The organism is Psychrobacter sp. AOP5-GZ1-6 (genome assembly GCF_052376345.1).
Classification (GTDB): domain Bacteria; phylum Pseudomonadota; class Gammaproteobacteria; order Pseudomonadales; family Moraxellaceae; genus Psychrobacter.
The window spans coordinates 1-53,269 of the sequence record NZ_JBQSVP010000008.1 but is presented as its reverse complement, the minus strand read 5'-3'; the positions used below and the strand labels follow the sequence as shown (position 1 = coordinate 53,269).

Sequence of the window (53,269 nt, the reverse complement as noted above, 5' to 3'; positions counted from 1 at the left end):
GTAGCGTAGCGCCCCGATATTTGCGCTAACACCATCGCTCTCGCTTGGATAGGCTGTAGTGATAACGAGCTTTGGCGGTGTATGTTCATCCGTTTGCTCATGTCGTAGATAGGCGGTTAGCCCTTGACGTGATAAACGCTCACAAATATGCGCCCAGTCACTGATTTGCCACTGGGTCATGCGTGCAGGTGTCCAGCTGGCGTCTTCACTATTACTATCATCGATGGTTTCTATCTCTAGAGTAGCAGTGCGTTCTGCCACCATTGATTGTACCGATAGGTTAGTGTCTATATGACAACGTGGATGCTGATGTAAGCGATAGGTAAGTGGTTGTGCGAGCAGACGATAATAGCCATAGCTACCATCGTGATCCAATTGATGCACGGCAGTCAGATATAGATGACGATAAGCTAGGCCGCTTGGGGTATCAAAGCTTAAGGTTAAGGTGCTACCGATTAAGTCAGTGAGCGGTGTAAAGGGAGGGTGGTGACGTTCATGAATATAGACTTGCAATACGTAAGTGTCGATACCATGCTGCTGATGTTGTTGATTTCCGTTGGGGTTTAACTGGGCGATGATATCGTTTTCACAAGATGCTTGCATCAGCTTATTTTGCCACGCTTGATGGGCACTGATGTCTTGCCGCGCACTTGGATAGAGGGCTTGTGTATTGCCCTCACTGGCATATAACCTATCAGGGTGCATGGGCAGCACGGTATTGGTCAAGCGTAACATGGTAGTGTTCCTATTCTTGGTACAATGGCATCATATTTCTTTGAGAGCTGACATTAAAAGATAAGTGTTTGTCTGCCATTATCATTACGTGTGGCAACGTTATTCGACGGTAATGTTATTCTTCGAGTGTAAATTCGATACGGCGGTTACGAGTACGCCCTTCTTCATTGTCATTGCTAGCGATAGGGTCTGCGTCTCCTTTACCTGTCGTACTGAGGCGTGTTGCATCGATGTTACGACCTATCAGATATTGCTTAACTGCTTCTGCACGATCGTTGGATAAGGCTAAGTTGGCAGTAGGGTTACCAACGTTATCTGTATGCCCAGTGATGGTGACTGGTTTATCACCGACCCGCTGTAATACGCCTGCCATGTCATCTAAGATACCAAGTCCCATGGGCGTAAGGTTGGCGCTACCAGATTCAAACTCCACAATACGATTGCCTAATGTCTCATCGATAAGGCGCTGCTCACCTTCTACAATGACCAGTTGATTGTCCAATTGATAGAGGTCGGTTAGGCGTGTAGAAATACGATTTTGGATTGCTTGTTTTTGTTCCAAGCTACTTACTTTGCCATGTAAGCTAATGGTTGTACCATGAATATCGATACGGCCCTGACTAATATTAGAGATGTCACTATCGATAATGGCGGTGGCTATCTGTTGCCAGTTGGTCGGTATACTGATATTCGACCGTACTTCGATCTCATCTCGGATGGTTTTATCGGGATATTGCGCCTTTAGCTTCTCTATAAGCTGCTGCTTGTCTGAGCTAGTCGCAACCACACCTTTGATGACGACAGGTACGTTTGGTGCCAAACCATCATTTTGTGCTGCAACAACAACTGCACTGATGGGCAGTGTTATAGCTGCCGCTAACAGCAGTTTTTTTGAGTGACCCGTTAGCTTGGAGTTTAGTATGTTAGAGAGGACCTTCATTCAAGTGCCTTTTTAATCTTAATAGTATTGAGCAATTATCAAATATAGGTGTCTGATATATAGCGATGACCGCCTATCGTAATATCATCTTTTTGATGCACGATTATTGTGCCAAAAACGTCTTCTTAAACAATTGCCTAGTATCATACAGGTAGAGGTTGTCTTGTAACAAGACTTTATTGAAACGAGTCAGTCCGATATCCTCATCGATATAACCTTGTGTCCAGTCACTATGAGAGATAACCACCCAATCTTCGGGATAGCTGTCTTCGCTCTCTGATATTTGACTCAGTATATGCCCATCAGGTTTTGTGAAGCTCAATAGTAAGCGATAGCAATTAGAAACACGGTAGAGATAAGTGTTCAGATAGAGCTGATGAGGTTGATAAAACCCACTGATCAAATCATGCCAAAAAGTTGCCATGTGTATGGAGTTTTCTCTATCAGAAGTGAGTGACCAACAGATAACTTTATTAAGACCTTGAAAGCCTTTGGCAAAAGTAGGCAAAAACAACAAGCCAGTGGCGATGATTTGCTGTATCAATTGTGATTTATCGATGTTCATCAATATGGCGATATCTTGCAAAGTAGAGGTATTGATAAAGTCGTAATAGTGAGTACTGGCATTATTATTGATCGTAATCTGGCTGTGGTTGAGGTAGTCCATCAACTCAGCATTGTCAGTTTTAGACTTAGCTATGCTAAGGATTTCATGAGTATCCTCCCAAATAGCAGCAGACTTAATGGGTAAATAATTCATCCAGCTTTTTGGCTTATCAACATACTGGACGCCAAAACCTATAATCGGATAGTTACGATAACTGCTATCATGACTAGGAATGAGAACACCGGTAATAATCTCATTGGATGTGGTGTTCACATGACTAAAGTTTAAAAAAGCTGTTTTGTTGGTTGTCGTCCTATCTACCAACCTATCGCTAAATAGTGTCTCTGAGCTGACTAGAGCTTTGCTGACCCACTCATCGATGGCATTGCTTTCAGGAATATGCGTGCGTGCCCGTACAAAATCGCCACGGGCAGGCAGTTTGCCAAAATATACTAAAGGTAAGGATTCAGGAGTCACGGCGTTGGCTCCTGTGTGTCAGTTGTGGTTGGGTTATTATCCGTTGTGGTAGTAGACGTGTCAGTCTGGCCGCTGTCACTATCACTATCACTATCATTGCCATCAGTCGTGGGTGTCAAGTTCAACGTGTTTGGTGCTGATGTTGGCTCCGTTGTACTATTATCTTCACTGCGTGGCGCAGTTGGGCTAGTTACTGGAGGCTCAGTTGATGTACCAGTGTTAGCTTCATTACTATCAGAGACCGGCATAGCAGAACGTGTCACGCCAAGAGCGATCACTTCATCAGGTAGCTTCATACCAGTAAATGGATTGCTTGCACGGCCTTGAGGGGTAGTGCCACCACTACCACTAATCAGTCTAAAGCGTACTGGAATAGTAATGCCATCACCTGACCATGCCATCTCAAAGATGTCATCGCCAAGTTCAGTGCGGCGAGCACTATTGATCATTCTTTCTACCCCAAAGCTTCCTGCTTCTTCAAACACAGTAAAGTCTCTACCATCATAATCTTTGGCTCGAATACTTGCTCCAGGCTGGCTACTTGGGTTGGGCCATACAAATGTTGTCCAAGCTTGTGTACCCATGCGATAGCGAAGCTGCTGACCGTCGACCACAATCGTATATTCAGTCAAGCCGCTAACTGGCAAAGGCATAATTTGGAATGTGGTTTGGTTGGCAGTGCCAGTAGTAGTACCAGTAGAGCCAGAACTACTGTTACCAGTGTAATTGGTAAAGTAGCGACCAAAATCAGCGACAAACTGCGGGTTAAGGCCTAGACCTGCACCGTTCCAAATCTTGCTCGATATCTGATCACCGCGACGAATGATAAAGGGTGATAGGGTTTCATTAACGAATCGTGCCACATAGCCATCTTCACCAAAGAACTGACCAATCTCTGCAGGTGTTGCCTCTAAGTTGGCATTTGCAGTGAACGGGTATTTTTTCTCTAGATTATCAAGGAAAGGCTTACGTACTTGCGCTTTCCATACCTTGTTAATTTCAGCCTTAGTTGGTGTCAGTAGCATATTGAATGAACGCGTTAGTGGCTCACTCAATAATGGGCGGACAAGTTTTTTAATTTCAGAGTTGGCTTGGCTAAGTATCTGCTCATCCAAAATTTGTAGCGACTTGGTCAACTCTGAGCCATCAGGACTGAGCGTCTGTGAAGCAAACAATAAAGCATCAGGACCGATATCATCACTACGCGCAATATTATTGAAGCGTGTTCTAACGTCACCTAGACTTGCTAAGTAATTGTCTAATAAAGACAAGTCTTGATTGTCCTCTCTGGGTACGACTAATGCATGTATGGATGAGAACTCTTGGGCAATCACACCTGATGGTGCTGCAGGAGTTGAGGTGTTACTAGTACCACCACTGTTACCCAAAGCTGCTTCTGCCTGTCGCAGTTCGGCTGGGCTCTGTCTCAATATGGTTTGCTTAAACCAATTGACAAATGAGCGTCGAGATTCACCACCATTTGCAGCAGCTGGAGTAGATGCTTTATTGTCCCACTGAGTCTGACGATCAACCGTTACAAACAGGGTTTTTAATGGTGAATCTGCCGCATTAGATAGCTGACTTAATAGCACTGCATGATCATCGAAACCCTTGCTATCACGAATATATACTTGTGATAAAAACCGTTTCCATTCGCTGATATATTCTTGTTTATAGCGGTTGACCAAGTATTGTCTTATTTGTTCAGGACTGCCTGTCAACGTAAGATCGTTTTGGCTACTGGTTGCTAGTACCCAATCATCTGCTACCACTCTAGTAGTGGCTGCTTTGTCGATCTCATCACTGACGAAAGAGTCCCATGCTTGTCTGGTAAAGGTGCCTGAAATAACGTGGCTACCGAGTAAGGTTTCATTGGCAGTATCTTGAGTGATTTGGGCGACTGTTACGGATGGAAAACGGGCAGAGGCACGCATTTTTATTTCAGAGTAGACCCGATCACGAGCAGGTTGCCCCTTGCTAACTTTTGACAGAGTATTGCGTGTGTTGTCTACCAGTCCCAAGTCGTTTTGAATAAGTGGGAAAGCAGGATCATCGACATGAGCCAGTGTGAAGCTCAAGATGCGCTCGGCTTGACGAATCATTTTGTCACGTGGCATATCCGCACGGTTAGATTCAAGCCAATTACGCCAAAAACGCGTCATCTGATCGCTCAAATGACTGGTTTCGAGATGTTCATGACTACTTAGCATCAGATAGGCTTTCAGAGCATTATAAGCATCTTCAACGTCTGTAGGGTCAGACTGGATATAAGCGTCATTAGAGACTTCTTCTTCAGCCGTATCGTCAGAGGCTTCTTCTGTACGCACTTCTAGCTGTGCCGCATTTGAATTTACCTCTGACAGAAACTGTTCGAGATTTTGTTTGGTAGGTGCCAACACAATAATATTAATACCGTTATAGTACTCAGCCAATAGCTTTTGTTTCAGCTTATCGCCCTGATACAGCCCAAAGCTTAGAGACAATGGTTTGTCTTCTTCGTAGCCTTCGAGTTGTTCTATACGGCTTTGCAAGATATCAAGTGATTCAAGCTGCGACTGCAGATCACCATTAGCATTTTTTTGTAGCTCGGCGACTTGTTGTAAGTCGGCGACAACGCGTTCAGTGAGTTGTTTATTATTGGTGTATGACCATGTCCACAGACCGGCAGCTGCACACAATGCAACCACGGCAGCGAGAGTTACAATCGCACGATGACCACGCTTATTACGGTTTTTGTGTTGTTTGACGAGATGCTTGTCTTTTAAGATGACTTTTGAAAATAAATCTTGTAAAAAATAAGGCTTGTCTGCAGATTCTTGCTGTGCATTGAGTGGTACAGCAGGTGGACGCAAATCGTAGTTTTGTACCATTTTCAGCGTCATTTGGCTGCTAACTTGCCCATCCTGTAAGGCACTGGTAAAGTAAAATCCGCGCAGGATTGGCTTAAACTGAAAAGGATTGTCTTCAAACAAAGCATGCATCAGCGTCCGTATCATCGGACGTAACGATTGAAACTCCATAGGAAACGTCATAAGACTGGGAGAGACAGTCCGCTGATGACGCAAAGACAGTTTGGTGGTACTTAAATCCTTCAGACCGTTGACCAATATACCAAAATGGTCTTCAAACACATCAGTAATATTTATATTGTCAGGGTCTTCAGGGTAGGGGATGGTTGCGCCCCATACTTGATTGCGCTCTTCTTGCTCATAGTCGTTAAAGAAATCACGGAAGCCTGAAACCAAATCCATCTTGGTAAATACTACATAAACAGGCGCATAGACCTCTAGTTGTTCGGTTAAGTCTTGGACACGACTGCGTAAATTTTTGGCCAAATCTAGTGCATAGTTTGGATCATTTTTGGTCAGCTCAGCGATACTAACAGCGATGATAATGCCATTAATAGGCGCTTTAGGTCGGTTCTTTTTAAGTAAACTTAAAAAAGACAGCCATTCTGAGCGATCGTCTTCATAGACAGAATAACGTCCAGCTGTATCAAGCAAAATCCCTTCGGTTGAAAAAAACCAATCACAGTTACGTGTACCACCAACCCCTTTTACAGACAGTTTATTGGTCTGATCCATAAATGGAAATTTTAAGCCGGAGTGTAGTACCGCTGAGCTTTTTCCTGCTGCTGGATTACCAATGACCATGTACCATGGCAGCTCGTATAATGCCGCTTTACCTGTTTGATCACCAAGTTTTGACTTGCGAATCGTCTTAATAGCGTCTTGCATTTGCTGACGTAATGCCTGCACCTCTTGGGTGTTTTCATCTTTTACTTTATTAGTAGCCTCTTTACTAGCACTTTCATTGGCATTGTCTTCTACCAGATCTGCCAGATCCTCTGATGCTTTTTTACGCTTTTTCCATAGATAGTAGGCGACAAAACCTAATACGATACATGCAATTAGGATACCGATAATCATGAAAAAGGTTTTAAGAGGGACATAGTCATATAACAAGACTAAGGCGACTATGATGCCCAAAGCTACTAGCACTCTTGGGTTATAGATAAGATGAAAAAACCTTGAAAACATGCGTGCTACCTAGTGTAATCTTAAGATAATAAAATGAGTGTCTACAACGATACTACTAATCAAAATGACGTCATCAAATTGATGTTGCTAAAAGCCATACTGCCAAAAGTTGGGTCGTTAAAAGCCATGTTGCCAAAAACTGTATTGCCAAAAACTATGGTTCTGATTTCTGAAAGTCATCTGCTAACCACAGCATAGAGCAATGCTTATGTTGAGTAATCAAAAATACGCTGTCTGACTCTTGTTGGTCTTTTTCTGCTAAGTTAACGAACAACGATAGGCTAATAAATGGCTTTAACCAGTTATTCAATGGCATATAATGCCCTAAATGGTATTCATTTACTAGAGCGCCTTTTGTGATAAACGCCTCAACAAAGCTCATATATACTGACATATCATAAGGTTGTGTTGATGGATTAATGTCTGATATAGCGGTAATACTAGTATCTAATGGTGCAACATTAGTCTTGGTTTCGGTGTTGTCTGGCTTTGTTGTGGGTTTGTTTAGCGTTTTTGGCGATGCCGTATTAGTCGGTACTAATGACAGTTCGTTATCTATCAATAAATTTTTAATAGTTGTTAAGTGGTTTAGGTAACCACGTCTATTATTCATGCGTTCAGTACCATGGCTATCGTGATGTTTAGCATCAGGTGTATGCACCTCTGTCAATAAAACGCTGGTGTTGGTCTCAATGTCGAGTAAATCTTGAGCCGCTTTATTAAAAAACACTAGCAATGCACCAGCCTCAGTAGGAATGATATTGGTCGTTTGAGTTTGGTGTGGATACAAGTGCTGATCTAACCATTCATCACTCAGCTGTGTATCTGCAATGATAAGTAAGCGCATTTCAGGCATTGCTGACAGTGATAATGATGTGAGGTGTTCATTGATGAAGCTCGCCGGGTCGCTTTCACCTTTGTTTTCTAAGTCTTTTGCATCATCATTATTGGTCTCGATCAGTGTAAAAGAGAGTAAGGTCTCGGGAATACCGTAGGTGGCTAAATGTTCTTTTACTATTGCAATCAGAGGTGCAGAGTCGGCTCCAATAGGTAGGCATAAATAGATAGGTAGAGTGGATAGGTGAGCAACGGAGGTTGCCGTTATTGTATCTTCCTTATGCTTTTCTTCGGAACCAACCAAGTAATGTTGTTGCCATTCAGGGTGGACATTAATAGCTGAGTTTGGCTGAGTATTATCTTGTTGATACTGATCGAGGTGTTCAGCAAGGGTAGACCACAATTCCTCACTCAAAGTAAGCTGCTCATGAATTAATGAGCATAAACGTAATGTTATATCGTCTGAGGGCTCATCAGATATATAGCGATAGGGTAGTGATGTAGCATCAGCAAGTCTAGTGATTGGCTTTACCAACACTGGCAAGCCATCGAAGTCTGTCAGTTCATCACTTAATAAAGTCAGATCTTGGTCGTTATTAATGACATCAGACCAACTGTCGCCCTCAGGTAAGCAAATACGGCTAAAAACAAATAGTTGGTAAGTATCGGGTAGTTTGGCACTTTCTTTTTTATTTGAAGTCTCATCAAGGGTGTCAGACGCCTGACTTTCTTGCTTATCCAGTTTTTTTTGCCACCATAGGAGTGCCATGATAGTACCAAATAATAGTATAGGAATAGCGACAAACCACAGCAATAAGCCAGAAGAAGTAAGCTGTCGGGCGTTATCTTTAAAGTACATCCAGACTAAGAGAAGGTAGACTGCTAAAAATGCGCCTAAAATAAAACGGCTGTACGACAGTATTTTTTTTGCGCCCACTTATCTGAACTCCCTATGTGTTGGGTTGTTATTATAATTATTACCATGTAATCAAACTTTCTAGACCATATTTTATGGTATTAATAGACTTCTTTCTACTATATTTGGCGACTTTATTTCACTTACCTGTGGCTAGGTTGTCAGAGGATTGTACAGTTGAGAGGTCTTTATCGAATGAGATGGCGCTACAATAATTAGCGATAGCAACGATATGCGGTAAATAGCAGTAAATATAGACAGTATACGGGCAGTATAAAAAGATATTAGAGGCGTTTAATGTGGTTAAATTTTTTTTATTAGTATAATTAAGTCAGCTTTCTTTTGAACAGAGAGATTTGTCTATATAATACTTGCGAAATAGAATTTATCAACGCCTGTTTGCCTTCATCTTTATCGTTTTAACAATTGTTGCCGCTTATTTATGATTTACGTGATTGTGTCTGCTTTTACATTTATCTCTATCATCATGATTGTCATGCTTTTTGATAGGCAGCTATTCACGCGACTGTTGAATAGCATTACGGTATTTTTTCAGCGGCTATTTAGTGTTAAATTCAAATCGAAATCAGCAGCTTCTTCAGTAATAAAGCCCCAAGTAAAGCCGTTGCGCGCTCGCATACAGCAGCTAATAGATAAGGTTAAAAGGGTAGATATTTCTCGTATTCCCGTTATATCAGCACTGTCATTGGTGATTGTTGTGGCCACTGCTGGACTATGTTATGCCTTGATTACTAATTACTCTCTTGAGGTGTATCATGCGAACGATACGACAATCAACACTCCAAGCAATCAAATCAGCCAGCTATTAATTGGAGAGCGTTTGCGTCCGCCACCTACGCCACCAGAAGAGCTGTTTGCTGAACTAGATGCCGAGATTGCCAGTTATCACGCCAGCAAGGCAGATACGGCGTATTGGCCGGAAGCCTCACATAATGGTGCTCAAGTTAATAGACCTCTGTTATTACCTGAACCGGATTTATCTGACTTAAATACTCAAGATACTAGTACTGGTTATTCAGGTGACATTTTGGCCTCACATCTAAGTAACGGTCATATCAACATTAAGAATGCTGACCGTAATTGGAAGAAAATGAACTCGGAGTTTGTTCAACGGCTGTTGACTGTGTATAAGGTGATGAGTGATCAGTATGGCTATGAGATGGTACTTTTAGAAGGTTATCGAAGCCCTGAAAGGCAGGCAAGACTGCTCAAAAAAGGCTCTCATGTGACAAAAGCAGGCTCATACAAGAGCTATCATCAGTTTGGTTTGGCAGGTGACAGTGCTTTTATTAGAAATGGTAAGATTGTCATTACTGAAAAGGATCCTTGGGCGATGCGAGGTTATAAATTATATGGTAAAGTAGCGAAGTCTGCTGGACTTGTGTGGGGTGGTGACTGGCGCATGATGGATCTTGGTCATGTTGAACTACGTAAAAAAGGGGTGCTCGGCCGCCCAGAAATGGCAGAGATTTTGACCAGTCAATAATGACGATAATACTTCAAGGTAAATTGAAAATATGAACAGATGTATGACACTGCCGATATCATTTATTGTCACAGGACTCTTGCTAAGTGGCACGCTAACTGGATGTAGCACTGATAGATTTAGTAGCTCAAATGATAAAACTTCTGAGCTAGCAGGTGAGTCTGGTATTACTGACAAGATAAAAGGTCTTATCAGTAATGATGATGACTTGCAGGAGCTCAAAGGCCAGCTAGAGGAGCAGCAGAAACAGTTAGAGGCATTGCAAAAACACCTAAAACGTCAGCAAATTCCAGTGCTTATTAAAGCATCGGCTAGTGCCAATGCTGGTCGTGCAACGCAAGGTACAGCGAGTACTGCTTATATAGCATTTTTAGAAGAAGACAGCCAATTTACTGAAGTTGAAACGCTAGCTGCGAAAGAAGTCAGTGTTATTCCTAATCGTGACAGTAATCTGAGCTTAAATATTCCACAAGATGCCCGTTTTATTGCGGTAAAAGTAGGACTGAGATACACCAAAAAACGTTCGCAGTTTCTCATTCCCATCAGCAGCCTCAATTTTGACACACCACTCACGCTTAATATTGGCGCATGCGATGTAAATATTACGGAAGGCATCAGCCCAGACAAAGCACCCGAATTTACGACCAAACTAAAATATTATCAGCAGCCATTGACCAGCTGTTCGTAGGAGATTGTCTTGAGTAAAAACAGAGTATTATGGGGCGAGGGGCTTTTTCTACGACCTCAGCATTTTCAAATTCAAGACACTTATCATAACTCGCAGCGAGCATTGAGTATGATGTTGACGCATCCATATGCGTATGGCGTGTCTGATGTCCAAATTGATAAGCAGCTTTTGGAAAGCAATTTATTAAGCTTTCAAAGTATTTATGCTGTATTGCCAGATGGAACAATATATCAAGCGCCCCGTACTGATGCATTGCCAAAAGCTATTACATTGGATACTCAAGACAATGGCGATGATGTGTTTGTATTTTTGAGTTTAGAGATAGTTCATAGTGGCGGTAGTAATATACAGACCGAGCAAAGTGAAAACCCTGCTCGCTATGTAAGAGGTGCAGTCGAGGCGCAAGATTTATATAGCCAAGCAGCTGAGGCGGTCATCGACGTTATTAAGTTGTCCCCCAGTTTGCAGCTAAGTCATTCCGCGCAAGCGCCCAGTCAAGATACCGTATCTTTACTGGTTGCCAAGTTAGAACGTACGACTCAAGGCGTTTATCAAGTGGATGAGGATTACATTGTACCGAGCGTACAAATTACGAGTAATCCTGCGCTTGTTGGTCAAGTCTATCGTTTGATGACCATGATTAATACCAAGTCTACCTCTTTATACGATCATCACCGTCAATCGAATAATGACTTGCTAGAGTTTCGCTCGTCAGATATTGCTTCTTTTTGGTTGTTACATACGCTCAATACAGCATACTCTCAGCTAAGTCATTTATATAACAATGCCAAATTACATCCAGAACGCCTTTATGAAGCGCTGTTAAACGTCGCCAGTCAATTGGCCACTTTTAGCTCATTATATAAAGTCGGCGACTTGCCCGCTTATCACCATGATAATGCCAATGAGTCATTTGTGAGTATCATTTCGATTATTCGTGAGTTACTTAATACCGTTATTGCGAGTAACTTTATATCGATTCCACTACGTCAGAATAAACCCTCTTATTATACTGGTGAGCTGGGTAGTGACAAAATTACGCGTGGCTCACAGTTGTATCTGTCTATTAGCTCGTCGCTACCGATGCATGAGCTGATTGATATTGTACCTCGCCGCTTTAAGATCGCGACTCCTGACGCAGTAGAAAAACGTGTTCTGTCAGCGTTACCAGGTTCACCTGTGTCCCATGTTACTCAGGTACCTAGTGCAATACCTGTGAGACCAGGGTTTAGTTACTTTACTATTGAGCCAGTAGGTGATCTGTATGACGAGATGTTAAAATCTGAGTCTATCTGTATCTATGTGCCGAATGGTTTTGACGATTTAAAAATCGAGCTGATGGCTATCGTTCAGTAGCCTCGTTTATTAGTCATTAGCAGGCTTACTTTTGAGTGAGCCTGCTACAAGTTTATTTGTTTGTATAGCTATGTATCATAAATGACTATGTGTGATAGATTGTGATTCAGCATTTTTATCAGTTATTTTTATCAGCGTAGTGTGTCTTCATTTCTATTGTCCTTTTTAAAATGGGTAAATGACTATAGATACTAAAATATAGACACTAAGTAGTATCCGAAAATAATACGTATTAGGAACAGTCATGGCAGGGAATAATTCAACGGGTTCTGCGCCTTCACTATTAGATTCAGGTGAAGTAGCATCAAAAGTTTCGGCAACAGGTCTTGATAAGCGTGTTAGCAGCCAGTCGCTAGTCGATATTATGTATGATGGCTTTTATTTGGTTTTCTTACTGCGTAATCATTATTTTAGTACTGAGCCGAGTAAATTTCGCCAAAAGATATATAACTTTTTAGATAAATTCGAGACCAATGCGCGAAAAAAAGGCTTTATGTCAGAAGACGTGCACGAAGCAAAATATGCTTACTGTGCATTGATTGATGAAACCATCATGACATCGCAAGAGCCAGAATTTCAGATACTCAAAGATTCTTGGGAGTTAAATCCTCTGCAGTTAGATTTGTTTGGCTCACAAGTCGCTGGTAATGAGTTTTTTGATCGCTTGGATGGGTTGCGTGAGCAAGGAGAGAAGCACCTAGCAGCATTGGAGGTGTATCATTATGCAATGCTACTTGGTTTTCAGGGTAAGTATCGTTTAGAAGCCCCTGAAAAAATTCGTTATCTCATCTCGCGGTTGGGTGATGAAATTGAGCACCTACGAGGTAATAAGAACGAATTTTCACCATTTTGGGCCATTCCTGATCAGATAAAACATACGCTCACGAGTGAGACACCGTTATGGATTATTATTGCTGTTATGGCGGTGCTATTAACGGCTATATTTGCAACTATGTGGCAATTTACCAATAGCTTTTCTAATGATCAGCTATCAGCATATGACAATGTGATTCAAGAAAACAAAGAGCAGGCACATATTTCTATTTTCTTGCCTTAGGGCACATCCTCAATTCAAGCGGTAATCTTATAACTGGGCCAAAAATAACTAAATCTTTCCAAGCAGCTGGTTAATATTTCGATATTAACCAGCTGTTTTTCTCGTTCAATGGCTTAAAATAACTAAATTTACTAGGGTTTGTTGAACATTCAAATGTGTTGCTGGCAGCATTTATTTTTGAATGTTCAGCAGGTTCTAATATTATTGAGCACGCCTCTTGATGTTTAAAAATACCAGCCATAAAAAAACCCCCATCAAAGTGATGGGGGTTTTGGCAAATGCCATAATCGAATCAAAGGTGATTCAAAGATTTACTACTAAAATGTGGCTCTCCAACCTGGGCTCGAACCAGGGACACACGGATTAACAGTCCGTTGCTCTACCAACTGAGCTATTGGAGAATAGGTTGTAAGTATTTGATACCTTTACAACGAGCTTAGAAAGTCTCTAACGAGTTCTTGCTAAGTGGGGCGTATTCTAGCAAAGATAAAAAATACGTCAAGCTTTTTTTTCATAATTGGCAAATATTATTATATTAATGAGTGAATAGGCCGCTTTCTCACCTATTCATTCCAGATTTGGTCCTTTTTCCACTAAGCGTGTGATGAGTATGTCAAAGACAGGCTTTACACTGAGTATCAGTACTGATTATAAAATATTCAAAAAAGGCGCCACATAGTGAATATGTGGCGCCTTTTTTTATAAAACACTTTTAAAAAAATAATGCTCTAATACTTATTCGGCAACATCCAATTCAGCAACTGCTTTTTCGATACGTGATAACGCATCTTTTAGTGTGGCTTCATCAGTGGCATAAGAGATACGCATATAACCACCAAGGCCAAACGCGTCGCCAGGTACAACGGCTACGCCGACTTTATCCAATAACCATGCTGAAAATTCAGTACAAGAAGACAAACCAGCGGCTTTGATTAATGGCACGATATTTGGGTATACATAAAATGCGCCATCAGGACGCAAGCAAGTAATACCTTTGATGGCGTTTAAGCCATCAACCACAAGATCACAACGCTTCTCGAATGCTTCTACCATTGGTTCTAGAACGCTTTGGTCGCCGCTAATGGCTTCTGCTGCTGCTACTTGGCTGATAGAGGCTGGGCAGGAGGTCGATTGCGACTGAACTTTTTTCATCGCACCAATCAATTTGGCAGGACCACCAGCATAACCGATACGCCAACCTGTCATCGCATAGGCTTTAGAAACACCATTTAAGATAATGGCACGGTCTTTTAGTTCAGGGGCAGCATTCAAGATATTATGGAACTTATCACCTGTCCAGCGGATGTGCTCATACATATCATCTGAAACGACATAAATTTGTGGATGTTTCTTTAATACCTCAGCCAACGCTTTTAATTCTTCCAAGGTATAAATCATGCCAGTTGGGTTAGAAGGACTGTTTAATACCAGCATTTTGGTTTTATCAGTAATAGCGGCTTCTAATTGCTCGGCAGTGATTTTAAAGTCTTGTTCAGCAGGGCATTTGACGATGACTGGCACGCCTTCTGCGATGATAACCATGTCAGGATAACTGACCCAATACGGCGCTGGAATGATAACTTCATCACCTGGGTTGATAAAGGCTTGAGCAAGGTTAAAGAATGACTGTTTACCACCAACCGATACTAGAATTTCATTAGGCTCGTAGCTGATGTCGTTGTCACGTTTGAATTTTTCAATAATGGCTTTTTTTAGCTCTGGCGTGCCGTCGACAGCCGTGTACTTAGTGAAGCCATTATTAATGGCATCGATGGCTGTGTTTTTGATGTGCTCTGGTGTGTCAAAGTCAGGCTCGCCTGCACCCAGACCAATGATATCTTTACCCGCTGCTTTTAGTTCTTTGGCTTTATTAGTAATCGCTAGCGTAGGGGATGGTTTGATGTTATTGACGCGGTCAGATAATTGCAACTCGCTCATGGGAGATCCTTTTTATATTAGTAGGGTGGGTAAAATCTATTATGAATGATATAACGTTTTAAATGTTATCAGCATACGATATTAGAATGTGTAAGGAATCAATATTTTTCATATATTGGAATATTTTTTATATAGTTGAGTTCAAATAACTTCGATACAAGGAAACCGAGTGCAAGCTATACATTAGTACGGTCAGCGAGGATGACGATGTAGCGGATTTATATGGATTTGACTATAGATTGGGAAAGCAGTCGTCATTTAGAGACAGTCACTATTAAGTAGTAAAAGTATATAAGTGGTAAAAGTATCTATTTTAATTTTTATACTAGGGCGTGTCCTCATTTTAAAAATGGTGATAAAAATGAGATAAATTGCCGTCAAACAAGGAAAATAGAGCAGATAATATCGAGATATTAGTCAGCTATTTGACGCCGTTTGGCAAGATTTAGCTATTTTTAACCCATTTAGATAACTATCGATTGAATTGAGGACATGCCCTAACTTCGATACTGGTTTTGGCATTGTAGCACGCTGATATTACGCTGTCTTATGACGCGAGTAACATGAGATGGTATCAAGGTGAATGATTTTGACAATGTGTATTAACAGCGCCCAATTAGCCGTACTTGATTAACAGTATTTGATTAACAATGATCCAATTTATATCAGCTGCTCATCCCAATGCTGCTGATTGCGAAGACACAACAATAAACCTATATCCGTACACTATAACTATTTAGATTTTTTAAATAAAATGAGCAATAGCTTAAATAAATACAAATAATACCGTATATCAAATGATAACAATTATTATGTATATGATGCCTTATTAAGCGGTGATTTTTATACTATAAAAAGTGAGATAGGATACTAACGATGACAGACACTTCTAAGAAACTACATATTCTGATTACTGGCGCGACTTCTGGTATTGGTAACCAGTTGACCAAAGATTATCTACTAGAAGGGCATCAGGTCTATGCCGTTGGTCGTGATGAGGAGGCATTGGCTGAGCTTAAGTCATTAGGCGCAGAGGTTGTTAGTTTGGACTTGATGGATCGGAATAAGGTGCTTGATGCCTTTGATAAAATATCGGAAATTGATGTGGCAATTTGCGGTGCAGGTATGTGCGAATACCTAGATATGCCAAATTTCGATAGCAGTATATTTATGAAAGTTATGTCTGTGAATATGGGCACGTTGTCGCATGCGATAGAAGGGGTCTTGCCCAAGTTAATCGCTTCAAAAGGTCGTTTAGTCGGTATCGGCTCAGCGTCTGCTTATGTGCCTTTTGCGCGTGCTGAAGCTTATGGAAGCTCAAAAGCTGCCATCCATTATTTAATGAAAACTCTACAGATTAGCCTTGCGCCGCATGATGTGTCGGTTAGCTTGGTAGTGCCTGGTTTCGTCGAAACAGCAATGACCGAACAGAACGATTTTCCTATGCCATTCATTCAGACACCAGAACAGGCCAGTCAAGCCATTCGCGGCGGTATAGAAAGCGGTCATGAGGTGATTGAATTTCCCAAAAAACTTACCCTACCACTAAAAGCGTTGGGAACATTACCAGATTTGGTATGGCAACAAGTGAGTAGCAAACTTAATAAATAGTTACTTATTATTGTGATAAAACATCATTCATTGAAGCAGATAAAAATACAAAGGAACCTCTATGCCGCTGATGCGCCGTAAACTTAAAAATACAGAGACAGCCTCTAATCAAGCTAGCAATGATGCACAAAGCAGTTCTAAAACTGAAGCGAAAAAACGCATCGCCATTATCGGTTCGGGCGTATCAGGTTTGACCTGTGCGCATTACCTCGTGGCACAGCACGACGTAACCGTATTTGAAGCTAACGACTATATCGGTGGACATGTAAACACGATCGATGTTGCACTACAAGATGGCAAAAAAGCCAAGAGTAGCAATGTCGAGAACAGTGCAATAGACACAGGGTTTATCGTATTTAATGAGCGCACTTATCCTAACTTTTTTCGCTTGCTATATGATTTGAAAGTACCTTTTCAGTCGACAGACATGAGCTTTTCGGTGAAAAACACGGCGAGCAATTTTGAATACAACGGTCACACGCTCAATACTTTAGTATCGCAGCGTAAAAATGTGCTTAATCCAAAATTTTGGCAGTTTATTAAAGATATTTTACAGTTTAATAAACACATCAAGCAGCTGCGTCAGGATTACGATACTGCTCGTGCAAAAGGAGAAGACGTTAGCAGTTTTACTGAGCAAACACTTGGCAGTTATTTAGCACAGAAAAACTATGGTACGTTGTTTAAAGACCACTATTTGCTGCCAATGGTTTCTGCTATTTGGTCGACCAGTTTGTATGATGTAGAAGACTTTCCTTTAGTGTTATTTGCACAATTTTTCGATAACCATGGGTTGCTAGATGTGGTCAATCGTCCGCAGTGGTTCACTATAAAAGGTGGCTCAAAACAGTATGTGAATAAGCTGGTTACGCGCTTTGTTAAGGCTGGTGGTCAAGTTAAAGTTAATTGTCCAGTACAATCTGTGGTTCGTGATGGTGATCAAGTGTCATTGACCGTTCAGAATGCAGCCAGTGCTGATGACGGTATCGAAAACTCAATTGAAAACTTGGTATTTGATAAGGTGATTTTTGCTTGTCATGCAGATACGGCGCTAAAGATTTTAAAAGATGCCAGTACTGATGAAACTGAGGTGCTGAAGCATTTCCGCTTTACGAACAACACCGCTGTTCTTCATACCGATACCAGTATTTTGCCCAAGAAGCCTCTAGCATGGGCAAGCTGGAATTATCTCATAGATGAAACAGCGCCGGACAACATGACTGACGCAGGAACAGCTGTCGAAAGCGCACAAACTCCTGCTAAGCCTGTACTTAGTTATCACATGAATATTTTGCAACGCCTTACTAAAAAGCATAACTACCTCGTTACGCTCAATCCATCAACAGCCAATAAGACTATTGATGAGAAGCAAGTTATCAAAAGTATCGATTACAGTCATCCAGTGTTTGATAAGGCAATGATGGATGCACAAACCAAATGGTCGACTATTTCTAATGGAAGGACGCATACGCATTTTTGCGGAGCATATTGGTTCAATGGTTTTCATGAAGATGGCGTGCGCAGCGGGTTACGCGTGTGTCAAACGCTCGGTGATACTATTGATATCAAAGATGACGTAGATCTAAGTCATCTACCCGATGCTGAGAGTGCGCATACGCCATTTCGTTATAAAGACTTACCAGTCAAGGCAGATATCAAGGTACGCAAACTCAATAAGCGCCAGGTGACGACTGCCTCTACCAATCAAGAGTTGGTTGACTATGTGAAAAGTTTACAGCCCAATACTGTGATTACTGGTCAAAAGAAAAAAACAAGCTTGTTTGGTCGTCGAAAAGCGAAATAATCATGACATTGAGATGTTAGCACCAAAATTCTAGCATTAAGGTTTTAGCATCAAAGTTTTGGCATCAAAGTTTTGGCATCAAAATTAACCAATATCATAAAAGAGTGCACCATGCCTATTGAGCAGTATTCGTCCAACACCGCATTGCCACATCAGCTGTTCCATGGAACGACGTGGCACAGTAGATTACTGCCAAATGTACATAAGTTTGTGTATCCGTATCGCTATTGGGGCGTCAATATAAGTGCCTTAGCTAGCGGGGAGTCACTGCCTGAAATAAGTACGGCAGTTTGTAGCGAAAACAGGCTATTGCAAAAGCTGCCGTTAAAAAGGCTATTAGCAAAAGGATTGCCATTATTTTCAGCAAAGAAAAAAGCCTTACAGCAATTTTGCCCTGACGATTATGTGCAAGGGTTGCAGTCACAAGGATCAGGTAGCGCCAGTGACCCAAATGGCCTAAGTGAGCTAAATAAAAGTAAAGGCAAGTATGCAGAGGCTGAGGCAAGTTCTGTTCAAGCACTCCATAATCGTTTAAGCCAAGCGTTTATGGAGCAGGCAGGTAGTGCACCGACAGGCGATATCATCGGATTGCTGGTATGCCGTAATGCGGGTGTATATTTTAGTCCAGTGAATTTTTATTTGGGTTTTGATGAAGATCAGAACCCAACACACTTGCTGGCCGAAGTTTCCAATACGCCATGGGACAAGCGCCATTACTATGGGTTTGTGCTTGAGGGTGAGGATACAGAGTTTTGTCATGACAAAGACTTTCATGTGTCACCTTTTAATCCTATCGATCAGCTATATCGCTGGCAGGTGAAGGTAAAAAAACAACCTGATAACTGCTTGCAGGTGTGTATCGGGATTGATATCAGTGATGAGCGTGGTGAGGTACTAAAAACAGGTATAAAGATATCTGGCGTACCAATGACCGCTGATTCTGTTCGCAAAAGCTTGCGCCAAAACCCGCTGATGAATATGACGTCCTTAACTCGTATTTATTGGCATGCATTCAAACTGTATGCGATCAAAAAAGTGCCTTATGTAAACTATGACGAAAAGCTAGCCGATAGCCAGCAAAAAGAAGACAGCATAGACAAAAACAAGTCTTAAGCGCTAAAACAAACCTGAGTAGTTCGAATATCAATATTCGAAGATCAATAATAATGCACTTAACTTTAAATAAGGATAAACACACAATGCCAGCACGACCGACCGACCGAGCACCAGTTTCAACATTAGAAAAAGTGACCGCGCGGATAAATCAAGCAATCAATGAGAGTACTGTATTGCAGCCAGTGAGTGGTGGCGTAAATACAGTAGCCAGAAAGCTGATATTTCAAGCGTTGCAACATGTTCAGTTTGGTAGCATTACTTTGATTGAGGCGTTTGACGATAATGCCCCTAAGAGGACTCATTTTGGCGGCGCGTCTGATAGCAGCATAAGCAGTTCAGCAGTCGGACGTCATCCGCTGCATGTGACATTGAGAATTTATGATCCCATCGTATATCGTCAGCTATTACTCGGTGGCTCTATTGCGCTAGCGGATAGCTACATTGATGGTGAGTGGGATACGGATGATTTGACTGGATTGATTCGGTTGGCAGCGCGTAACTTGACGGTACTCAATAAGTTAGAAAATCGTTTTGCAGGCGTGAGTAAAGCCTTTGAAAAAGCCAAACATCAGCTGCGTAGTAATGACAAATCTGGCTCCAAATCTAATATTTTGGCGCATTATGACCTAGGCAATGACATGTATCAGCGTTTCTTAGATGAGACGATGATGTATTCATCAGCGGTGTATCGTACGCCTGATGTGTCGTTGAGCGATGCGCAGCAGCACAAATTGGCGCTTATTTGCCAGCGTCTACAATTGACTGCTGACGACCATGTGATAGAAATTGGTACAGGGTGGGGTGGTTTTGCCATTTATGCTGCCAAGCACTATGGTTGTACTGTCACGACGACGACCATTTCTGATGCGCAGTACGATGAGGCGCAGCGCCGAGTAGAGGCAGAAGGTCTGTCTGACAAAATCACATTACTCAAGCAGGATTATCGTGAGCTAACAGGACAGTACGACAAACTAGTTAGCATCGAGATGATTGAAGCCGTTGGACATGAGTATCTGCCAGTATTCTTTGCTAAGTGTAACAGTCTACTCAAGCCTACAGGGCTGATGGTTCTACAAGCGATTACCTTTAATGACCAGAATTATCAAGAATACCTAAATTCAGTGGATTTTATCCAGACGCATATTTTCCCAGGTGGCTGTCTACTTTCTAATCAAGAGCTTAATACCCAGTTCACAGAGCAAACCGACATGGTTATAAAACAGCTTCATGATTATGGCTTTGACTATGCGCATACGCTTAGAGATTGGCGCTTAGCTTTTATGGCGCAGCGCGAAGAGATTACCGAGCTTGGTTATGATGATGCCTTTATTCGTTTGTGGAATTTTTACTTTTGCTACTGCGAAGGTGGATTTTTAGAACGCACGATTGGTGTGGTACAAGTGACAGCCGTAAAGCCAAATAATATCGATACGCTACATTTTTCTGACTTGCCATCTGCCGTCTTAAATCATAAAACAGTTTTGAGCGATGAAACAGGCTTTAATGATGAAGATATGGCAGATACAGCGTCGATATAAATATTTTGGTGTACATATTGTTTCGCTTTAGCGCTCTCAAGGTCTCATACCGTACTAACCGTTTGAGACCTACGTACTAAGAGGTTTTATGATATTTGCGCAGCACGTTTATCAAGGAAGCCTGAATAGCGGGTCACGGCTAGCGCCAATAAACAGATAACCGCACCAATCCAAGCAGTGTCTTGTAAATGCATGTTTTCAACCACACTACCACCAATAATCGCGCCCATTGCAATACCTATATTGAATGCAGCAATGTTCAATCCAGAGGCGACATCAACGGCGTTTGGCGTATATTTTTCAGCTTGCTTGACCACGTATATTTGTAGACCTGGCACATTACCAAAGGCAAAAGCACCCCATACTAAAATAGTGAGCACAGCAGCAATTTTGGATTGCATAGTAAAGGTGAACAATAAAAGAATAATACTTAAGGCGCTAAATATAATGCTAAGCGCGCTAATAGGGCCACGTTTATCTGCAAGTTTGCCACCCCAGATATTGCCGATAGCAACGGACACACCATATACCATCATAATAAGGGCAACAGCAGACGGTGCAAATTTGGTTTGCTGCTCTAAAATAGGCGCAAGGTAAGTAAATGCTGTAAAAGTACCACCATAGCCAAGGATAGTCATAAGATAAACGAGCAATAACTGCGGTTTTACAATAACTTGTAACTGCTCTTTAAACGTTGCGGTTATAGATTGTTTAAGATTTTTTGGTACCAATAATGCGCTACCAATCAAGGCGATTAAACCTAAGACCGACACCACCAAAAACGTAGCGCGCCAACCAAAATGCTGTCCAATCCATGTACCAAGGGGTACACCTGTGACGAGCGCAACGGTGAGTCCAGTAAACATAATGGCAATTGCGCTGGCTTCTTTTTCCTTACTGACAAGGCTGGTGGCGATCATGGAACCAATAGAGAAAAACACGCCGTGAGCCAGACCGGTCAAAATACGCGCAAGTATTAAGGTTTCATAACTGGGTGCTTGCCATGCTACCAAGTTACCAATAACGAACAAACCCATAAGGCTCATGAGTACGGCTTTTCGGTTCCAGCGGCCAGTGAGTGCTGTTAGTACGGGTGCACCGATGGCAACACCCAGAGCATAAAGGCTAACTAGTAACCCTGCTGAAGGTAAGCTCACGCCTAAATCGGCTGCGATAGTTGGAACCAATCCAACAATGACAAATTCGGTTGTCCCGATTGCAAATGCGCTTAAAGTAAGCGCCCATAAAGCGAGTGGCATAACGACATCCTAGGAATTAAGTGATGCGCGTAGTTTGACGTATTTATAGTTTGCAAAAAACAGCACAAATGACAAAATACCTTTGTCAATTTTGTAAAGGTGATCACGATAATGGGGCATGCTAAGACAGAAGATATAGAGATATTTCTGACTGTGGTAGATACTGGTAGCTTTACTGGCGCTGCTAATTTACTGAATCAGCAGGTTGCCAAAGTCTCTCGTGCTGTGTCTAGACTCGAAGATACTTTGCAATGTACGCTGCTAAATAGAACGACACGGCGGTTGGAGTTGACGGAGGAAGGGCATGTTTTTATCAGATATGCGCGTGAGAGTTTAAATACCTTATATACGGGTGAAGAGGCGCTTAAGCTGTTAAAACAAACACCGAGTGGACATCTACGGATTGATGCAGCCAGTCCATTTGTGTTGCATCAATTGACGCCCTTGATCGGCGAGTTTGTTTCGCAATATCCACACATTACGCTTGATCTAACCTCGCATGACAATATTATTGATTTGCTTGAATACAAGACTGATCTTGCCATCAGGATTGGCGATTTAAGAGACTCAAACCTGCATGCACGTCTACTAGGTAACAGTAAGCTACATTTGGTCGCCAGTCCTGAATATTTAAGTCAGCATAGCGAAGTGACCCACATTGATGATTTGATCAGTCATAAGTTAATTGGCTTTAATGATGCCTCCAAGCTGAACAGGTGGCCATTAAAAACACCAGTGAAACTCAGCTTTCATATGACAGCCAGTAGCGGCGAAACGTTACGCCAGCTATCCTTGACTCATCAAGGTATTGCTTTACTCTCGCATTTTATGATTGGTGAAGATTTGGACTCTGGACGTTTGGTTGAAATATTGCCTGATGCGATAGTCAGACCAAATAATCGCGAAACAATACAGGCGGTATATTACAAAAACAGTGCCGTATCATCGCGTATCTTAGCATTTCTAAACTTTATTCAGCCACGGCTGACATTATGACTTTTATACATTTCTGTTCATTTTATAAAGGGTAATATCATGGGCTATGTTTTTATTTATCTCGCTGCTGTGGTTATATTTTTGGGCGTCGATGCCGTTTGGCTGACAACCATGAAAGGCGCTTTTTATGAGTCGCGCATCGGTCACTTATTGGCTGATGAGCCAAACATGATGGCTGCTGGCGTGTTTTATATGTTTTATATACTGGCACTTTGTATCTTGGTGCTGTATCCGCAAATAAAAGCTGGCGCATCGATTGGTTATATTTTCTTGTTGGGTGGTTTAATAGGATTAATGGCTTACGGTACGTATGATTTTACCAATTTAGCACTCTACAAAGGCTTTACGCTAGATACAGCATTGGTTGATTTTGTATGGGGCGGCGTGTTAACAGGTACAGTAAGTGCTATTGTTGCATGGTTGGCTTATCGCTTTCATTGGCTCAGTTAAATATTCTTAATGCGTCAAATCTGTCATACTGGCTTTCTGTCATACTGGTTTAGTATAGATACATAATCATCTCCAAAAATAAGGATCATCATGCCACAATTAAATACCAGCTCGACTGCTAAAAAAGCACCTTTAAACCACGAATTGTATATGTCGGTACTGATGACACCTGATATGGCTAATTTTATTGGTAATGTGCATGGTGGTGATTTGTTAAAGATGCTTGATCAGGTGGCTTATGCCTGTGCCAGTCGCTATAGTGGTAACTATGTAGTGACATTGTCTGTTGACCAAGTGATGTTCCGAGAGCCCATCTATGTGGGTGAGCTGGTGACTTTTGCTGCCAGTGTCAACTATGTGGGAAACACCTCTATGGAGATTGGTATTCGTGTCGAAGCCGAAGACGTGCGAGCGCGTACCGTCCGTCATACCAATAGCTGTTACTTTACGATGGTCGCTATCGATGATAAAGGTAAGCCAACCGCAGTGCCACCACTTGAGATTAAAAACAATCTACAACAATGCCGTGCTGATGCTGCGTTAGAGCGTAAGAACTTACGTATGCAAAGCTCAAGTCGTCCCAGCTGTGAGTTAAAAGAGATGGGCGGAGAGCTGAGCCGTGATCATAACAGCTAGAGGTGCTGAATGTTCAACAGACCTTAATAAATAATAGCAGTTTTATAGAAAGTAAGGCTGCTCACAAATATAGATAGATGTTCGTTATGTTACTGAGGTTATCATGAGTTTTAAGCCGCCCAAAACCAACGCTCATAGTTCTACTAGACAGAAGGTTCCATCTGGTCGTGGCGCAAGTAAGCTTATGAACGCCATCGATTCTGATGCTTCCCATACTAATATTGGTAGTGATAGTGCTAACCCTGCGACGAATCAAAGTGAGCAACATGCTAACTCACTAAAAACGGTGCTCATTGCCGTCGGAGCCAATGTCATCATTGCTATTGCAAAAACCGTTGCGGCAGTGATGACAGGATCTGCTTCTATGATCGCGGAGTCAGCGCATTCTTGGGCAGATGCAGGGAATGGCACCTTGTTGATTGTTGCAGAAAAAAAGGCGATCAAACCTGCAGACAGCAGTCATCCATTGGGTTATGGCAAAGAGTCGTATGTTTGGTCGATGATCGCTGCTTTTGGTGTGTTTATGGCAGGCTCTATCGTCTCCATTTATACAGGTATCACCGAGTGGAATGCAGCGGAAAGTGAGACCAACTATACTATTGGTTTTATTATATTGGCAGTCGCGTTTGTGCTCGAAGGGTTTTCGTTGGTGCAAGCCTATCTACAAAGTAAAAAGCATGGTGAGGCCATTAATATCAGTGCCATTGGTTATGTGATTAATACCTCTAATCCAACGTTACGTGGTGTGTTCTTTGAAGATTTAGCCGCTGTTATTGGTTTGGTGGTTGCGGCGGCTGCGATGGGCATGCATGCTTATACTGGGCAGCCATTTTGGGATGCATTAGGCTCTATTATCGTTGGTATCTTATTGGGCGTTGTAGCAGTCTTTTTGATTAGCCGTAACCGTGATTTTTTGGTTGGCTACAAAGTATCAGAGCAAATACATGGCTATGCGTTAAGCGAGCTACTGAATCATGCGGATATTGATAGCGTTTCATATTTGCATCTAGAGTGGGTAGGACCCAAAAAAATATTTATGGTAGCAGCAGTAGACATCGCTGGTAATCAAAAAGAGAGACAGATTGCTCATAAGTTTGAAGCTATTGAAAACCAATTTCGCAAAGACCCATTGTTTCAAGAGGTCATATTGACCCTATCCGTACCAGACGCAGATGTTTTGACTTTACCAAACAGATAGTTGAGTTCAAGTAATTTCGACACAAGAAAACCAAGTGTAAACTATACATTATTACGTTTAGTTAGGACATAGTTAGCGCGGATATGGTTAGCGAAAACAACGATGCAGCGGATTTACATGAATTTAACCTATATGGATTTGCATATAGTCACTTCACTATAAAAATTTTACTGCGTTAACTTCGCTTGAAGTATTCAATATACATCTGCACTCGGTTGCCTTATACTATATTTTAATTTAACCGATTATAGTCTGCTAATAAAGTGATAATTATATGAAAAACCTACTAAAAAGTACTGTGTTCGCTGTATCGTTGAGCATTGGTGCGGTCAGTTTGATGGCGGTGCCAACGTTATCTGTACAAGCGGCAGTACCGACGGATGCCTCTTTGTTAAAACTCATCGAAGTCACTAAGGTCGTTGAGATGATGAATGATATGTCTAGTGACAGTGGTATCACAGATCAAGTGACGCAGTCTATTTTATCTTCACTGTCTATTGATGATTTGAGTGCGGAGCAGCGCCAACGTTTAGAAGATATTGTCAGTAAATATAGTAATGAGATGACAAGCGATCAAGAAAGCGTGAATCAACAAATTGTCAAGATTTATATGGAGACAGCCAAACAGCACTTTGACCAACAAGAGGTTGATGCACAGATCGATTTTTATAGTAGCGAGGTTGGACAAAGCATCATCGATAAACAGCCTGATATGATGAAAGACTATATGGCACAAATAATGCCTGTCGTCATGGAGTCTAGTATGGAAAAAATGCAAGATATTATGCCAAGAATGGCTGCAGATATTAAAGCAATTACACGTGAAGAGTGAGCTGATATTTTAGTAATCTAAAGGTCTTTCATATAGAAGTCTATAAACGTAAAAAAGGTCGCCAATTATGGCGACCTTTTTATGTTTTAAACTTACATTCTAAAAATTAAGTAAGTTGTTTACTTGATATTTGCTACTAACTACTTGCTAGGAGCATTTGCACCGATGAACCATGCATCTTTGTCGATGATGCGACTGGCTTCTGTAAATAGGTCAGCAGTGTCTTCGTCGCCTGCATCACCAGCAGTAGCAATGGCTTTTCGTAATGTTTCTGCCACTTGTTTGTAGCGGCTGGTTAACTCACGCACATGTTGATTGACTTCGGTAATATCAGTTGGGTAATCGTCTAAAATGGACTCTTTTACCACACGGCTTGCCAAGCCATTTGGCTGACCACCTAGGATTACGATGCGCTCAGCGATAGTGTCTGATACTTCGAGGATACGCTCTGATGTTTCATCTAACAGTTGATGTACGCCGATGAAACCTTTACCTTGTAGGTTCCAATGACATTGTTTGCCATCTAATGTTAAATCAATAACGTTGGCCAAATTTGCATTTAGTAGCTTTACCATTTCACTGGCGGTTTCGTCTGATATTCCACTTGCGTAACGTTCTCTCATGACTTACTCCGTTATATTTTAATTTAATTTGATGTGTCACTTTTTCTTATTTGTTTATCTATAATGGTACTGTGTTAGCACTGATGTTATAACTGACAGTGCTTGTTGATTCGTTATAAATAATAGCAGCTTAAATGGTTATTAGAACCCTCAAGTGTTAGGCTTTGTTGAGTGGTCGTGTAAAAGGTTTGTTAAGCATGAAAAGCTTTGTAAATATAGCCAAAGTCATGTAATTTTTTTATAACTGTCTTTGACTTTTTACTAAAACAGGCGTATAGAATGGCTATCTTGTGCACCTATATACAGGTTAAGAGCGATGTCTGTAAGCATCATATTCAGCTGATGCTTATCCTTTAAAAACCAACCCTCAGACCCCATATTGTTATAAACATCTAGAATAAGAAATCTATTATGCGAATGCCTGAACCGCGCTCATCGCGTCAGTTAAATCAGTTGGCCACTCAGCTTCAAGGCGAAGCTGAAATTAGTGGTGTCAATGCGTCAGGGACGCAAATATCGAGTCGCGCCTTTGAGATGGTCACTGATTTTGAGCCAGCAGGTGATCAGCCGCAAGCGATAAAAAAGCTAGTCAATGGTATCGACTCTGATATGGATGAGCAGTTACTATTGGGGGTCACGGGTTCTGGTAAAACCTATACCATGGCGAAAGTTATCTCCGAGACGCAGCGCCCAACCATTATCATGGCGCACAACAAAACACTTGCGGCTCAATTATATGGCGAGTTTAAATCGTTTTTTCCTAATAATGCGGTCGAATACTTCGTCAGTTATTATGACTACTATCAGCCTGAGGCTTATGTTGCGGCAAGTGACACTTTTATCGAAAAAGACAGTGCCATTAATGATCATATCGATCAGATGCGTCTGTCAGCTACGCGTGCTCTATTAGAGCGTCGTGATGCGATTATCGTTGCGTCAGTATCTTGCATATACGGCTTGGGCGATCCTGAAAGTTATCTAAAAATGCTATTGCATGTCGTTGTGGGTGATAAAATAGACCGTACGGCGACGATTAAACGTCTGGTTGAAATGCAATATATGCGTAATGAATTGGATTTTGAACGTGGTACGTATCGCTTGCGCGGAGAGTTGCTAGATATCTATCCTGCTGAGTCTGAGCAACTGGCCGTTCGTGTGCATTTATTTGATGATGAAGTAGAGAAGATTACTTGGTTTGATCCATTAACTGGCAAGACTGTACGTAGTGTGCCGCGTATTACTATTTATCCAAAATCGCACTATGTCACCCCGCGCAACAAGCTAGAAGCTGCCAGTCATACCATACGCGAAGAGCTAGAGCCACGATTGGAGTACTTCCGCGAAAACAACAAGCTGATTGAAGCGCAGCGTCTCAAAGAACGTACTCAATATGATCTTGAGATGATACAGCAGCTCGGCTACTGTAACGGCATCGAAAACTACTCGCAGCATCTCTCTGGTCGTCCTTCAGGGGAAGCGCCGCCGACGTTATTTGATTATATTCCAGAAGATGCCTTATTGTTCCTTGATGAGTCACACGTGACCGTCTCGCAAATTGGCGCGATGTATAAGGGCGATAGATCACGCAAAGAAAACCTAGTCAACTACGGCTTTCGTTTACCAAGCGCGATGAATAATCGTCCGATGAAGTTTGAAGAATGGGAGCGTATCAAGCCCAAGACTATCTACGTGAGTGCCACGCCAGCGTTATATGAGCTTGAGCATAGCGAGCAAGTGGTCGAGCAGGTCGTACGCCCAACGGGTCTGATCGACCCTGAGATTGAGATACGTCCTGTATTGACGCAGGTCGATGATGTGCTATCAGAGATTACCAAACGCCGCGAAAAGGATGAGCGGGTATTGATTACCACGTTGACCAAGCGCATGTCAGAGGATTTGACCAGTTATCTAAAAGAGTACGATGTCAAAGTCGCCTATCTGCATTCTGATATCGATACTGTCGAGCGTATGCAGATTATTCATGAGTTACGTACAGGCGTGCATGATGTGTTGGTCGGTATCAATTTGCTGCGTGAAGGTTTGGATATGCCTGAAGTGTCGCTGGTAGCGATATTTGATGCCGATAAAGAAGGTTTCTTACGCTCTGAGCGCTCGCTTATTCAGACCATTGGTCGTGCAGCACGTCACTTAAATGGTAAAGCCATTCTCTATGCCGATCGCATCACACCAAGTATGCAAAAGGCGATAGATGAAACTGATCGTCGCCGTGAAAAACAAATAGCGTTTAATGTCGAGCATAACATCACGCCAAAAGGTGCACGCCGTAGTATCACGGATAAAATCGATACTGGTGACGATAATAATGCCAATGACAACCAGGTAATTCCAATTAAGAGCAACTTGCCTGATGTGGATATCAGTATCTTACGTAGTCCTGACTTGCTGGCCAAAGAAATCAGTCGCCTTGAGAAACAGATGAAGCAGATGTCTCGTGATTTGAAGTTTGAAGAAGCAGCTAAGACAAGAGATAAGGTGTTGGAGCTCAAAGCACATTTAATCTAAGGTGTGATTTGATTTTTATTCCGTATCATAAGAGATGGGCTGCATATTTTGTGGCTCATTTTTTATGTGTTATTCAGTAGCCAAATCCTTGTAATACCAATCAATGCCACTTACTATACCAACACTGATTCAAGCGAGTCTCTTCATCCATAAATCATACCATTCCAAACCGTGAGCGCAGTGATAAATAGTCGTAAACACTATTGATAAACCATCGGAAATACTATGGCCAAATAAGCTTGGCGAGCCTGACACTGACATTGCGAATCAAAAGTTTGGTATGAGTATCAATTAGGCGTGTTTATATTGTGCTTACCAACAACTTAATAGAATTAAACTCTAACGAAAACTCACTCGGCATGTCAGATGCTGCCAAACAAGCCGTTATTGACTCTTTAGACATTGGCTTTCGTTATCCTGATGAGCAGCGTGCGGCACTGATAACTAAGGTCGCTGAGATAAACGGTGTCTCGGATAGCCAAATCTCACTGGGCAGTGGCTCTAGTGAAAACATTCGTACCGTTATTCAAATGCTACAAAATCAAGCATTAGTAGAAGGCAAAAAATTCCAAATCATAGTGCCGCACCCAACCTTTGCTTATGCTGAGCTGTATGCGACCTCTATCGATGTGCCTGTGGTGAAAGTACCGCTGACGGCTGAAAGTTATGCTTTCGACTTGCAAAGCATGCAAAGAGTGGCCAAAGATTTTGATGGCATTAGCCTGTTTTATCTGTGTAATCCTAATAATCCAACTTCGACTATTACTAACACAGTAAAGCTCAAAGAATGGGTAGGTGCTGCACCAGACAACCATTACTTTTTACTAGACGAAGCTTATTCAGAGTATGTGACTGATCCAAGTTTTGAAAGTGGTGTTGCATGGATACGAGAGATGTACTCAGAAAATGTCATTGTGATACGTACCTTTTCAAAGTTATGTGCACTGGCTAGCATGCGTGTCGGCTATGCAGTAGCTAGTTCGAAAATGATAGCCAAACTAGAGGCTTTTATCTCGATTGATAATACCAATTTGTCAGGTGCTGTCGCTGCGCTAGCGACTTTGGATGACGAGGAGTTTTTGGCATTGAGCTTACGCACTGCAAACCAGTCACGCCAGATGGTCGAGCAGACATTAGATGAGCTTGGTTTGCGTTACTTACCATCGCAGGCGAGCTTTGTATTCCATGAAATAAACGGTGACGTGCAAACCTATATCGATAGAATGCGTGAACATGGTATCGCGGTCGGTCGTGAGTTTTCGCCTATCACTGGTTTTAATCGCTTAACGCTTGGCAGGCCTGATGAGATGGCAGTGTTTGTAAAAGTCCTCAAACTATTTCGTGAAAAGGGTTGGATCTGACTTTTATTGTGTTAAGTAGATAGTCGGGTTGAGGCTGATTTTTACTAACTTTAAACGCAGCTTTACACATAGTCCCTTAAAAAGTGTCAATTGTTCTTATAGGATAGATGAGTAGAAGATAAGGCTGCTTTAGGCCGAGCTCACATAAAAATATTGAACAATAAGGATATAATTATAATGGACGTTAAAGCATTATTTAAAAAGGGTATAGAAAAACAATTGCTCGACGTAGATGACTATATATTTAAACCTGAGCTGATAGAGATGACGGTTGAGGAAGGGGAGTTGACCTGCGTGCTAAATAGCGATGGTAGTGTTAATATTTTCTATACCAAATCAGGCATTACTGATGTCAGAGCAGCAGCTCGCAAGCATCCTTTTACTTCTTTTGATACTGAATTACGTCATGGTATCTACGACGATATCATTGATGATGTCGTAGAGAGTGTAAAAGACATTATAGACAGTGACTCTAAGTATTTCCGCCGTAGTAAAACTTTGCCTACTACGCCAGCTTTAGGCGGTGATGCTATCATTACAGAGGCTGATAAGCACTAAATACTGGCATTAACTGATTTCGATAAAAAAGCTAGGCTATCACTGATAGCCTAGCTTTTTTTTGCTTGTAAGCTATTAAAGGATAACCTATTGAACCAAACTGGTGTAGCAGCTTTGCAGTGATTTGGCGACAACGTTGGCAACCAATTCAGTGCGATAGCTTGAGTCTATCGCAGCGTTACCTAACTCAACGATGGTGACTTGTTGGGGTGCTTGCTCACTGACGCAGCCACAAACGTTGGTTTTAACAGTTTCTTGCTGCGCATCAGTCATCGCAACACTAGCAACACGCCATGCATTTTGTTTTTCGATTTCGGTACGGCATTGTGTGTCAACCGCTGATTTAAAGACATTCATACCGATATCGCTGGCAGTTGTGATGGCTGTATTAGTGCCAGTGCCTGTAGTCGTACCAGTTCCTGCTGATGTGCAGCTCGCTAGAGCAAGAGTGGCAAGCATGGCGGTCGAAACTAGAAGTTTTTTCATAGAGTTTTCCTTTGATGTTTTTATGAGCTTTTGAAGCGTATATTTGATAGCAGTTGATATTGGTCAGTCGAAACTTATCTTCGTACTGAGCAAGTCGTATATTATCAGCAAAATATGTTAATAACACTATCAATGGTTACTTAAGAAAAATCAAGCTGCTTTCTATGTTAGTCCATCCATGCATAAGGATGGTAATAAGCGTAGAATTTGTAACCAATATATCCAGTAATCGTTAGCAAACTACTGACGATAAATAACCATGTGGTGATGTGTTTCCATGAAAAGTTGTCAAAACTGTTATTGAATAGAACCATTAAATTTATATAGAGATCACTGAACTGACACAAAAAAACCAGCGAAGACAAATAGTCTAAGCTGGTTTTTATTATGTTTTTATAGCTATTTCTAGACGTTCTTACCGTGTTGCTTTTGCTGAATCTCTTTCGCTAATTTGTAGCATTCATTGATATGGTCATTAGCGATTTTTTTGAAAATCATATAGCCCATGGTTGCTGCAACCATTTGACCGCCCAATGGGATGAATTTTGTCACTTGTTTGGCAGCGATACGACCACCGAAACCTTGGACGGTCTTTTTCACGATACCACGTGTCGCCATAAGACCTGCAAAGTCAACGGTACGGTCTTTTAAAGCGCCCCAATGAACGGCTCGTGACTCTAGGTCAACAGCTGACTGACGATCTTCAATCAAGCCAAAGCGCTCGCTGATATCAGGCAATAGCTGGGTAAGCATGCCAGCATCGACAGCGACGTCAAAGAATGGAACAGGAACAATGGCGACACCAGCAGAGTACTTAGCGCGTTTTTTCACCAGCTTTTGACATTCTTTTTTTGTTTTTTCAAGGTCTAAGCTAGGATCTATTGTATTTGGTAGTTTTTCAGCGGTTGGTGTGGTTTTCATAAAAGCTCCTTATAAGTTATTAAAATATTTCTAAGTTATTAAAATATGCTACTAAAACAAATCATTAAAATGAAACACTCTAAAATATCGAATTATAGTTTTAATAAATATCTCAGTTACTATCTATTTTATGGATTTATCAGAGGCATACAATCATTGCTTTGTAGCAAAATGCAGAAAAATACAGTCACTGTGCACCGTTTTTGTAAACTGGCTATCTCGTAGCGCATTGAGATGGCCTAAGAATGGCCTGCATTACCTACTGATTGTGTAATCGCATCGTATCGCAACGAGGTGATTTTACGTTAGCGATTAAATATGATTTATAAGGCTTTGATTACCCTTCTGGTGTTGGTTTTGAATCCGGCTTGTGATCGGCGCTATTAGCGCTTCGCGAGTATTTAACCGTCATACTTGCAGTATCGAGTGTAATATCTTTTATAGCGGCTAGTAATGCTGAGCGGTCTACTTTTATATCGCTATTAAAGGCAACCGGTGCAGATAACGCGTACACAGTATAAGTATAGCTTTTTTCACCCGGACCTTTAGAGCAAGGCGGCGCATATTGGTTCAAATCGTTTACGCTATTAGATCCTACTTCACCGAGAGTTTCGCCCGCTTTAATTTGCGTTTTATCGGCGGCAATGTTGTATATGGTCCAATACCAATGCATTCCCTCTGGCGCTTTATGATCCATAATTAACGCATAATATTTGGTTGCGTTAGGTGCACCGCTCCAATTTAACGGAGGGCTAATGCTTTGCCCATCGCACGTATAAGTTATAGGCAAGTTACCGCCATCACTTACTTCTGAGCTCGTTAGCGTAAAATCATTGAGGTTTGACTGTTCAAGAGATTGGCTGCTTTGGTCGTTGCAGGCACTTAAGGTTACGCAGCACAGTGCACTGAGTAAAAAGGCATAGGTATTTTTCATCATTTAAAAATCCAAAGATCAACACGATCCAGATATATAGAAAGAATTAGCGATGAAGAGTGTAACTCTCAAATGTAGGGCAATTATGTAGTTTCAAACTTTTTTGTTTTTATTAAGTGATAAGGCGTTAAGTTGTGCGCTGCTTACGTAGATAAGAGATTGGATAGGAGCGCTTGGTTATGGATGTAAACATTAACTCAAGCATGTGCTTTATTTTAGTCAGTTAAATAACGCTAAAATTCTTATTTTAAATAAAAATTTTCATCCATTGCGACTACCTCACGAAAAACCCTCAAATCCAACACTCTAAAATATCGAATTATAGTTTTAATAAATATCTCAGTTACTATCTATTTTATGGATTTATCAGAGGCATACAATCATTGCTTTGTAGCAAAATGCAGAAAAATACAGTCACTATACACCGTTTTTGTAAACTGGCTGTTTTGTAAAGTGTCGATAAAGGCTGTTATAGGTGATAAAAAGCTTGTTATGTATAACTGCTTCAATAGGATTAATAGTAATGTAGAATCCTAAAAAATGATAAACCGTTCTGCTCGAAATGACCATTGTGACCTTTTGCTAAAGCCAGTAGAATACACCCATGCTAAATTTAACCCCCCGTTATACCAGCACTCGCATCGACGAGTTGCCTACCGCGCTGCAGCCATTTGCTGCTCAATCATTAACGCTTGCTCGCTTATATGCTGGTCGGGGCATCACTGCGCCTGATGAGCTTGAGACAGGATTGTCCGGTCTACTACCTGCAGAGATGCTATATGGGGTAACTGAGGCTGTGCACTTATTAGATGTAGCCATCGACGAAGGACAGCGTATCCTAATTGTGGGCGACTTCGACTGTGATGGTGCAACCAGTACTGCACTGATGATGCGCGCACTCACAAAGATGGGCGCAGTCGTTGATTTTTTAGTGCCAGATAGGTTCAAGTACGGCTATGGTCTGACGCCAGAGATCGTCGAGTTGGGTATTGAGACTTATCGACCCGACATGATAGTCACTGTGGATAATGGTATCTCTAGTCATGATGGTGTGGCTCGAGCACAGGCGGACGGCATTACTGTTATCATCACCGATCACCATCTGACGACCAAACAGACGCCACCTGCTGAGGCTGTGGTCAATCCCAATCAGCTCGACTGTAATTTCACCAGTAAGGCGCTTGTTGGAGTAGGCGTGGCGTTCTATGTGTTAGGACGCTTGGCAAAATTACGCCGAGAGGCTGGCAAGTCCACCGTACAGGTCAGCCAGTATTTAGATTTGGTGGCACTTGGGACGATTGCTGATGTTGGCGTACTCGATAAAAACAATCGCATCTTAGTACACCATGGATTAAATGCTATTCGCCAAGGACGATGCTGCCTAGGTATCTTAGCGTTACTTGAGCAAGCAGGCCGTGACCCTAAACAATTATACGCGCAAGACTTTGGTTTTGTCTTAGGTCCACGGATCAATGCCGCTGGACGTATGGACAATATGCGCATCGGTATCGAGTGCTTATTAACAGAAGACTGGAGCACCGCACGGCGATTGGCACAAGAGCTGGAAGTGTTGAACCGTAGCCGTCGTCAGGTAGAAGGCGAGATGCGGACGCAAGCAGACAGCATCGTACAAGCCTTAGCGGCTGATGCTGAGATGGGCAGCGACACTGATTTAGACGAAAATAGCGATACTATTATTCAAACTAAGCCTAAGACGCAGGCAATTAATAATGCTAAGTCTAGTCTGGTTAAAAAGAGAAGTATCGTGTTGTACCAAGACGATTGGCATCAAGGTGTGATCGGTATCGTCGCTGGACGCTTAAAAGAAAGCCACTATTTGCCAAGTATCGTTTTTGCATCAGCAGATGTCGAGCGGATAGGCGACGACGATGCAATTAAAGGCTCTGCAAGATCTATCGCAGGCGTGCATGTTCGTGATGCGATTGAACAAGTCGCTGAACGATATCCAGAGTTAATCAGTCATTTCGGTGGTCACGCGATGGCAGCAGGATTGACCATCAAGCGCCGAAATTTTGATGGGTTTGTGACGGCATTTAATGAAGTCATGGCAGAGATGGATGATGAGGTATTTGCCGAGCAGAAATTTACTGATGGCGCATTGCAGGCAAGTGACTTTAGTCTTTGGTTCGTTGAGCATTTGGCTGATGCGAGTGTGTGGGGTCATGGTTTTGCACCGCCGATATTTGATGGTGTGTTTGAAGTGCTTAGTTTTAAGGTTTTAAAGGATAAGCATCTTAAATTGTCATTGCGTTATCCAGATGTGCAGTATCCGATTGAAGCGATCTACTTTAACTTTGATTCTAGTGTTTGGGATTATCGCGCCAAGCAAGTGCATTTGCTATTTCAGCTGGATATTAATGAATGGAACGGCAAAAAGAGTTTGCAGCTGATGGTAAAAGACTTAGCTCTTATAGACGTAGGCTAGGGGTTTTCTTTTTGATGACGTTAAAAATGGGCTTTTAGCACCTCTATTAGTACCTCTATTAGTACCTCTATTAGTACCTCTATTAGTACCTCTATTAGTACCTCCATTCGATTGTCGGAAATTGCCAATCGTAGCGAATGGCCAACATACGCAAAGTAAAAATCGTACTCATCACAGCGATGTCAGTTATCCATGCTATTACGCCCAAATATTGCATCAAAAAGTACAGAATACCACCAGTTAATGCGGCGGTAATATAAATCTCTTGCTGTAGTACGAGTGGAATCTCATTGCAAATCATATCGCGGATGATACCACCGACAATAATCGTAATCACGCCAAGTAATAGTGCCACAGGGATATTTGTTCCCATACTTTCCGCAACCTTAATACCGATCAAGGTAAACGCTGCTAAGCCGATGGTATCTGAGAGTTTGACAAACTTATCGACTCGTCTAGAGCTTGGGTGAAAAAATATTTGCATGACCAATGAAGATATCGTAATAACCGTCAGATAGCTCATGTCTACCATCCAAAACAATGGATGACGATCCAAAATCACATCACGGACAGTACCGCCACCAATAGCCGTGACAATTGATACCAGCAAGCAACCAAACACGTCAAAGTTCTTATGCTTAGCCAATATAGTGCCTGAAATACTACAAGCCACAATACCAATCATATCAAACACAAAGATCAATGAGTTTGGATCAAACGTGGTTATTAGGGCTGCAGGGTTCAATGCGATAGCCAGCATGAGTAGACCTCACTAATGAAGATGATAAATCATTTGATATGGGCTATAGTTATTCCTAAATAAAAGAGACACAAATACAATCACGCGATACAGAGATACATTTTTCTTGCTTACTGTGCCTACGCAGACAGAGGCTGCGCAAAATATAACCCGTATCGCTGTATTTACTTTATAGTGGATCGCCTATAACTTTACAGTGTTTTTTAGGTTAAGCGACTAGACGGATAGACGGCAGGTGCCAATCAAACTTGAGCGCCAACATACGTACTGCAAAAATAGTAAACAGCATGATAAATTCATTGATACCTGAGGAGACACCGAAGTACTGAAAAATCAAGTAAGTCACAGAGCCAGCAATACTGGCAGTGATATAAATCTCACGCTGTAGCACCAGTGGTATCTCATTACAGATAATATCACGGAGCATACCACCAATCATGGCAGTCCACACACCCATCATAATAGCGATAATAGGCGACATGTCTTGCGTCAATGCTATTTTGAATCCAATCACGCTAAAGGCAGCCAGTCCAATAGCATCAAACAGTTTCAATGCTTTATCAATCTTACGATATAGATGAAAGAATATTTGCAGGACGAGAGATGTCACGGTGATAACGATCACATAATTGAGATCAGTCATCCAAAACAGAGGATGACGGTCTAGCGCCATATCACGCAATGTACCACCGCCGATAGCATTGACCATCGCCACTAAGATACAGCCAGAAATATCAAAGCCTTTATGCTGAGCAAGCAACGTACCTGCTATCGCGCACGCAATCACGCCCACCATATCTAATAAATACAACAAAATATCAGGGAAAATTAAATCATTAGCCATAGTTATAATATCAAGTAGTGACCATCAACATACAGTCAACGCAATGCTAAATGGCATTGACGATAGATGGCTTAGTTATTTTTGGAGGTATTTATAGTCTGTTCAATATAAAAAGGCTAGGGCATGTCCTCAATTCAATCGATAGTTATCTAAATGGGTTAAAAATAGCTAAATCTTGCCAAACGGCGTCAAATAGCTGACTAATATCTCGATATTATCTGCGCTATTTTCCTTGTTTGACGGCAATTTATCACCATTTTTAAAGTGAGGACACGCCCTAGGGCATTAACCGTCTTTTGCAAATAAAATCAGCCCTATTATGATCAGAGCAATACCTATTAATCCCATCATTGATGGTAGGCTGCTATTGAGCAATAACATACCGCCAATCAAGGCAAATATGACTTCACTGGCTTGTGTGGCATCGACACCGGCGACTTCGCTTGAGGTTTCTGCTTTTTCGCGGGCATATAAGAAAATACTGGTGGCTGCCACGCCAGCCAATAAAGCGACCAGTAGTGTATTAAATACTTGTTTAGTGTCTGGCAACTCAGGATGAACGACAATACCCAATACCAACCAAAATGGCACACTACCTAATGTCATTAACCATACTTTGTTAAAGGCATCTTGTAGTAGAGTGGTTTGGATAGCGGGAATTTTAGCAATCAAGTTTTGCAATAGAGAAGGAGGTAATTCGGCTGAAACCGATTCTGTAGTATGAGTGTTAGAATCGGTATCTGCTGGATAGTGGCTATCAATAGCAGATAAAGGTGGCAGCTCATTTTCGGCTATCTGATGAGAAGCTTGAGCCGTGGCTGCCAATTCAGTATTTTTATTTTTGGCATTGTAAGATACCTGCCAAACCAATTGGTTACCAATAGGGTAGCTAAAGGCTGCTACTAGCGCAGGCAAAGCACCGTAAAGCAGCATGTCTGTCATAGGTACGGCATCAGCACCTAAGACAGAAGCGGCATGTATTCCTTCACTGATATTCACCAGCACCACACCGAAAAACACCAATAACGCATAGACGATGAATTTCTTGTCGAAACGCTGACCAAAGACGAGCAAGACCAGCAGACTTGCGACGACCGTAAACATAAAGGTTGCTGCGACGACCCAGCCTGCAGCATGATCGGCCGCGTAGCATATGCCCGTATAAAAAATACCAAAGCCAATACTACCAGTAACACACCAAAACCCCCAATGCTGGCGAAAGATAGTTGCTAGCTCTCTAATACGTCCAAAGCCATGCTGCATGACGATAATAGCGGTAAGCATAAGCCACATAAATACATAGCGAAGGCTGGCTGACCAGAACCAATGTCCACCAGCAGCACTCATGAGTTCGTTTAAGATAAATGTCGAACTAAAAAAAGCGCCTGACAATAGACCTAATAAAATGAGTTTGACCATACCTCTATCCCTATTTATGATTGGCTATAGTCAGTCCTAAATAAAACAGATACAAATGTAACCATGCGATACAGGTATACATTTTCCTTGCTTGCTGTGCCTGCGCAGACAGAGGCTACGCAAAATGCACCCAGTATCGCTGTGTTTATTTTATAGTGGATCGACTATAGTTGTTTATATGTTCAGACGTTAAAGTTTTTATTTGCCTTTGGCATCTGCCCAAATAATTTTGTGCAGTTGTAATTGGAAACGTACGGGTAAAGCGTCTGCCAACATCCACTCTGCAAGCTCACGTGCTAGTACTGGTACATCAGGAGCAGTCTCTGCGTGCATATCCTCTGCAACATTGAACATTGGAGAAAACCAAACCGTACCGACTACTGTATCTAGCTGATGCTCAATGAGTTTGGCTTTTGCCCAGTCATAATCAGCTCGGTTCATAATTACAAATTTAATTTGATCATGTTGAGTAAGATAATCGAGATTTGACCATAGGTTTTTATCATCTTCGCCTGAGCTTGGTGTTTTGAGATCCATTACCTTACTGACGGCTGTTGGTACATGTTCTACTGTGAGCGCGCCTGCCGTTTCAAGTGATATCTCATAGCCATCGCTCAGCAACCGTTTCATGAGTTCAATCGCATTGGGCTGCGCTAATGGCTCTCCACCAGTCAAACAGATGCGCTTACATGGATAGTTTTTGATGGTTTCTATGATGGTTTCTAGCGATTGGCGCTCACCGCCAGTAAAAGCATACTCGGTATCACAATAGACGCAGCGCAGTGGACAGCCAGTCAGTCGCACAAATATCGTTGGCAAGCCTGAGGTGACGGCTTCCCCTTGCAGGGAATAAAAAATCTCTGTCAGGCGTAGGCCTGCTTCAGGATCGGTGACAGGAATAGTGGCGGTACGTAGCGATGGCTTGGTCATAACAATGTCAATATCAGATAAAAGAGTGGAGTGGTCAGAATAGGTTTGCAACACATGAGAAAAGGTCGTAAAAAAGGATTATAACGCAGACAGCAACACTACGCTGCAAAAAGATGAGCTAAAAAAAAGACGCTAAAGTAACGCTTTAGCATCTTTTTTCGATCAATATTTTTAATCAATAATTATACGTGCGGTCAGACCGTTTTAGGCTAAACGCAATAACTCATTTACTGATGTTTTTGCACGAGTTTGTGCATCAACTTTTTTCACGATGATGGCAGCATATAAGCTGTGTGTACCATCTTCTGACGGCAAGCTGCCTGGTACAACAACTGAGCCTGCTGGTACACGGCCACGATGGATCTCACCAGTTTCGCGATCATAGATGCGAGTTGATTGACTGATGTAGACACCCATAGAGATGACCGCACCTTCTTCTACAATGACGCCTTCAACGATTTCAGAGCGTGCACCGATGAAGCAGTTGTCTTCGATGATCGTTGGGTTGGCTTGTAATGGCTCTAACACACCGCCAATACCAACACCGCCTGATAGATGGACGTTTTTACCGATTTGCGCACATGAGCCAACGGTCGCCCATGTATCTACCATGGCGCCTTGATCAACATAAGCACCGATATTGACATACGATGGCATCAATACTGCACCAGCTGCGATAAAGGAGCCTTTACGAGCGACTGCTGGTGGTACGACACGTACGCCAGCTTCTTTAAACTGCGCTTCTGTCCAGTTAGCAAACTTAGTCGGCACTTTGTCATAGAATTGCACATGCTCGCCAGCAGCTTGGACGTAGTTATCGTTTAGGCGGAACGATAGTAATACCGCTTTTTTTGCCCATTGATTAACAACCCATTCACCGTCTTTCTTTTCTGCAACACGTAGGCTACCGTCATCTAGCTGCGCAAGCACTTGCTCAACAGCATCGCGTACGTCTTGTGGCATAGTGCTTGGGCTGTATTCGTTACGCTTCTCAAAGGCTTGTTCGATGGTTTGTTGTAATGACATAAAAAATCCTAACGTTAGTTAAAGGTAATTAAAAAATAAATCGTGCTTATAATATAAATAATTGTTTCAGTTTGGACCAAACTTTTACTTGCCGTATTGTCGCTAATTTAACAACTTTTAGCAAACAAGTTAACAGCGAACATTTAAATAGATATTCATACTTAGCGTAACTGCTCTTAATTAACTGAGCTTATTTAATTGAGTTATTGCTCTTTATCCACTCTAAAATATCTTGATAAACGATTTGATGATCCTTTTCGTGCAATGGTTCATGGCGCATGTTTGGATAGAGTAGCGTGTCTATATGATTAAATTTTTGCTTATTTAAGCGAGCAACTATTTTACGGATACCTTTACCCATCTCACCGATAGGGTCGTCTTCTCCGCTGACAAATAGCATTGGGAAGTCTCTTGAGATTGTCATTGCCCATTGTTTATTTAAGCCTGTCTCCATCAGCGAGAATAACGTCATAAAGCCATTATTGGTAAAGTCAAAGCCTGTTAATGGATCAGCCTCATAAGCCTCAATAGCAGCAGGGTCCTGATTTAGCCACGCAAACTCTGATGACGAGACACGATTTTTAAGCTGGCTATTTAAAACTTTGTTCATGACATTGGCAAACATGGGGTTTTGTTTTCTTGGAGCTACTTTCGCCAGTATTCTATTAACAGGCAATAGTATTTTGGTCAATGGGTTGGCATCTGCTGTACCCATCAAGATAGCACCTGCAAAAGCGCGCGCGTGGTACTTGAGGACATTGCGTATAATGAATGACCCCATAGAGTGACCCATGACAAAATGAGGAACATCAGGGTGCCTTTCTTTTAAGATGTCTGACATGATAATGACGTCTTTCAATAATAACTGTACAGGATGTTCGTCAGCAAAAAAGCCAAAATCATCTGCCGTTTTGACGGTTTTCCCGTGCCCTAGATGGTCATAAGTTGCTACTGCGACGCCATTATCTGCCAAAAACTGAGCGAATTCTGCATACCGCCCGCTGTGTTCGGCCATACCATGCACGATCAGTAACGTGGCCTTTATTTTAGTGTTTTTATCGCTTGGTTCAAAAAAATCATGATACAAATAATGAATGTTATCAGAGGAGAGGATGTGTTCGTTGTTTGTATCGGTGCTGGTAATCATGAGACTTCCTTTAAATTGTTTTAATTATGCGTATCGATCTTTTGTTATTCGACTGTTTATTGGCACAGACATAAGCTTTTACAAGCTTATTATATAGGTATAGTTTACTCACTATAAAACTGATACATCATCAACAGTTGGCTAAGTGTCCCTATGTTAAGTGTCGCTATGCCGTGTGTAGGGATAGTTAATACAAACAATTTAGCGACAAAGCTTTAAGGGGTCAATGCTATTTGAGATATTTATGTTGATACCATCAGATAGTTATAGTTGCGTGTTAGCAGGTTTGGGCTTTGCTATATTGTCTTTAAAAAATATCTTTATAAAACTGTCTCTATAAATCCGCTGTGGTCAGTATTAGTGTGTTTAATACTACAAAGTTTCTAGTGTTAGAGCCTTAGATAACTAGCATCTTAACCTTTTGTAACTCATCTTGAAAAGGTAATGCTCATTTGGAATAAGCGTTAAAATCGAGGTTATTCATCATAAATATTTATTCACAATGAGGTATTATTTATTAGTTAAAACGCATAGCTACAGGTTGAGATAGTACTCACTAATCGTGCTAATGAGCTATCAGTTAGTCGATTAGAGATGGCTATGTAACGTGATACCCAACCATGAGTGTGGACTGTTTTGCCAGTGACGATTTGAGCAAATACATGCATCGTCACTTCATATACGCACTATTGTAATAAATAGAAAAACAACATTGATTTAAACGGAGTCAAATTTATGTCAGGATTCAATATTTCAACAAAAGCTGCGGTCTGGAAACCGGTTCTAGCCGTTGCTATCTCATTATCAAGCGTTGCTGCTTATGCTGATTTTAATCATCAAAGCTGGGATAGTTTGCTAGGTAAGAATGTCACTATGACTAATGGAGGTAAGGCCTCTGTTGTGAACTATGCTGGCATGAAAGCAGATAAGAGTAAGCTGACAAGCTATCTTAAAGCGGCAGGTAAGGTATCGAAATCAGAGTTTAATGGTTGGAATAAAAATGAGCAGTTGGCATTTTTAATCAACGTCTATAATGCGGGCACGGTAGATTTGGTGCTGACAAAACATCCAAATATTAAGTCTATTAAAGACATTGGTAGTGTCGTAAGCTCACCATGGAAGCAAGAGTTTATTCCACTATTGGGCAAAACACGTTCGCTCGATGATATTGAACACAATCTCATTCGTGGCTCAAAACGCTACAACGATCCGCGCATTCACTTTGCGGTTAACTGTGCCAGTATTGGTTGTCCAGCACTACAAGACGATGCTTTTACAGGTAAGCGTTTAGACAGTCAGCTAGAGCAAGCCACTTCCAAGTTTTTAGCAGATAGTAGCCGTAATCGTCTAAAGGGTAGTACGTTAGAAGTATCGCCTATTTTTAAATGGTACAAAGAAGATTTTGCGACCAATTGGCGTGGAACAAAAAATCTGCAAGGTTTCTTGGGTCGTTATAGTTCGTCTCTAGGATTGAGTAAAACCCAAACGGCAAATTTGAAGCAAGGCAAAATAAAAATTGACTACACCACTTATAATTGGAATTTGAACAAAAAATAATCTCCGTGGTAGCACCTGACGCTTATTGTAGAAGTCGTTATCAAAGATGATACGTTTTAAATAGCGAAATAATTCATGTAATAAATCAAAGATATTATTGATATTTTTTCAAATAGCTTTGGGTCTATGGCCCAGAAAACACGTGATATAAGATGCTTTAGTTTATTTGTGATAAAAATTGCTATATTATTACAAGTCTGTAACGCATTAATATGATTATATTAATGCGTTTAAATGGATTAAACAGATTACTTCAAGGATGAATTCAATGCTCAATTCTCTAAAATCCCCATTACTGTTATCAGTTATGCTAAGTGCCACGCTAGGTCTGGCAGCATGCTCAGAGAGCAGTGATAGTGCGTCAGCAGATAGCGCTTCAACCGATGCAGCTGCGACGAGTGATACGCTTGATACCAAGTTCCTTACTATCGCCACTGGCGGGGCATCTGGGCCTTACAATATCATTGGCACCTCATTATCAGAAATCTATGTCAAAACTTTTGGGGTAAACTCAAAAACGCAAACCACTGGTGCATCTGTCGAAAATGTCAATCTATTAACCCAAGGCAAAGTTGATATGGTATTAGCACTCAGTGACGTGGTCACCGATGCAGTCGAAGGTAAAAACAACTTCGATAAACCTATCACCAATATTCAACAGATCGCTGTTTTATACCCTAATGTGGTGCAAATCGTTACTTCAAAAAAATCTGGCATAAAAACCATTGAGGATTTAAGAGGTAAGCGTATCGCTGTGGGCGATCAAGGCTCTGGAACTGAAGTCAATGCTCGAACCTTATTAGAAGGGTTTGGCATTACGTATGATGATGTCACGGTTGATTACCTAGGATTTGCAGAAGCCGCTGATGGTATGAAAGCGGGTAAAATTGAAGCGGCATTCTTTAGTAGCGGTCTACCAAACTCATCTTTGATGGAGCTAGAACAAGGTTTAGATCTACAGATTGTTAGTATCGACCAAGACAAGCTAAAAGAAATCATCGCAAGCAAGCCTTACTTCAAAACCTTTGAAATTCCTGCTGATACTTATGGCAACGAAGCGGCGATTCCAACTGCGGCAATCATGAATGCATTATTGGTTAGCTCTGATTTATCTGAAGCTGATGGTTATAAGTTAACCAAAACGTTATTTGAAAATCTGGATGGCTTGAAAACAGCTCACCAAGCAGCCAACGACATCAGCTTAGAAACAGCTAATGATGGTATGGTAGCTCCGATTCATCCTGGTGCCCAAAAGTATTATGATGAACAAGCTGCAGAATAAATCATTATGGCTATTAACTGGTGCCACACTCATTGCGGCACTGGTTTTTTTTACGTCATGGATGGGGTTTTTTCGTCAGCCTGTTGTCGAAATACGAGTTAAAGGAATAGACGGCGCTGACGATAAGGTTTGTTATTTCGTTGAACCTGACTTTGAATTGCGCTGGATTCATTCTGTAGAAAAACAATGGTGGGAAGAGCAGTATCAACGTATGGACGGCAGTAGCTCAGAAGATGCTGAGCTGTTACTGACTACCACTTATTTTGAAGCTTTTGGTGCGGGTACTCCTTCAACTGAACTGCTTGCTCCCATACAAAAACATGGCTATCTGGGTTATCAAATCAATGAAAAGCTGCCCAACCTCAATTGGGTGGTCTCTAGACTTACCAAAGGTGAGATTGATTATGGTAACCATCGTTTTTTGATTCACCAGTGGGTGCCAGATTATTCTGAAGTGGTGATTAAGCCTCAAGCATATGGCTTATTTGATAGATTTAAAAAGGACTTTTGTCATGAACTCTCAGATGACGGATCAGGGTAGCGTGCCTACCATGCCAGATACTCAAATTGATAACAATGCTGAGGCAGATGCGATCAACAAAGCAGTATTAGAAAAATATGACCGAGAGTCAATCACGCGTCATATCACCCAAGGACCAGTAAAGTATTTGCTCGCTGGGATTTGTATACTCTATTCGCTATTTCATTTATATATAACCTTTAACCCGATGCCAGCGTTGTTACAGCGCTCTGTGCATGTGGGTGTTGGTTTTGCACTGATCTTCTTGATTTTTCCCGCCAGTAAAAAAAGCAGTCGCCAGCGAGTAGCTTGGTATGATTGGATTTGGTTTGCTCTGTCTTTCTCTGGTATGGGCTACCTCATCTATGAATATCAAGATATTGTGACATCGCGTGGCGGTATGGTCAACCAAGTCGATGTGATATTTTCCCTGATTACGGTAGTCTGTGTGTTAGAAGGCAGTCGCCGTATCACAGGTTGGATTTTGCCAATATTGGCAGGGATATTTTTGGCCTATCCGTTTGTCAGTCACATGGACTTTATGCCCGATAGGTTACTGACTCGCCCTTATGATATGGGCGATATCTTCGGTCAACTATTCCTAAAAACGGAAGGTCTATATTCTGTGGCGATTGGTGCATCGGTCACCTTTATCTTCCTATTCATTCTATTTGGTGCGTTCTTGGCGCGTTCAGGAATGGGGCAGCTGTTCAATGATTTGGCATTGGCTATCGCTGGTCACAAAAAGGGCGGGCCTGCAAAAGTAGCCGTCATCTCTAGTGGCTTTATGGGTAGTATCAATGGTTCGGCTTTATCAAACGTGGTCAGTACGGGTGCTTTTACGATTCCGCTAATGAAAAAGGTCGGTTATCACAAAGACTTCGCTGGCGCAGTTGAGGCAAGTGCCTCTGTTGGCGGGCAGATATTACCGCCAATTATGGGCGCGAGTGCGTTTATCATGGCTGAGACGACAGGCTTACCTTATAGCACGATTGCTTTAGCAGCATTATTACCCGCGATTCTGTATTATCTAGGCGTGATTGCTCAGGTGCATTTTCGCGCTGGACGCCGTGATCTAAAAGGCATTGCTAAAGAGAACTTGCCAGCGGTAAAAGAAGTACTAAAAGCACGCGGTCACATGTTATTACCCATTGTATTTTTGGTTTTCTTATTGATCAAAAATGTCCCTGTCGGTTATGCAGCGGCTTATACCATCAGCTTTACTGTTTTGATCAGCATGCTACGTGCTGAGACTCGTATGGGATTGTCTGATATCTTAGGCGCGCTAGAAGATGGTGCGCGTCAGTCGCTCGCGGTAATGGCAGCTTGTGCGGTCGTCGGTATTATCATTGGAGTCGTGAGTTTGACTAGCTTTGGTACAGTCATGACTTCATCTATCGTTACACTAGGCGCAGGATCATTATTCTTTACGCTTATTTTAACGATGCTAGCTTCAATGGTGTTGGGTATGGGTCTACCATCTATTCCTGCCTATATCATTACGGCGACGATGGCGGCTCCAGCATTGGCAGGCTTTGATATTCCTATTTTATCAGCGCATATGTTTGTCTTTTATTTTGGTATCTTTGCCAATATTACGCCGCCTGTATGTTTGGCAGCTTTTGCTGGTGCTGGTATATCCGGTGGCGATCCGATGAAGACGGGATTTTTGTCGCTCAAGCTGGCACTTGCTGGGTTTATCGTACCGTTCATGTTCATCTACAATCCGACGATGCTAATGATAGATCCAACAGATTTGGCAGTCACGGCAAAAGACTTCCCACTGCCGCCTGTTGTCGATATCATCACCGTAGTCGTGACTTCCATCACTGGTGTCATCGCCCTAAGCTCAGCGCTTGAAGGCTATTTCAGAGGCGGTATGAATACGGTGACTCGTGTCATCTTGACAATCGGTGCTTTACTACTGATTTATCCTGAAATGGTTACAGGTATTATTGGTGGAGTGATTGTTTTGGGTATTGCGGTATTTAATATTAAAACAGCCGGAAAGCCAACACCGACTTTAACTGTGTAGGTTATTGGCTTTGAATTCTTTAACGATGTATTAAAGCCAAAAAAGGGTGAATAACAAATTTGTTATTCACCCTTTTTATATGGTTGGCTATTGTTTTAGTAATTGCCTTGGCATCACTTCATTGCCAAATTAACCTCTAAGATTAGCAGCCAAGTTTGCCTTCAGCTTCCAAAGCTTTTTTGCTACGGATAGGTGCTGGGCAATCCTCGCCATAATACTGACGATCGGCAAAGTAGCTTGAGCGTACCATCGGACCTGCCCAAATGTTAAAGAAGCCAATTTTTTTGCCATAGTCCATATAGCGTTGGAACTCGTCTGGATGTACGTAACGGTCCACTGGCGCATGGTTTTTGCTAGGTTGTAAGTACTGACCAATCGTAATCATATCCACATCATGTGCTTTTAGATCGTCGAGTAGTGCATAAATCTCTTCTTCAGTTTCACCCAAACCAACCATAAAGCCGCACTTGGTTGCGATATCAGGGCGACGCTCTTTGTACAGCTTGAGCAAATCTAGTGAATGCTGATAGTCAGAACCTGGACGGAACGCTTTATACAAACGAGGCACGGTTTCGATGTTGTGGTTAAACACGTCTGGCGGCGTTTCTGTCAGTAGGTCTAACGCAATATCCATACGACCACGGAAATCTGGTACTAAGATTTCAATTAAGCAGTTTGGGCTAAGCGCTCTTGATTCATTTAGCACTTCTACAAAATGTCCAGCACCGCCATCTTTGAGATCATCACGATCGACAGAGGTAATTACTGCATATTTAAGCTGTAGACCTTCGATAGTCTCGGCAGTATGGCGCGGCTCATCGGCGTCTAATTTATTTGGACGACCATGACCCACATCACAGAATGGGCAGCGACGAGTACAGATATCACCCATGATCATAAAGGTTGCTGTACCATCAGCGAAGCACTGCGGCAGGTTAGGGCAAGCAGCTTCTTCACAGACTGTGTATAGCTTCTGCTCACGTAGAGTAGCTTTAATACGAGCCACTTCAGCAGGTGATGACATCTTGACCCGAATCCAATCTGGCTTTTTCTTCGCCTCGACGGTCGGGATTACTTTAATTGGGATACGTGCAACTTTATCGTAACCACGCAGTTTTTCGCCTTGAATGGCTTTTTTTGGTTTGGCTCTAGCAGCAGGTACATGTGTTTGTACGGCAGTTGTCATAATGAATTTGTCTCTTAACCCTTTATATTATAAGGGTTTATGGGATTGTCAGAATATTTTATGAGTGCAGATATTATAGCAGAAATTTGGTCGTCAACTTTTAAACAATATTGTTAAGATTACTACGACTTGTTTCTCTACCATAGTTTTAAATATCTATATCAATTTCCATCTCATTCAGTACATCTATGGCGGCACGAAATGCTTCTTGAGTGGCAGGTGCACCGCAGTATGGCAAGCTGTGCATCAGCACCTCTCTAATTTCAGCGACACTAGCGCCATTGTTAATGGCGCCACGTATGTGACCTTTCAACTCGTTTGGGCTTTTTTGGGCAATTAAAAATGAGATGGTAATTAATGAGCGATACTTGCGTGGCAATACCGAATCATCTTGCCAAGTACTGCCCCAAGCGTGTTCTATAATCCAGTCTTGCAGCGGCTGGGTAAATCCTGTAGCAGCATCAAGTGAGCGCTTCACATGTTGCTCACCCATGACATCGGTACGTACCTTAAGACCATTGTCATAGTTAGTATTATTGTCAGCCATAATTATATCCTTAATAGCATTAACTTATTATGTGCTCATGAAATTCTATTTTGCAAAGAAGTATAGCAGTCACAACATATTTATTTAACTGTCAAATTGGGCAGTGTTTATCAAGGCTGATATTAAAATTGTCCCATACTGCGTTGTAAGTCTTGCTAAGGTATCTATATTATTTTCGACTTTTTCCTTGTCTAAAACAATTTTAGTTATCAGCAGTGCCTATTTATGAATATCAAACACGCCCTAGTCTTAAACATAAAAAGCTACTCAAGCTCATGATTGATAGTACTATTTTTATAATAAATGTCCAATATGGCTTTATTATAAGCCTTTTCAAGGTCGAGCCATTAACATTTAGAGCATTTTAAGCTATGATTGCACAGATAATTATTCCACCTAGTACATGGACGCAGGCTGTCATACTGACTACCCAACGTAATGTACTGAACACCAACTGACGAGGACGACTATTGTGTTAGAAGCTTATCGTAAACATGTCGAAGAACGTGCTGAGCTAGGAACGGTTCCGCTACCATTGAATGAAAAGCAAGTAGCAGAGTTGGTTGAGCTACTAAAAACTCCTCCAGCAGGCGAAGATGCATTCTTGATGAACTTGCTAGAAAACCGTATTCCTGCTGGTGTCGACCAAGCTGCTTACGTTAAAGCTGCATTTTTAGCCGCTATCCTTAAGGGCGAAGCATCATCTCCACTTATCAGCAAGAAAAAAGCGGTTGAAATCTTGGGCACGATGCAAGGTGGCTACAACGTTCAGCCATTGGTTGCTGCCTTAGATGACGCAGAAGTAGCACAAGACGCTGCTGATGCATTGAAAAAGACTTTGCTCGTATTTGATGCGTTCAATGATGTGACTGAAAAAGCAGAAGCTGGTAATGACATCGCAAAAGAAGTTGTTCAGTCTTGGGCTGATGCTGAATGGTTCTTGAACCGTGATGCAGTGCCAGAAAAAACCACTTATACGACATTCAAAGTGACTGGCGAAACCAATACGGATGACTTGTCACCTGCGCAAGACGCATGGAGCCGTCCTGATATTCCATTGCATTCACTAGCTATGCACAAAAACTCTCGCGACGGCATCAATGCTGACGAAGAGGGTGTTGTTGGCCCAATGAAGCAAATCGAAGAGCTAAAGAAAAAAGGCCATCAATTGGCGTATGTGGGTGACGTTGTTGGTACGGGTTCTAGCCGTAAGTCTGCAACCAACTCAGTATTGTGGTTGATGGGTGAAGACATCCCTAACGTGCCAAACAAACGTGGTGGCGGTCTGGTATTGGGTAACAATATCGCTCCTATCTTCTTTAATACAATGGAAGATTCTGGCGCATTACCAATCGAAAAAGTGGCAGTCGATAACCTAAACATGGGTGATGTATTTGACATCTATCCATACGAAGGCAAAATCACTAAGCATGACTCTGATGAAGTCTTATCAACGTTTGAGCTAAATTCACCAACATTGCTTGATGAAGTTCGTGCTGGTGGCCGTATCCCATTGATCGTTGGTCGTGGTTTGACCAATCGTGCTCGTGAGTATATGGGTCTTGGTCATTCAGATGTATTTGCTAAGCCAGAAGAGCCAGCTGATACTGGTAAAGGCTTCACGCTAGCGCAAAAAATGGTTGGTAAAGCTTGTGGTCTAGAAGGCGTACGTCCTGGTATGTACTGTGAGCCTAAAATGACTACGGTCGGTTCTCAGGATACAACTGGTCCTATGACGCGTGATGAGCTAAAAGATTTGGCTTGCCTAGGTTTCCAAGCGGATCTAGTGATGCAGTCATTCTGTCACACTGCTGCTTATCCAAAACCAGTTGATGTTGAAACTCAGCACACACTACCTGACTTTATCATGAACCGTGGCGGCGTAAGCTTACGTCCAGGTGATGGTATCATCCACTCATGGTTGAACCGCATGCTACTTCCAGATACCGTCGGTACTGGTGGTGACTCGCATACTCGTTTCCCAATGGGTATCTCGTTCCCAGCAGGTTCTGGTCTAGTTGCTTTCGCAGCTGCGACTGGTGTGATGCCACTTGATATGCCTGAGTCTGTCCGTGTACGCTTCGTTGGTGAACGCCAGCCTGGTATCACGCTACGTGATCTAGTACATGCCATTCCTTATCAAGCAATCAAAGAAGGTTATTTAACCGTTGATAAGAAAGGTAAAATCAACGAGTTCAACGGTCGTATTCTTGAGATCGAAGGTCTAGAAGACTTAACTGCTGAGCAGGCATTTGAATTGTCTGATGCGTCAGCTGAGCGTAGTGCTGCTGGTTGTACCATTACACTATCTGAAGCGTCAGTGACTGAGTACCTAAACTCAAACATCACGCTACTTAAGTGGATGATCTCAGAAGGCTATGGCGATGCACGTACCATCAGTCGTCGTATCGAGCAGATGCAAGATTGGCTAGCGAATCCAAGCCTAATGCGTGCTGATGAAGATGCAGAGTATACAATCGATATCACGATTGATATGTCTGATATCAAAGAGCCTATCCTATGCTGCCCGAATGATCCAGATGATGCTAAGACACTAGCTGACGTCGCTGGTGATACCATTGATGAAGTATTCATTGGTTCATGTATGACTAACATCGGTCATTTCCGTGCCGCTGGTAAACTGCTAAAAGACGTACCAGCAGGAAGCCTCAAGACTCGTCTATGGATTGCGCCACCAACTAAAATGGATGCGCGTCAGTTGATGGAAGAAGGTTACTACAACATCTACGCTCAAGCCGGCGCTCGTACTGAGATGCCAGGTTGTTCACTATGTATGGGTAACCAAGCACGTATCGCACCTAAGTCTACAGCGGTATCGACTTCAACCCGTAACTTCCCGAACCGTCTCGGTCAAGGCGCTAACGTATACCTAGCTTCTGCAGAGCTTGCAGCAGTAGCAGCGGTACTTGGTAAACTGCCTACTAATGACGAATATCAGCAGTATGCTGGTATGCTAAACAGCATGGGCGAAGAAGTGTATCAATACATGAACTTCGACCGTATGGAAGAGTATACTGAAGAAGCTGATAAAATTAATGTTGCTCAATTGAGCTAATTTTTGATGCAGTAAGGCTTCTTTCTAAAGTTAAAAGTCTTACATCTAAAACTAGAAAACCCCGTATCGTCATGATGCGGGGTTTTTTATATTCTTCTATAAATGGGCAGTCTGGTTTTTTATGTTGTCTAATGTATAATATAGTAGCAGGCGGAAAACGTGGCTCTGCACTTAACCTATCTTTTTTCTATCTCGGGACGGACCGATACTTTGATATGCGCCTTACTGTTTAAATACAGGTGCTTTGGAGTCTTGGTTGATCACTTTATCCCCACTCAAACGTCGCCTAATATATGTGACTGTCTTTGAAATAATCGCCATCATTTTATCTACTCTTATATTGATGATACTTAGTCATAGTGATGCATCAGAATCGTTGCCCGTCGCGGTAATGATGTCGGTAACAGCCGTCATTTGGAACTTTATCTATAACACAGTTTTTGAAGCGTGGGAACGTCGCAAACGTTTGGTACATCGGACGTTATGGATACGCAGAGACCATCCCGAATTCTGTGTAACTGCCATTTAGATTAAATGCCTGCTAATACGA

Annotated in this window: 42 protein-coding genes and 1 tRNA gene; 23 read left to right on the top strand and 20 right to left on the bottom strand. The window is 42.0% G+C overall.

Annotation, left to right across the window (positions count from 1 at the left end; translation table 11 throughout):
* From ACT3RN_RS02545 to ACT3RN_RS02525, 5 genes are all read right to left on the bottom strand, one after another.
* On the bottom strand, positions 1-735 hold a 735-nt coding region (locus ACT3RN_RS02545; RefSeq protein WP_444518449.1), incomplete at its 3' end, for a contractile injection system protein, VgrG/Pvc8 family.
* 115 nt (positions 736-850) lie between these two features.
* Positions 851-1,675 (bottom strand): OmpA family protein, encoded by an 825-nt coding sequence (locus ACT3RN_RS02540; RefSeq protein WP_444518448.1) that lies wholly within the window; start codon positions 1,673-1,675, stop codon positions 851-853.
* 103 nt (positions 1,676-1,778) lie between these two features.
* Positions 1,779-2,759 (bottom strand): type VI secretion system-associated protein TagF, encoded by a 981-nt coding sequence (gene tagF, locus ACT3RN_RS02535; protein WP_192991873.1) that lies wholly within the window; start codon positions 2,757-2,759, stop codon positions 1,779-1,781.
* Positions 2,756-6,799, bottom strand: a complete 4,044-nt coding sequence (tssM, locus tag ACT3RN_RS02530) for a type VI secretion system membrane subunit TssM (protein ID WP_444518447.1) — start codon at positions 6,797-6,799, stop codon at positions 2,756-2,758. Before tssM ends, tagF begins: the two co-directional genes overlap by 4 nt.
* 154 nt (positions 6,800-6,953) lie before the next feature.
* Positions 6,954-8,573, bottom strand: a complete 1,620-nt coding sequence (locus ACT3RN_RS02525) for a hypothetical protein (RefSeq protein WP_192991875.1) — start codon at positions 8,571-8,573, stop codon at positions 6,954-6,956.
* 436 nt (positions 8,574-9,009) lie between these two features.
* Between ACT3RN_RS02525 and ACT3RN_RS02520 the strand changes: the two genes are divergently transcribed.
* The 4 genes from ACT3RN_RS02520 to icmH all read left to right on the top strand — a co-directional run bounded on the left by ACT3RN_RS02520 (position 9,010) and on the right by icmH (position 13,160).
* On the top strand, positions 9,010-10,059 hold the full coding sequence (locus ACT3RN_RS02520; RefSeq protein WP_319020958.1) for a M15 family metallopeptidase: 1,050 nt from the start codon (positions 9,010-9,012) through the stop codon (positions 10,057-10,059).
* A 43-nt stretch (positions 10,060-10,102) separates the two neighbouring features.
* Complete coding sequence (locus tag ACT3RN_RS02515) at positions 10,103-10,747, top strand: hypothetical protein (RefSeq protein WP_192991876.1); 645 nt, start codon at positions 10,103-10,105, stop codon at positions 10,745-10,747.
* Positions 10,748-10,756: 9 nt separating this feature from the next.
* Positions 10,757-12,103: a type VI secretion system baseplate subunit TssK gene (gene tssK / locus ACT3RN_RS02510; RefSeq protein ID WP_192991877.1), complete on the top strand. Its 1,347-nt coding sequence runs from the start codon at positions 10,757-10,759 to the stop codon at positions 12,101-12,103.
* A gap of 244 nt (positions 12,104-12,347) precedes the next feature.
* Positions 12,348-13,160: a type IVB secretion system protein IcmH/DotU gene (icmH, locus tag ACT3RN_RS02505; RefSeq protein WP_192991878.1), complete on the top strand. Its 813-nt coding sequence runs from the start codon at positions 12,348-12,350 to the stop codon at positions 13,158-13,160.
* Between the two features lie 325 nt (positions 13,161-13,485).
* On the opposite strand, the gene ACT3RN_RS02500 is transcribed toward icmH, so the two are convergent.
* Positions 13,486-13,561, bottom strand: a tRNA-Asn gene (locus ACT3RN_RS02500).
* Between the two features lie 334 nt (positions 13,562-13,895).
* Positions 13,896-15,098, bottom strand: coding sequence for a pyridoxal phosphate-dependent aminotransferase (locus ACT3RN_RS02495; protein ID WP_192991879.1), 1,203 nt, complete (start codon positions 15,096-15,098; stop codon positions 13,896-13,898).
* A gap of 876 nt (positions 15,099-15,974) precedes the next feature.
* Between ACT3RN_RS02495 and ACT3RN_RS02490 the strand changes: the two genes are divergently transcribed.
* The 4 genes from ACT3RN_RS02490 (at position 15,975) to ACT3RN_RS02475 (ending at position 21,167) form a co-directional block, all read left to right on the top strand.
* Positions 15,975-16,709, top strand: coding sequence for an SDR family NAD(P)-dependent oxidoreductase (locus ACT3RN_RS02490; RefSeq protein WP_192991880.1), 735 nt, complete (start codon positions 15,975-15,977; stop codon positions 16,707-16,709).
* 61 nt (positions 16,710-16,770) lie between these two features.
* Positions 16,771-18,513, top strand: a complete 1,743-nt coding sequence (locus tag ACT3RN_RS02485) for an NAD(P)/FAD-dependent oxidoreductase (protein ID WP_192991881.1) — start codon at positions 16,771-16,773, stop codon at positions 18,511-18,513.
* A gap of 111 nt (positions 18,514-18,624) precedes the next feature.
* Positions 18,625-19,626: a DUF1365 domain-containing protein gene (locus tag ACT3RN_RS02480; RefSeq protein WP_192991882.1), complete on the top strand. Its 1,002-nt coding sequence runs from the start codon at positions 18,625-18,627 to the stop codon at positions 19,624-19,626.
* Positions 19,627-19,712: 86 nt separating this feature from the next.
* Positions 19,713-21,167, top strand: a complete 1,455-nt coding sequence (locus tag ACT3RN_RS02475) for an SAM-dependent methyltransferase (protein WP_192991883.1) — start codon at positions 19,713-19,715, stop codon at positions 21,165-21,167.
* A gap of 86 nt (positions 21,168-21,253) precedes the next feature.
* Here ACT3RN_RS02475 and ACT3RN_RS02470 read toward each other — a convergent pair whose 3' ends face one another.
* Positions 21,254-22,426, bottom strand: coding sequence for an MFS transporter (locus ACT3RN_RS02470; protein WP_192991884.1), 1,173 nt, complete (start codon positions 22,424-22,426; stop codon positions 21,254-21,256).
* A 111-nt stretch (positions 22,427-22,537) separates the two neighbouring features.
* Between ACT3RN_RS02470 and ACT3RN_RS02465 the strand changes: the two genes are divergently transcribed.
* The 5 genes from ACT3RN_RS02465 (at position 22,538) to ACT3RN_RS02445 (ending at position 26,538) form a co-directional block, all read left to right on the top strand.
* Positions 22,538-23,422 carry a LysR family transcriptional regulator gene (locus ACT3RN_RS02465; RefSeq protein WP_226945060.1) on the top strand — a complete coding sequence of 295 codons (885 nt, stop codon included), beginning with the start codon at positions 22,538-22,540 and terminating at the stop codon, positions 23,420-23,422.
* Positions 23,423-23,461: 39 nt separating this feature from the next.
* The gene (locus ACT3RN_RS02460) at positions 23,462-23,872 is read left to right on the top strand and encodes a DUF2177 family protein (RefSeq protein ID WP_192991885.1); all 411 of its coding nucleotides are present in this window, start codon (positions 23,462-23,464) and stop codon (positions 23,870-23,872) included.
* A gap of 90 nt (positions 23,873-23,962) precedes the next feature.
* Positions 23,963-24,508 (top strand): acyl-CoA thioesterase, encoded by a 546-nt coding sequence (locus tag ACT3RN_RS02455; RefSeq protein ID WP_192991886.1) that lies wholly within the window; start codon positions 23,963-23,965, stop codon positions 24,506-24,508.
* A 103-nt stretch (positions 24,509-24,611) separates the two neighbouring features.
* Positions 24,612-25,706: a cation diffusion facilitator family transporter gene (locus tag ACT3RN_RS02450; protein ID WP_192991887.1), complete on the top strand. Its 1,095-nt coding sequence runs from the start codon at positions 24,612-24,614 to the stop codon at positions 25,704-25,706.
* A 274-nt stretch (positions 25,707-25,980) separates the two neighbouring features.
* Positions 25,981-26,538: a DUF2059 domain-containing protein gene (locus ACT3RN_RS02445; protein ID WP_192991888.1), complete on the top strand. Its 558-nt coding sequence runs from the start codon at positions 25,981-25,983 to the stop codon at positions 26,536-26,538.
* Between the two features lie 140 nt (positions 26,539-26,678).
* On the opposite strand, the gene dps is transcribed toward ACT3RN_RS02445, so the two are convergent.
* Positions 26,679-27,161, bottom strand: coding sequence for a DNA starvation/stationary phase protection protein Dps (gene dps, locus ACT3RN_RS02440; RefSeq protein ID WP_192991889.1), 483 nt, complete (start codon positions 27,159-27,161; stop codon positions 26,679-26,681).
* Between the two features lie 411 nt (positions 27,162-27,572).
* Between dps and uvrB the strand changes: the two genes are divergently transcribed.
* The 3 genes from uvrB (at position 27,573) to ACT3RN_RS02425 (ending at position 31,603) form a co-directional block, all read left to right on the top strand.
* A complete protein-coding gene (uvrB, locus tag ACT3RN_RS02435) occupies positions 27,573-29,684 on the top strand; it encodes an excinuclease ABC subunit UvrB (protein ID WP_192991890.1) in 2,112 nt (703 codons plus the stop codon).
* 308 nt (positions 29,685-29,992) lie between these two features.
* Positions 29,993-31,045: a pyridoxal phosphate-dependent aminotransferase gene (locus tag ACT3RN_RS02430; RefSeq protein ID WP_442062157.1), complete on the top strand. Its 1,053-nt coding sequence runs from the start codon at positions 29,993-29,995 to the stop codon at positions 31,043-31,045.
* 177 nt (positions 31,046-31,222) lie between these two features.
* On the top strand, positions 31,223-31,603 hold the full coding sequence (locus ACT3RN_RS02425; RefSeq protein WP_442062159.1) for a hypothetical protein: 381 nt from the start codon (positions 31,223-31,225) through the stop codon (positions 31,601-31,603).
* Positions 31,604-31,690: 87 nt separating this feature from the next.
* Here ACT3RN_RS02425 and ACT3RN_RS02420 read toward each other — a convergent pair whose 3' ends face one another.
* From ACT3RN_RS02420 to ACT3RN_RS02410, 3 genes are all read right to left on the bottom strand, one after another.
* Entirely contained in the window at positions 31,691-32,089 is a 399-nt protein-coding gene (locus ACT3RN_RS02420; protein WP_442062161.1) for a hypothetical protein, read from the bottom strand.
* Positions 32,090-32,494: 405 nt separating this feature from the next.
* Positions 32,495-33,010, bottom strand: coding sequence for a hypothetical protein (locus ACT3RN_RS02415; RefSeq protein ID WP_192991892.1), 516 nt, complete (start codon positions 33,008-33,010; stop codon positions 32,495-32,497).
* Positions 33,011-33,347: 337 nt separating this feature from the next.
* Positions 33,348-33,947, bottom strand: a complete 600-nt coding sequence (locus ACT3RN_RS02410; RefSeq protein ID WP_442062164.1) for a YbhB/YbcL family Raf kinase inhibitor-like protein — start codon at positions 33,945-33,947, stop codon at positions 33,348-33,350.
* Between the two features lie 601 nt (positions 33,948-34,548).
* Here ACT3RN_RS02410 and recJ point away from each other — a divergent pair.
* Positions 34,549-36,390 carry a single-stranded-DNA-specific exonuclease RecJ gene (gene recJ, locus ACT3RN_RS02405; protein ID WP_442062166.1) on the top strand — a complete coding sequence of 614 codons (1,842 nt, stop codon included), beginning with the start codon at positions 34,549-34,551 and terminating at the stop codon, positions 36,388-36,390.
* A 94-nt stretch (positions 36,391-36,484) separates the two neighbouring features.
* On the opposite strand, the gene ACT3RN_RS02400 is transcribed toward recJ, so the two are convergent.
* From ACT3RN_RS02400 to ACT3RN_RS02375, 6 genes are all read right to left on the bottom strand, one after another.
* Positions 36,485-37,150 carry a trimeric intracellular cation channel family protein gene (locus tag ACT3RN_RS02400; RefSeq protein ID WP_192992092.1) on the bottom strand — a complete coding sequence of 222 codons (666 nt, stop codon included), beginning with the start codon at positions 37,148-37,150 and terminating at the stop codon, positions 36,485-36,487.
* A gap of 208 nt (positions 37,151-37,358) precedes the next feature.
* Positions 37,359-37,994 (bottom strand): trimeric intracellular cation channel family protein, encoded by a 636-nt coding sequence (locus ACT3RN_RS02395; RefSeq protein WP_442062169.1) that lies wholly within the window; start codon positions 37,992-37,994, stop codon positions 37,359-37,361.
* 285 nt (positions 37,995-38,279) lie between these two features.
* The gene (locus ACT3RN_RS02390; RefSeq protein WP_442073168.1) at positions 38,280-39,413 is read right to left on the bottom strand and encodes a multidrug resistance efflux transporter family protein; all 1,134 of its coding nucleotides are present in this window, start codon (positions 39,411-39,413) and stop codon (positions 38,280-38,282) included.
* 198 nt (positions 39,414-39,611) lie between these two features.
* Complete coding sequence (queE, locus tag ACT3RN_RS02385; protein WP_442073167.1) at positions 39,612-40,343, bottom strand: 7-carboxy-7-deazaguanine synthase QueE; 732 nt, start codon at positions 40,341-40,343, stop codon at positions 39,612-39,614.
* Between the two features lie 204 nt (positions 40,344-40,547).
* Positions 40,548-41,369, bottom strand: a complete 822-nt coding sequence (gene dapD, locus ACT3RN_RS02380) for a 2,3,4,5-tetrahydropyridine-2,6-dicarboxylate N-succinyltransferase (protein WP_442073166.1) — start codon at positions 41,367-41,369, stop codon at positions 40,548-40,550.
* 190 nt (positions 41,370-41,559) lie between these two features.
* Positions 41,560-42,516: an alpha/beta fold hydrolase gene (locus ACT3RN_RS02375; protein WP_442062702.1), complete on the bottom strand. Its 957-nt coding sequence runs from the start codon at positions 42,514-42,516 to the stop codon at positions 41,560-41,562.
* Between the two features lie 735 nt (positions 42,517-43,251).
* Between ACT3RN_RS02375 and ACT3RN_RS02370 the strand changes: the two genes are divergently transcribed.
* The 4 genes from ACT3RN_RS02370 to ACT3RN_RS02355 all read left to right on the top strand — a co-directional run bounded on the left by ACT3RN_RS02370 (position 43,252) and on the right by ACT3RN_RS02355 (position 47,910).
* Positions 43,252-44,073, top strand: coding sequence for a DUF547 domain-containing protein (locus ACT3RN_RS02370; RefSeq protein WP_442062699.1), 822 nt, complete (start codon positions 43,252-43,254; stop codon positions 44,071-44,073).
* A gap of 268 nt (positions 44,074-44,341) precedes the next feature.
* Positions 44,342-45,355, top strand: coding sequence for a TAXI family TRAP transporter solute-binding subunit (locus ACT3RN_RS02365; RefSeq protein WP_192992099.1), 1,014 nt, complete (start codon positions 44,342-44,344; stop codon positions 45,353-45,355).
* The gene (locus ACT3RN_RS02360; protein WP_192992100.1) at positions 45,333-45,896 is read left to right on the top strand and encodes a DUF1850 domain-containing protein; all 564 of its coding nucleotides are present in this window, start codon (positions 45,333-45,335) and stop codon (positions 45,894-45,896) included. Before ACT3RN_RS02365 ends, ACT3RN_RS02360 begins: the two co-directional genes overlap by 23 nt.
* 10 nt (positions 45,897-45,906) lie before the next feature.
* Positions 45,907-47,910 (top strand): TRAP transporter permease, encoded by a 2,004-nt coding sequence (locus ACT3RN_RS02355; protein ID WP_442062705.1) that lies wholly within the window; start codon positions 45,907-45,909, stop codon positions 47,908-47,910.
* A 142-nt stretch (positions 47,911-48,052) separates the two neighbouring features.
* On the opposite strand, the gene lipA is transcribed toward ACT3RN_RS02355, so the two are convergent.
* Positions 48,053-49,096, bottom strand: coding sequence for a lipoyl synthase (gene lipA, locus ACT3RN_RS02350; protein WP_192992101.1), 1,044 nt, complete (start codon positions 49,094-49,096; stop codon positions 48,053-48,055).
* A 148-nt stretch (positions 49,097-49,244) separates the two neighbouring features.
* Positions 49,245-49,643 (bottom strand): carboxymuconolactone decarboxylase family protein, encoded by a 399-nt coding sequence (locus ACT3RN_RS02345; protein ID WP_192519340.1) that lies wholly within the window; start codon positions 49,641-49,643, stop codon positions 49,245-49,247.
* 472 nt (positions 49,644-50,115) lie between these two features.
* Here ACT3RN_RS02345 and acnB point away from each other — a divergent pair, with 472 nt between their 5' ends.
* A complete protein-coding gene (gene acnB, locus ACT3RN_RS02340; RefSeq protein ID WP_192992102.1) occupies positions 50,116-52,719 on the top strand; it encodes a bifunctional aconitate hydratase 2/2-methylisocitrate dehydratase in 2,604 nt (867 codons plus the stop codon).
* 256 nt (positions 52,720-52,975) lie between these two features.
* On the top strand, positions 52,976-53,248 hold the full coding sequence (locus ACT3RN_RS02335) for a chlorhexidine efflux transporter (RefSeq protein WP_442073565.1): 273 nt from the start codon (positions 52,976-52,978) through the stop codon (positions 53,246-53,248).
* The last annotated feature ends 21 nt before the right edge of the window (positions 53,249-53,269 follow it).

Excerpts from the sequence above, each read along its gene's own strand:
- ACT3RN_RS02540 (WP_444518448.1), bottom strand. The coding sequence starts at position 1,675 with ATGAAGGTCCTCTCTAACATACTAAACTCCAAGCTAACGGGTCACTCA.
- tssM (WP_444518447.1), bottom strand. The coding sequence starts at position 6,799 with ATGTTTTCAAGGTTTTTTCATCTTATCTATAACCCAAGAGTGCTAGTA.
- ACT3RN_RS02515 (WP_192991876.1), top strand. The coding sequence starts at position 10,103 with ATGACACTGCCGATATCATTTATTGTCACAGGACTCTTGCTAAGTGGC.
- icmH (WP_192991878.1), top strand. The coding sequence starts at position 12,348 with ATGGCAGGGAATAATTCAACGGGTTCTGCGCCTTCACTATTAGATTCA.
- ACT3RN_RS02495 (WP_192991879.1), bottom strand. The coding sequence starts at position 15,098 with ATGAGCGAGTTGCAATTATCTGACCGCGTCAATAACATCAAACCATCC.
- ACT3RN_RS02490 (WP_192991880.1), top strand. The coding sequence starts at position 15,975 with ATGACAGACACTTCTAAGAAACTACATATTCTGATTACTGGCGCGACT.
- ACT3RN_RS02485 (WP_192991881.1), top strand. The coding sequence starts at position 16,771 with ATGCCGCTGATGCGCCGTAAACTTAAAAATACAGAGACAGCCTCTAAT.
- ACT3RN_RS02480 (WP_192991882.1), top strand. The coding sequence starts at position 18,625 with ATGCCTATTGAGCAGTATTCGTCCAACACCGCATTGCCACATCAGCTG.
- ACT3RN_RS02475 (WP_192991883.1), top strand. The coding sequence starts at position 19,713 with ATGCCAGCACGACCGACCGACCGAGCACCAGTTTCAACATTAGAAAAA.
- ACT3RN_RS02470 (WP_192991884.1), bottom strand. The coding sequence starts at position 22,426 with ATGCCACTCGCTTTATGGGCGCTTACTTTAAGCGCATTTGCAATCGGG.
- ACT3RN_RS02465 (WP_226945060.1), top strand. The coding sequence starts at position 22,538 with ATGGGGCATGCTAAGACAGAAGATATAGAGATATTTCTGACTGTGGTA.
- ACT3RN_RS02460 (WP_192991885.1), top strand. The coding sequence starts at position 23,462 with ATGGGCTATGTTTTTATTTATCTCGCTGCTGTGGTTATATTTTTGGGC.
- ACT3RN_RS02455 (WP_192991886.1), top strand. The coding sequence starts at position 23,963 with ATGCCACAATTAAATACCAGCTCGACTGCTAAAAAAGCACCTTTAAAC.
- ACT3RN_RS02450 (WP_192991887.1), top strand. The coding sequence starts at position 24,612 with ATGAGTTTTAAGCCGCCCAAAACCAACGCTCATAGTTCTACTAGACAG.
- ACT3RN_RS02445 (WP_192991888.1), top strand. The coding sequence starts at position 25,981 with ATGAAAAACCTACTAAAAAGTACTGTGTTCGCTGTATCGTTGAGCATT.
- dps (WP_192991889.1), bottom strand. The coding sequence starts at position 27,161 with ATGAGAGAACGTTACGCAAGTGGAATATCAGACGAAACCGCCAGTGAA.
- uvrB (WP_192991890.1), top strand. The coding sequence starts at position 27,573 with ATGCGAATGCCTGAACCGCGCTCATCGCGTCAGTTAAATCAGTTGGCC.
- ACT3RN_RS02425 (WP_442062159.1), top strand. The coding sequence starts at position 31,223 with ATGGACGTTAAAGCATTATTTAAAAAGGGTATAGAAAAACAATTGCTC.
- ACT3RN_RS02420 (WP_442062161.1), bottom strand. The coding sequence starts at position 32,089 with ATGAAAAAACTTCTAGTTTCGACCGCCATGCTTGCCACTCTTGCTCTA.
- ACT3RN_RS02415 (WP_192991892.1), bottom strand. The coding sequence starts at position 33,010 with ATGAAAACCACACCAACCGCTGAAAAACTACCAAATACAATAGATCCT.
- ACT3RN_RS02410 (WP_442062164.1), bottom strand. The coding sequence starts at position 33,947 with ATGATGAAAAATACCTATGCCTTTTTACTCAGTGCACTGTGCTGCGTA.
- recJ (WP_442062166.1), top strand. The coding sequence starts at position 34,549 with ATGCTAAATTTAACCCCCCGTTATACCAGCACTCGCATCGACGAGTTG.
- ACT3RN_RS02400 (WP_192992092.1), bottom strand. The coding sequence starts at position 37,150 with ATGCTGGCTATCGCATTGAACCCTGCAGCCCTAATAACCACGTTTGAT.
- ACT3RN_RS02395 (WP_442062169.1), bottom strand. The coding sequence starts at position 37,994 with ATGGCTAATGATTTAATTTTCCCTGATATTTTGTTGTATTTATTAGAT.
- ACT3RN_RS02390 (WP_442073168.1), bottom strand. The coding sequence starts at position 39,413 with ATGGTCAAACTCATTTTATTAGGTCTATTGTCAGGCGCTTTTTTTAGT.
- queE (WP_442073167.1), bottom strand. The coding sequence starts at position 40,343 with ATGACCAAGCCATCGCTACGTACCGCCACTATTCCTGTCACCGATCCT.
- dapD (WP_442073166.1), bottom strand. The coding sequence starts at position 41,369 with ATGTCATTACAACAAACCATCGAACAAGCCTTTGAGAAGCGTAACGAA.
- ACT3RN_RS02375 (WP_442062702.1), bottom strand. The coding sequence starts at position 42,516 with ATGATTACCAGCACCGATACAAACAACGAACACATCCTCTCCTCTGAT.
- ACT3RN_RS02370 (WP_442062699.1), top strand. The coding sequence starts at position 43,252 with ATGTCAGGATTCAATATTTCAACAAAAGCTGCGGTCTGGAAACCGGTT.
- ACT3RN_RS02365 (WP_192992099.1), top strand. The coding sequence starts at position 44,342 with ATGCTCAATTCTCTAAAATCCCCATTACTGTTATCAGTTATGCTAAGT.
- ACT3RN_RS02360 (WP_192992100.1), top strand. The coding sequence starts at position 45,333 with ATGATGAACAAGCTGCAGAATAAATCATTATGGCTATTAACTGGTGCC.
- ACT3RN_RS02355 (WP_442062705.1), top strand. The coding sequence starts at position 45,907 with ATGCCAGATACTCAAATTGATAACAATGCTGAGGCAGATGCGATCAAC.
- lipA (WP_192992101.1), bottom strand. The coding sequence starts at position 49,096 with ATGACAACTGCCGTACAAACACATGTACCTGCTGCTAGAGCCAAACCA.
- ACT3RN_RS02345 (WP_192519340.1), bottom strand. The coding sequence starts at position 49,643 with ATGGCTGACAATAATACTAACTATGACAATGGTCTTAAGGTACGTACC.